Below are 56488 nucleotides of genomic sequence, written 5' to 3' on the forward strand. Positions count from 1 at the left end.
GCTCGTCCTCGGAGACCTACGGCAAGGTCCGCGAGAAGGGCGCGCTGGCCGGGGTCCCGATCTCGGGCATCCTGGGCGACCAGCAGGCGGCGACCTTCGGACAGGCCTGCCTCTCGCCGGGTGAAGCGAAGAACACCTACGGCACCGGCAACTTCATGCTGCTCAACACCGGCACCGAGAAGGTCATGTCGGACAACGGGCTGCTCACCACGGTCTGCTACAAGATCGGCTCGAACGACACGGTGTACGCGCTCGAAGGTTCGATCGCGGTCACCGGTTCGCTCGTGCAGTGGCTGCGGGACAACCTCGGCCTGATCGGCTCCGCGGCCGAGGTCGAGCAGCACGCTCGCACCGTCGAGGACAACGGTGGCGCGTACTTCGTGCCGGCCTTCTCGGGTCTCTTCGCGCCGTACTGGCGTTCCGACGCCCGCGGCGCGATCGTCGGCCTCACCCGGTTCGTCAACAAGGGGCACATCTCGCGGGCGGTGCTGGAGGCGACGGCCTTCCAGTCGCGCGAGGTGATCGACGCGATGAACGCCGACTCCGGTGTCCCGCTGAAGTCGCTGAAGGTCGACGGCGGCATGGTCGTCAACGAGCTGCTCATGCAGTTCCAGGCCGACATCCTCGGCGTGCCCGTGATCCGCCCGGTGGTCAACGAGACCACCGCGCTGGGCGCGGCCTACGCGGCCGGTCTCGCGGTGGGCTTCTGGAAGAGCGAGGACGACATCCGCAACAACTGGGCGCAGGACAAGCAGTGGGACCCGTCGATGGACGAGGCCCGCCGCGAGTCCGAGTACCGCAACTGGAAGAAGGCCGTCACGAAGACCTTCGACTGGGTCGAGGGCGAAGACTGACCCTCGCCCGCTGAGCACGCGGTCCGTGAAGGCCTCCTTCCCTACCTTGAGATTAGGGAAGGCGGCCTTCACAGACTTACGCATCTAGAGGACTAAATGCGCCGTGGTGGCTAGCCGAAAGCGCCGCCTCCGGTCTGCGGAGCGCCCTTCGGCGTCACCTTCACCTGCGGCGTCTTGCCCGGTGACGGCGTCCCGCACGGTTTCGTCAACGCCGCCGGAACGACGTCGCCCGCGCTCGACGACGGCGCACCGCTGCCGGGCGGTTTGCTCTGGGAAGAAGGCGGCTTGCTGCTCGACGACGGCGGTTCGCTGCTCGACGGCGGTTTACTCGAGGACGGCGGCGTACTCGAAGGCGGGGTCGTCGGCGGCAGGCAGGCGATCTCGAACTCGACGGTCGCCGTCCCGCTCGCGGCAGGCAGGTTCGGCCCGCCGTCGCAGTGGAAGCTCGCCTTGTACTTCCCGATCTTCCCCGCGGCCTTCCCGTGCCCGAGGTACGGCGCCTGGTTTCCCGACCCCGGCCTGCCTTCGAGCGTGACCGGACCGGTCAGGCCCGCCGACGTCACCGCGGTGCGCGTGCCGTAGCAACTGGCGGTGAATTCCAGTGCCTGCCCGGGAGCGACCTTCGCCGGGCTGACCCACAGTTTCGGCGGCGGCGCGGTGGCCGACGCTTGCGGGGCGAGGAACACTCCCGCCGTCATCGCGAGCAGCCCCGCGCCCGCGACGATTCCTTTCATTCCCATGATCTTTCTCCCTCAGTGCGAGCCCTCGCATCAGGAACACACCCGGGAAAGGGAATCGGTTGCCTTCGGAAGCGAAAAGCTCATGAGTGGTAATGCCGGTTCTAACCGGCATTACCACTCACGAGAAAGCGCCCCCACCTGTCTGCGGCGCACCTACCGGAATCTTCGAAACCTGCCGCCCCGAACCCGGCTTGATCGCGGCTCCCGGCGGCGCGGGTTTACTCGGCGACGCCGTCGGTTTCGGCGGTTTGACCGACGAGGTCGGCACCGCCGTCACTTCGATGTTGATCGTCACCGCCTTCGTCTTGCAGACCGCCGTGACCGCGTAGAAGCCAGGGCGCGCCTTGTCGTTGACGTGCGCGACGGCGCCTTGGATCACCGGATTCTCCGAGGTGACCTCGAACTTCCCGACGCTGTCCAGCACCATCGACTTCACCTCGCCGAGTTCGGCGACCGCGCAGCCGACGGAGACCAGGACGTCCTCGCCCGCCTTCGACTTCGCCGGCGAAACCGCGATGAACGGGTACGGCACCGGCGGCGGGGTGGCCGACGTGGTCGGCGAGGTCGAGACGTCCTGCGCGTACGCGACCGCTGGGACGGCCAGCACCACACCGCACGCCATCACCAAGGCGGACCGGTATTTGATCATGGATCTCACCTCGCGATCAGCCGAGCGAAAACGATGATGTTGTCGAGATAGTTGTGCGACGCCTTGTCGAAGACCCCGCCGCAGGTGATGAGCCGCAGCTCCGGCGCGGTGGTGTCGCCGTAGACGGCGTCGGTCGGGAACTTGTCCTTCGCCACGCGCTCGACCTTCGTGACCGCGAACTCGGCCGTCGTGCCGTCCTTGCGGGCGATCGAGACCTTGTCGCCGGGCGCCAGTTCCTTCAGCCGGAAGAAGATGCCCTTCTGCTTGTTCCCGTCCACGTGCCCGAGGATCACCGAAGGCCCGACCTCCCCCGGGGTCGGCCCGTTCTCGTACCAGCCCGCCTGCATCGGCTGGGTCACCGGCGGCACCTCGACGGTGTTGTCCGCGTTGAGCCCGAGCGGGACCAGGCTGGACTTCGCCTCGATCTTCGGCACGTCGATCGAGAGCGGATCGGCCTTCGGCATCCCCTCGACGGCCGCCCCGCCGTCCGCGGGCGCGCTCGGCTCACCCGGCTCGGCAGACGGCGTCTCCGCCTGACTCGCGGCCGCCGGCGGCGCCGCCTGGCCGGTCTCCCCCGGACCGGACAGGACGAACCCCAGTGTCGCCAGTACGGCCAGCAGGACGACCGCGAGCGCCAGCAGCGCCTGCCGCCCTCGCCACCATGTCGACTTCATGTTCACCCCTGTAGTGAAACGGCGTGATGGCGACCGAGCCGGTCCCGGCCCCCAGACCGGAACCGGCTCGTCGTTCACCCCCACGCCTGCCTGACGCCACGCACGCCCCGACGGTTGCCCGCTCAGGTCACGAAATGATCGCGATCCCTACGCCCGCACCGTACGACGACGGTACGCCGCGAAGCCGACACCGCCCGCGACCAGCGCGAGACCGCCCCCGACGGCGGCGAGGACGCCGGCGTGGTCGGCGGGCCCCTCGGTGCCGCCGGTCTGCGGGGCGCCGGAGGGCACCTTGGCGACCTGGTTCTTCTTGCCGAGCACCTCGAAGGTGACCGTCGACTTCTGCCCCCAGCAGGTCAGCGTCACCGGGTACTTGCCCGGCTTGATGTCCTTGACCGTCGCGGACCATTTCGCGGAGTCGATGGAGTTCGCGGAGTTGACGGTGAGGGCCGCCGAAGTGACCTTCGGGCCGAACTCGTTGTTCCGGGTGGCGCACTGGAAGTCCAGCTTCACCTTGTCCCCCGGCTTGCCCTTGGCGGGCGAGAGGGTCAGGCCCTTGAGGATCCCGACCGGCGACGCGTGCGGGCCGGGGCCGTCAGGGTCCTCGGACGGGGACGCCGACGGCGAGGGGGACGGAGAAGGCGAAGCCGAGGAAGAAGAAGGCGAAGGAACAGTCGTCGGAGAAGTCGCGAAAGCGACGCCCGGCGCGAGAAGAAGGAATCCGGCGACGGTACCGGCGGTGAGCATGACAGTGCGCTTCATGGAATTACCCCTGATGAATTGACCGTGGATGGGAATCGGACAAGAAGAATCCCCGCGCCCCTGTTCCCCCAGTGGCGGTTCTCTGTCTTTCCGACATACTCATGACGCCTCGACCGGGGGCCGGGTTGCCCGGTTTCATCACGAAAAGATCGCGAAATCCAGAGGCGAGAGGAATGACGCGAAAGCCACTTTCAGGACGCACTGGGTCGGGGTGGTCGTGAGTGGCGATTCGTGTTCTAACCCGAATCGCCACTCACGACCACCCCGACGAAAAACCGCCCCCGGACCGAGTCCGAGGGCGGCTGAAAGAAAGGGTGTAACTCAGGAAGCCATACTGCCGTCACCCGCGTGCGCGGAACCGGACGGCACCGCGCTCACCTGCCGGGCGGGCACGGAAAACGTCGCCGTATAAGACTTTCCGTTGCAGTTGACGGTCAGCGGGTAGTTCCCCGGCGCCGTGTCCTTCTTGAGCTCGACCTCGGCGCTGACGTTCGCCGGGACACCGATGAGCGGACCGTAGTCGTACTTCCCGATGCTCAGCACCGGCGAAGAGAACGTCGTCGACGTCGGCGCCTTCAGGCCTTGGCCGCCGGGGCACTGCGCTAGCGCCACGTTCGCGTCGCCGTGCACGTACTTGTTGACGAGACCGAGTTCGTAGGCCGTGTCGTCGTTGAGCTGCACCGTGACACCGCCGGGATCGGGCTGGGGCGCGGATTGCTGAGCGAGACCGGTCGCCGGACCCGCCAGCAACGCCGCACCGATCGCCACCACTCCGACGGCACCCCTGCGAACCCTGCGAACCACGAAAAACCCCTAGCTGTCACCGAAACACCGACACGCGCTAGACGCGGGCACCCCCGCGAGGGTTGCTTCCCCGGCGGGATCAGTCCAAGTCGTCGTGGCGCATCAGCTGACGGCCCGCCTCGGTGATCGATCCCGACAGCGACGGGTACACCGAAAATGTCAGTGCCAGGTGTTCCACTGTGAGCTGGTTCTGGACGGCGAGCGCGATCGGAAGGATGAGTTCGCTCGCCGTCGGCGCCACGACCACACCGCCGACGACCACGCCGGTGGCGGGGCGGCAGAACAGTTTCACGAAACCGCGTCGCAGACCTTCCATCTTCGCGCGGGCGTTCGTCGCGAGCGGGAGCATGATGGTGCGGGCGGGCACCTCACCCGAGTCGATCGCCTGCTGGCTGATGCCGACGGTCGCGATCTCGGGGTGGGTGAACACGTTGGCGGCGACGGTCTTGAGCTTGATCGGCGCGACACCCTCGCCGAGCGCGTGCCACATCGCGATGCGGCCCTGCATGCTGGCCACGGAGGCGAGCATGAGCACCCCGGTGCAGTCGCCGGCGGCGTAGATGCCGGGCGCGCTCGTGCGGGAAACGCGGTCGACGCCGATGAAGCCGCCGGGGCCGGGCTCGATGCCGACCTTCTCCAGGCCGATGTCGGTGGTGTTGGGCACCGAGCCGACGGTCATCAGCGCGTGGCTGGCTTCGATCACGCGGCCGTCGGCGAGGTGGATCTCGACGCCCTTTTCGGTGCGCACGACCTTGTCGGCGCGCGCCTGCTTGGCGACCGTGGTGCCGCGCTGCGAGAAGACCTCTTCGAGCACCGCGGCGGCGTCGGCGTCCTCGTGCGGGAGCACGCGGTCGCGGCTGGAGACGACGGTGACCTTGACGCCCATCTCGGTGTAGGCCGAGGCGAATTCGGCGCCGGTGACACCCGAACCGATGACGGCCAGGTGCTCGGGCAGCTCGCGCAGGTCGTAGAGCTGACGCCAGTCGAGGATGCGCTCGCCGTCCGGCACCGCGCCGGGCAGCACGCGCGGGGTGGCGCCGGTGGAGATGAGGACGACGTCGGCGTCGAGCACCTCGGTCGAGCCGTCGTGCAGGGTGACGGCGACCTTGTGCGTGGCGAGGCCGGCTTCTTCGTCGTCGAACCGGGCCTGGCCGATGACGACGCGGACACCCTCGCGCTGGACACGCGCGCGGATGTCGGCGGACTGGGCGAGCGCGAGGCCCTTCACCCGGCCGTGGACGGTCGGCAGGTCGACACTGGTGTCGGCCATGTCGGTGTTGATGCCGAGTTCGCGCAGATCGTGCATGTTCGCGAGCGCGCCGGAGGAGGCGATGAACGTCTTCGACGGGACACAGTCGTAGAGCACGCACGCGCCACCGAGACCGTCGCGTTCGACGATGGTGACGTCGGCTCCGTGCTGAGCCGCGACCAGTGCCGCTTCGTAACCGGCGGGGCCTCCGCCCATGATCACGATCTTGGTCACTGGTCTCCTCCTCGCAGCGGTGTCTGTGACTGCGTTTACCGTACGCGGGCGACCGCTGGGCGGATTGAGTGGCCGGACACGGCATGTGCGTCCAGCCGGGTGACCGGCGGGTCGCTACGCTGTCACCGTGCCGTTGTATGCCGCGTATGGATCCAATATGGAGCCCGCCCAGATGCTGGAGCGCGCTCCTCACTCCCCCATGGCCGGCACCGGCTGGCTGGAGGGCTGGAGGCTGACCTTCGGCGGCGAAGACCTCGGCTGGGAAGGCGCGCTGGCGACCATCGTCGAAGACCCGGGCTCCCGGGTCTTCGTCGTGCTGTACGACGTCACCTCCCTGGACGAACCCAACCTCGACCGCTGGGAAGGCGGCGAGATGGGCATCCACTCCAAGATCCGGCTCCGCGTGCAGACGATGGACGGCTCCGTCCTGGCATGGCTGTACGTCCTGGACGCCTATGAGGGCGGTCTCCCGTCGGCGCGCTATCTCGGCGTCCTGGCCGACGCGGCCGAGGCGGCCGGGGCGCCCTCGGACTACGTCGACGCGCTCCGCACCCGTCCCTGCCAGGGCATCTCCGGCTGATCACGCGAGTCCCGCCTCCAATCACGCGGGTCCCGGCTCTGATCACGCTAGTCGCGCCCTCAGTCACGCGAGTCGCGCCGTGCGGCGCTCGAACGCTCCGCGCAACTCCGCCAGCAACCTTCGCGGATCCCGCAGATCGGCCGCCGTCGCGCGGATCGTGATCCACCCACGCGCCGCCATTCGGGCATCTCGCTCCGCGTCGTAGTCCTGCCTGTCCTCATGAGCGGCGTAGCCGTCGTACTCCAGGGCGATGCGCAGCTCGGGCCACGCGAGGTCGAGTACGTACAGCTTCCGCCCGTCGACGGCGTGGATCTCGTACTGGGCGACCGGTATCGGCAGTCCGGCCTCCACGACGATCAAGCGAAGGATGCTCTCCGACGGCGAATCGGCCTCGCCCGTGGCGAGCGCGAGCAGCATCTGCGCCCTGTGGATACCTCGCCGGTCGCGACGGTCGATGATGCGATCCCGGACGTTGGTGTGCAGGATTCCCCGGTGGTCCGGCGCGAGGTTGTGCAGCGCCTCGTCGAGCGCGGCGAACGCTGTTCGCTTGTCACCGTCGCAGAGGTGATCGGCCAGCGCGCGATCCAACGAGAACACCGGAAGTTCGTCCAGTTCGAGGACATCGGACGGGTGAAATTCCGCCCTGTGCACCACGAGCCCCGACCTCGATTCGACCCGTCTCGAGTAGGGGACGGTCAGGTGGACCGTCGTACCGTCCGCAGCCGAAATCCCATGTAGGGCAAGAGAAGTGACGCCGGAAAGCACAGCGGGCTGTCCGACCGCGAGCAGTGCCGCCCGTGCCAGTGTCGGCAACTTGAGCAGATCTGCCGCGTGGACGACCACACCTCGCCAAGGCTGTGCCAGCACGCCACGCGCCAGCCCTTCGACGACGGCTCGCCGCCCCAAGATCTTGTCCGCCTCGCTACGCAAGACGGCCCCATGACGTACTCCCCAGTTGATCACACCTTCGAGGATCGAAGACCGGATCAGTCTTGAGAAGAGCCAGTTTTCCGAGTTGTGGATAACTTGTTCAGGCTGTGGATAACTCTGTGCACGGATGTTCGGGCCCGATAGGGCGAACATCCGTGCACAGAGACGGGACTGGCGTGATTGAAGCCGGAACTCGCGTGATTGGGCGGGGGTCAGGCCAGGGTGGCCAAAGCGGTGTGGACCAGGGTGCGGACCCCGCACAGGAGCGATCGCTCGTCGAGGGTGAAGGTCGGGCGGTGGATGTCGGCCATCGGGCCTTCACCGGGCCACACGCCGAGACGCGCGAAGGCGCCCTGGACGTGCTCCAGGTACCACCCGAAGTCCTCGCCGCCGGACGACTGCTCGGTCCCGGCCACGGCGTCCTCCCCCAGCGCGGCTTCGACACCGGCGCGCATCAACGCGTGCGACTCCGGGTCGGAGACGACCGGCGGCACGCCGCGGCGGTAGTCGAGGGAGAACCCGACGCCGGTCGGCGCGAGCAGCGACTCCACCGAAGACGCGACGAGCGGCTCCAGCATCGTCCAGACCTCGTGGTCCGCGGTCCGGAGCGTGCCGCGCAGCACGCCGTCCTGCGGGACGGCGTTCGCGGCCTGCCCGGCGTGCACCGCGCCCCAGACCAGCACGGTCCCGGACCGCGGGTCGACGCGCCGCGAAAGGACCGCGGGCAGCGACGTGATCACCGTGCCGAGCGCGTGCACCAGGTCCGCGGTCAGATGCGGCCGCGAGGTGTGCCCGCCCGGCGAGGTGAGCCGCAGCTCGATGAGGTCGGCGGCCGAGGTCAGCGCGCCTTCCCGCAGGCCGACCTTGCCGACCTCGAGCCGCGGGTCACAGTGCAGCCCGTAGATCCGCTCGACGCCCTCCATCGCGCCGGCGGCGATCATGTCCAGCGCGCCGCCGGGCATGACCTCCTCGGCGGGCTGGAAGATCAGCCGCACCCGCCCCGGCAGCTCCGGCGCGCCTGCCAGTGCCCGGGCCGCGCCGAGCAGGATCGCGGTGTGCGCGTCGTGCCCGCACATATGCGCGGCGCCGTCGGTCTGGGAGGCGTACGGGAGCCCGGTGGCCTCGGTCAGCGGCAAGGCGTCCATGTCGGCGCGGAGCGCGACACAGCGGTCACCGCTGCCGATGTCGCAGACCACGCCGGTGCCCGTGGGGAGCACCCATGGCTTGAGGCCGACCGAGCGGAGCAGGGACATGACCATTTCGGTCGTGGCGAACTCGTGGCGGGAGAGCTCCGGGTGCGCGTGGATGTGCCGACGCCACGCGAGGACGTCGGTGGCGTTCGCCCGGAGCCAGTCGTCGAGCCAGAAAGGGCCGCGCCCGGCGCCCAGATCATGCACAGGTGCCATGCTGACGCCGGCTTCGGAGATCAGCGCGGTGGGCGCCTCTTTAGGGGCAACGACGCGACCCTCGGGGTCGCCTGGAATGTCCGGACGTGAATCGAGCACCGTCACGCCGCACCTCCTCCCGCAACACAGTCACCTTCGTCTACCACCGTACGAGTGGTCGCTGAAGGCACGCTGGGTGCCATTCGATCTGTGATACGCATTTGCGATAGATCGTGCACCATGCAGATGACAAGCCGCTCGTCGAGTGATCGAGCCGGAGATGGCCGGTAGTGGATCTGCGATGAACGGCTGCGAGGAGTTCGGCCCGGGCTAAGCGGAGAGTCCTTCTACTTACGGGTAGCGGTTCAGGACTTCTTCTTCTTGGAGCGGGAGCGACGGCCGAGGATCACCAGACCCAGCAGGACGGCCGCGGCGATGCCCGCGATGACCTTGTTCTTGGTCTCCTGGCTGTTGGCCTTGTCGGTCTCGGCGGGGTCGAGCACCGGTCCCGGAGGCGCCTGTTCGAGCACCTCGTGCACCGCCGCTGCCTGCGCGATCGCCGGCGCGGGCGCCTGGATCTCAACGGCCTGCGCGGCAGGCGCGCAGACGATCAGCCCGGCGGCGACCAGTCCGGCCAGCTGCCCGAGACGAGACCTGGTAGGCATGACTCCCTTTCGTCGACAGAGTGCGTCTTCGATTCTGCACTTTGCCGCGTTCCCGCGTCAGCCGCCACGCGGAGGACCGGAGAACGCCTCCAGAATCCGTTGCGCGGCGAGCGTCGGGGTCAGTTCACCGTCCCGGACCGCCCGTTCGACGTCCGGAACGACCGCTCGCACGTCCGGATGCGCCGCGAGGCGGCCGAGCAGCTGTTCGCGGACCATCGACCAGGTCCACTCGACCTGCTGGCGCCGCCGCCGTCCGTCGAGTTCGCCGGACGCGGTCAAGACATCGCGATGGCGGCCGATTTCGGCCCACACCTCGTCGAGCCCGACGTCGGTGAGCGCGCTGCAGGTCAGCACCGGCGGGGTCCACTCGGCGTCGCGCCCGTAGATCATCCGCAGGGCGCCCGACAGCTCGCGGGCCGCGCGCTTCGCGTCGCGTTCGTGGTCGCCGTCGGCCTTGTTGACCGCGATGACGTCGGCGAGTTCGAGGACGCCCTTCTTGATGCCCTGCAGCTGGTCGCCGGTGCGGGCCAGGGTCAGGAACAGGAAGCAGTCGACCATGTTCGCCACGGTCACCTCGGACTGCCCGACCCCGACGGTCTCGACCAGCACGATGTCGTACCCGGCCGCTTCCATCAGCACGATCGTTTCGCGGGTCGCCCGCGCGACGCCGCCGAGCGTGCCCGAAGTCGGCGAAGGGCGGATGAACGCCTTCGGGTCCACCGCGAGCCGCGCCATCCGGGTCTTGTCACCCAGGATCGAGCCGCCGGTCCGCGTCGACGACGGGTCGACGGCCAGCACGGCGACCTTGTGCCCGGCTTCGGTCAGATCCGTGCCGAGCTGGTCGATGAAGGTCGATTTGCCGACACCGGGGACGCCGGTGATGCCGACCCGCCGCGCGCCGCCCGCGTGCGGGAGCAGTTCGACCAGCAGCTCCTGCGCCTGCGCCCGGTGGTCTTCGCGGTTGGACTCGACGAGCGTGATCGCCCGGGACAGCAGGCCGCGGTCCCCGGCGAGGACGCCCTTGGCCAGCGCCCCGACGTCGATCTTGCGCGGCAAGGTCAGGACTCCTGGGCGGTCAGCTGCCCGATCAGATCGATCGCCGCGTCGGCGATGACCGTGCCCGGCCCGAAGATCGCCGCCGCGCCCGCCGCGCGCAGTTCCTCGTAGTCCTGCGGCGGGATGACGCCGCCGACCACGACGATGATGTCCTCGCGGCCCTGGTCGGCGAGCTCGGCGCGCAGCGCGGGGACCAGCGAGAGGTGCCCGGCCGCCAGCGACGAAACGCCGATGACGTGCACGTCCGCCTCGATCGCCTGCCGCGCGACCTCGCCGGGGGTGGAGAACAGCGGGCCGACGTCGACGTCGAACCCGATGTCGGCGAAGCCGGTCGCGATCACCTTCTGGCCGCGGTCGTGGCCGTCCTGGCCCATCTTCGCGACCAGGATCCGGGGACGGCGGCCTTCCTCCTCGGCGAACTTCTCGACCAGCTCGCGCGCCTGTTCGACGTTCTCGGCCTTGCCGACCTCCTCGCGGTACACACCGGAGATCGTACGAATCTGACCGGAGTGGCGCCCCCAGATCTTCTCCAGCGAGTCGGAGATCTCGCCGACCGTGGCCTTCGCCCTCGCCGCGTCGATGGCGAGCGCGAGCAGGTTGCCGTCGGCCTGGGCGCCCGCCGTGAGCCGCCGCAGCGCGTCTTGCGTCGCGTCCTCGTCGCGCTCCTCGCGCAGCCGCCGCAGCTTCTCCAGCTGCTGCGCGCGCACGCCCGCGTTGTCGACCTTGAGCACGTCGATCTGCTCGTCGTCGGTCACCTGGTACTTGTTGACGCCGATCACGGGCTGGCGGCCGGAGTCGATGCGCGCCTGGGTCCGCGCGGCGGCCTCTTCGATGCGCAGCTTCGGGATGCCGGCGTCGATCGCCTTCGCCATGCCGCCCGCCTGCTCGACCTCGCTGATGTGGCCCCACGCCTTGCGCGCGAGGTCGTAGGTCAGCTTCTCGACGAACGCGCTGCCGCCCCACGGGTCGATGACGCGTGTGGTGCCGGATTCCTGCTGCAGCAGCAGCTGCGTGTTCCGCGCGATGCGGGCGGAGAAGTCCGTCGGCAGCGCGAGCGCCTCGTCGAGGGCGTTGGTGTGCAGCGACTGCGTGTGGCCCTGGGTCGCGGCCATCGCCTCGACGCAGGTGCGGACGACGTTGTTGTAGACGTCCTGCGCGGTCAGCGACCAGCCCGAGGTCTGCGAGTGCGTCCGCAGCGACAGGGACTTCGACGACTTGGGCTCGAAACCCTTCACGAGCTTCGCCCAGAGGAGCCGCGCCGCGCGGAGCTTCGCGACCTCCATGAAGAAGTTCATCCCGATCGCCCAGAAGAAGGACAGGCGCGGCGCGAACTTGTCGACGTCCAGCCCGGCCTCGACCCCGGCGCGGATGTACTCGACCCCGTCCGCGAGCGTGTACGCCAGCTCCAGATCGGCGGTCGCCCCGGCTTCCTGCATGTGGTAGCCGGAAATGGAGATCGAGTTGTACTTCGGCATGTTCCGCGAGGTGAACGAGAAGATGTCCGAGATGATCCGCATCGACGGCTGCGGCGGGTAGATGTAGGTGTTGCGGACCATGAACTCCTTGAGGATGTCGTTCTGGATGGTCCCGGCCAGTTTGTCCGGCGAGACACCCTGTTCCTCGGCCGCGACGACGTACAGCGCGAGCACCGGCAGGACGGCGCCGTTCATGGTCATCGAAACGCTCATCTTGTCGAGCGGGATGCCGTCGAAGAGCTGGCGCATGTCGTAGATCGAGTCGATCGCGACGCCCGCCATGCCGACGTCACCGGCGACGCGCGGGTGGTCGGAGTCGTAGCCGCGGTGGGTCGCGAGGTCGAAGGCGACCGAGAGGCCCTTCTGCCCGGCGGCGAGGTTGCGGCGGTAGAAGGCGTTCGATTCCTCGGCGGTGGAGAACCCCGCGTACTGGCGGATGGTCCACGGCTGGTTGACGTACATCGTCGGGTACGGGCCGCGCAGATAGGGCGCGACGCCGGGATAGGTCCCGAGGAAGTCCACTCCGGACAGATCGTCGGCGGTGTAGACCGGCTTGACACCGATGCCTTCCGGCGTCTCCCACGCGAGCGCGTCGGGGCCCTTGCCGGTGGCGGCGTGCAGTGCTTCGGTCCACTGAGGACGGTCGGCCGGCTCGGGGCTGCCGAGGTCGACACCGGCGAAGTTCGGGATGGTCATCACTGCACTCCGAGCTCGTTCAACGTGCCGGTCAGGACATCGAGGGCGTCGCAGCCCGTGAAGAGGTAGCCCGTGACGTCCGGGTGATCACCGGGTTTCCCGGCGAGAAGCACCGACGTGGCACCCGCTTCCTTCAACGCCTTCGCGACACTGTCGGCTTCCTCCGCGTAGGAGGTGTTGCTTCCGCAGAGGCAGGCGATCGTCGTCCCGCTCGCGCGGAATTCCGCGACGACGTCTTCGGGGGCGCCGGGGTTCACGGCCTCGATACCGCCCGCCTGGAACAGGTTCGCCGCGAAACTCGCCCGCCCGGTGTGCGCCGCGACAGGGCCGAGCGTGGCGAGGAAGACGCGGGGACGGCTGGGATGCGCGTCCGCCCGGTCCCGCAGGGCCTCGAACGCTCCCGCGTACCGGTAGCGCGGCAGTCCGCCGCCCGGCAGGTCTTCGACGGCGTCGCGGACGACCGCTTTTTCGGTCAGGTTGGGGAATTCGCTGACGCCGGTGATCGGATCGCGGCGCGTCCCGATCCGCTTCGACCGCTTTTCCCAGGTTTCGGCCAGCCGTCCGGCGAGCGCGCCGGAGGCCAGTTCGGCCTCGATCCCGCCCGCCGCCTCGATCGCGGTGAACTCGCGCCAGGCGGCCTGGGCCAGGTCCTCGGTGAGGTTTTCGACGTACCAGGAGCCGCCCGCCGGATCGATGACCCCGGCCAGTTTGGACTCCTCCAGCAGGACGGCGTGCGTGTTGCGCGCGATCCGCGCGGAGAACGCGTCCGGCTGGCCGATCGCGGCGTCGAACGGGAGGACGGTGATCGCGTCCGCGCCGCCGACCCCGGCACCGAAACAGGCGAGCGTGGTCCGCAGCATGTTCACCCAGGGGTCGCGCTGGGTCAGCATCGCTGGCGAGGTGACCGCGTGCTGCCGCATCCCCGCGCCCTTGCCGCCCGAAACCTCGGTGACGCGGGCCCACAGGCGCCGCGCGGCGCGGAACTTGGCGATCGTGAGGAACTGGTCGGCCGTGGCGGCGAGCCGGAACTCGAGCTGCGCGGCCGCGGTGTCGACGTCCAGCCCCGTTTCCGTGAGCGCGCGCAGGTAAGCGACGCCCGCCGCGATGGTCGCGCCGAGCTCTTGGGCGTCCGAACCGCCCGCCTCGTGGAACGGCAGGCCGTCGGCGACGATCGTCCGCACCTTCGGGTGACTCTTCGCGACCCGCGCCGCCAGCTGGGCGGCGGGCGCGAGCGGATGCGCCGTGCCGGTGCGCGCGGTCAGCCCGATCGGGTCTGCGCCGAGAGTCGCGGTGACCGCGCTCGCCGGGATCTCACGTTCGGTGAAGAGGGTGAACAGCTCGTTCGCGGCGGCCTCGTACTCCTCACCCGCGTCGAGGGTGACGGGCGCCAGGTCGACGTACACCTCGTTCAGCGCGTCGCCCAGCTCGGCGACCGGGACCCCGGTCGTGCCGGCGCGCAGCCAGATCGAGCTGACGCCGCCTTCGAGGTCGGCGAGGATCGCGGTGTTGGTGGCCTTGGCGTCGCGGCGCGCGTACCGGGCGCGGATGTCCCAGCCCGTCGTCACCGCCCCCTCGGGCCGGGCGCTCCTCACGAACGGCGGAAGACCGGGGAAACCCGTCCCTTCGACCGTGTCTTCGGCGGTGTAGAGCGGCTGGATCTCCAGGCCGTCATACGTCCGCGTGACCAGCCTGCTTTCGGGCAGGCCGTCGAAGTCCTCGCCGATCGTGCCGCTCTTGCGCAGCACTCCGGCGACGAGCTCCCGCCACTGCTCACGACTCACTTCGGGGAACTCAGCCGCGAGCATCAGCTCGTCCGGCTCGTCCGGCGCAGCGGGTCCATCGGGCGTCGGCACTGACTCCGTTCCGGCCACTTCGGTCATAGCTGACGATGCTAACGGCCCTTAACAACCCCTACCTGTGACGCTAGTCGCGCCAGGGAGACCCCGATTCACTCCGCCAGGGCACGGCGCATAGGGCCGCCACGGGGGCATACGACACAATTGGGCCGTGCCGTCCGACACCACCGAGTCCCCCGAGAGCCCCGGCGAAGAGAAGCGTGTCGTCGCCGGGCGATATCGGTTGCGCTCGGTGATCGGCTCGGGATCGATGGGCACGGTCTGGTCGGCCTACGACGAGTTCCTGCACCGGCCGGTCGCGGTCAAGGAGGTCCGCCTCCCGCCCGGCGTCCCGACCTCACAGGCCGACGAACTGCGCGAACGGACCCTGCGCGAAGCGCGCGCGATCGCCGTTCTGAGTCACCCGAACGTGATCATCCTGCACGACGTCGCGCGCGAGAACGACGAGCCCTTCGTCGTCATGGAGCTGCTGCCGTCGCGCAGCCTCGCGCACATCCTGCGCGACCACGGGCCGCTGACGGTCGAGCAGGCGGCCGCGGTCGGCATCGCGGTGGCGTCCGCGCTCGAAGCCGCGCACGCCGCCGGGATCACCCACCGTGACGTCAAACCGGGGAACGTCCTGGTCGCCGGGGACGGCCGGATCAAGCTCACCGACTTCGGCATCGCGCGCAACGTCTCCGAAGCCACCATGACCCGCACCGGGATGATGCTGGGCTCCCCCGCCTACATCGCGCCCGAGGTCGCCTCGGGCGGCGCGGTCGTCCCGGCCGCCGACCTGTGGGGGCTCGGCGCGACACTGTTCGCCGCCATCGAGGGCTCGCCGCCCTACGACGCCGACGGCGACCCGCTCGAAACGGTCGGCAAGGTCGTCAACGGGAAGGTGCCGAAGCCCGGCCCCGGTCCGCTGGCCGACGTCATCGGCGCGCTCATGAAGAAGGAGCCGTCCAAGCGGATCGCCCTGCGCGAGGTGCGGCGCCGGCTGTATCCGTTGCAGGCCAAGACTCTGATCGACCTCTTCCCCGCCGAGCTGTTCCACACGCCCGACGGCAAGAAGACCACCGCGCACCTGGACGCGACCGACACCCAGGTGATCAAGCCGGTCGCCCCGGAGAAGCCGGGCGAGGGCACGAGTTCCGAACTCGCCGCCGATCCCGGCCCGCTGCCGTTCCTGAACCAGTCCGCCGCGGCACCCACGCCGCCGGCCGAACTCCCGCCGATGCCGACCGTCGTCCCGCTGCCGCCCCGGCATCCGGGCCGGTCGGCGGTGGCCACCGTGCTGCTGGCGATCGCGTCGGTGATCGTCTTCCTGCTGGCGGCGGGCGGCGGGTTCGTGCTGGCCAGGACGGTCGGCGGGCAGGATCTGCGACCACCGGAAGAACTGCGGCAGGGCGACACGATCGTCACGCAGCCGCCGCCGAAACTGATCACGCAGCAGGGTGACGCCAGCACGGTGAACGGCATCAAGGGTGGCCGGTTCACCATCGGCGTCCCGGAGGGCTGGCAGAAGTTCGTCGCGCCGCACATCACCAGGGGTGTGCCGAGCACCGTGGTCCAGTACGTCTCGCCCGACGGCCGTCAGGTCATCCGGATCGAGCGGCTGAGCGGTTTCCTCGCCGAGAGCCCGCCGCCCGCCTACTTCAGCTGGCTGAAGACGCAGCATCCGGACATCGACCCGATCGGCGAGGCGTCCACCGTGCCCGGGCGGGGTGACAACAGCCTGCGCTACACCTACCGGACCATCGAGCGCGCCACCGCGACCAGGGAGACCACGAACGACACCGCGCGGCGCACGACGTTCATGGACCTGTTCAGCGGGGGCTCGGATCTGTGGATCTTCTCGGTGACCTCGCCGATCGAGCAGGAGACTTCGGCGAAGACCGCGGTCTTCGAGCCCGTCGCACTGTCACTGATCGTCGACGGCTAGCCGCGGGAGGCTGGCCGCCGAGCGAGCGCAGGTCGGGTGGGTCGTGAGTGGCGATTCGGATCAGAGCGTCTTAGGCACCTATCTGGATTCTGGCCGCGGGTCCGGTCCGTGAAGGCCTCCTTGCCTACCCTGAAGGTAGCGAAGGGGGCCTTCACTACCTTCGCGATCGCCACGTTCGTCCCAGGCGCACCAGCAGCCACAGCGACCGCGCGTGAAGGCCCCTTCCCTCGGCTCAGTCGAGGGAAGGGGGCCTTCACGCGCTTAGGTAGGTGCGTGGCGGTGGAGCCTCGGTCCAGGTGGTCGTGAGTGGTAAATGTCGTTAGAACGACCCAAAACACTCACGACTCACCGCACCACGAAAGGCCCCTTCAGCCCTCCTCGACGGCCAGCCGCGCGAAGTGCGCCTTCGAGGCACGCTGCTGCGCCAGCCTGCGCAATACCGAGAGCAGCCTGTCCCCGAGAACGGTCTCGACGACGGCGATCTCGATGATCCGCTCCAGCGACTCGACCCCGGCGATGCCTTCGAGGTCCAGGTCGGCGGTCCGGTCGGCGATCTCGGCGTAGGCGTCGAGTTTGTCGAGGTACCAGCCGTGCCCGACGTCCCGGATCGTGCAGAGGACGCCGACCAGGGCCTGGATGATCGGGTCGTCGTCGTCCTTGCAGGGCCAGTCGCGGCGGTCGGCCAGCTCCTTGACCGTGGCGAGCGCCCATTCCCGGCTCTCGTCGTCGACGGCCTGGCGGGAACTCGTGATCCCCTCCTGAGCGATGCCGAGGATGCGGTGCGGACTGGCCTCCCCGGCGTCGACCGCGGTGAGCACCTCACCGACTGTGGCGAGCGAGAGGCCGCCGACGTCCATCAGCGCTCTGATCAGCTTGATCCGCTGGACGTGCCCGTCACCGTATTTCGCCTGGTTGGGACTGGTCCGCTCCCCGGCAGGGAGCAGCCCTTCCCGCAGGTAGTACTTGATCGTGGCGACCGGGACCCCGGCTTTCTCGCTCAGCTCCGCCATCCGCACGCGTGGTAACTCCGATCTCGGGGACGGTTCCAGGGTCATCCCTGAAGACTTCTCAGGATGGATAGCTTAGCTTCCCATAACGGAGAGCTTGACTATCCATTCTGGGAGGGACCCGTGACCATCTTGACCGATCTCCGTGAGAGAACCCGCACCTGGCACCGTGGTTCGTATCGCTGCGGGCAGGCCTTCGCCGTGATCACCGTGCTGTGCGTTTTCGCCATGCTGATCGACCAGCGGACGCTGGAAGGCGCGCCGATCTGGGCGAAACCGTTCAAATTCGCCGTCTCCGGCTCGCTGTACTTCTTCGCCTGGAGCTGGCTCGTCACCCTGCTGCCGAAGTTCCGGCGGACGGCGGGCGTGCTGGCGAACGCGCTCGTCGTGATCTTCTCGGCCGAGTACGTGCTGATGGTGTTCCAGGCCGCCCGCGTCCGCGCGAGCCACTTCAACTACGCGACCCCGCTGGACAACGCGATCTTCCAGACCATGGGCGGGATGGTCGCCACGCTGTGGCTGGTCAACCTCGTCCTGACGATCGCCGTGATGTTCACCCGGCTCCCCGACCGCGCGACGGCGTGGGCGGCCCGGATCGGCGCCGTCCTCGGCGCGATCGGGATCTCGCTGGCGACGCTGATGACCGGCCCCACCCCGGAACAGCAGGCCATGCTCGACGCGACCGGCCAGTCCGCGATGATCGGCGCGCACACCGTCGGCCTCCCCGACGGCGGCCCCGGCCTGCCGATCCTCGGCTGGAGCACGGTCGGCGGCGACCTGCGGATCCCGCATTTCCTCGGCCTGCACGGACTTCAGGCACTGCCGCTGCTCGCGCTCGCCCTCGGCGTCCTGGCCGCGCGCTACCCGCGGCTGCGCGACGACGTCGTCCGGCTCCGGCTGGTGGTGATAGCCGGCGTCGGGTACGCGGGCCTTCTCGCGCTGCTCACCTGGCAGGCTCTGCGCGGCCAGTCGATCGTCGCCCCCGACGGCCAGACCCTGACCGCCTTCGCCCTCCTTGTCGCCGGCGTCGCGGTTAGCGGGCTGATCGCGATCGGGCGGCCGTCGAAGGACCGAGAGCTGGAGGCTTCCCTTCGATGAGCGTCGACACCCTGTTCACCTGGACCTTCCCGCTGGCGGCGCCGTTCTGGCTGCTGATGATCTTCCTGCCGGGCTGGTCGTGGACCCGCCGGATCATGTCCTCGCCGTGGGTGCCGCTCCTGCCGCTGATCCCGTACTTCGTGCTCGCCATCGCGCACCTCGGCGAGCTCTGGACGGCGGTCAGCAGGCCGGACCTCGGTGTGCTCAGCGCGTTCACCGGCACGCCGTACGGGGCGGCCACGATCTGGGCGCATCTGATCGCCTTCGACCTGTTCATCGCGCGCTGGATGTACCTCGAATCCCGCGAGCACCGGATCCATCCGCTGGTGACGGGCCCGATCCTGGCGCTCACGATCTTCCTGTCCCCGTTCGGGCTGGTGGTGTTCCTGCTCGTGCGAACCGTCCGGATACGCTCGTCGCATGAGTGAGAACGAGGTCGCGGCGGCCGCCGCCATCGCCGAACGCACCGGCGTCGAGAAGCACGACATCGCCGTCGTGCTCGGTTCGGGCTGGCGCCCGGCGGCGGACGTCATCGGGGAGCCCGAGGCGGAGATCCCGCTGGGCGAACTGCCCGGATTCGTCGCGCCGGGCGCGGTCGGGCACGGCGGAACCGCCCGTTCGGTCCACGTCGGCGAGAAGCGCGCGCTGATCATGCTGGGCCGCACGCATTTCTACGAGGGCAAGGGCATCGACCCGGTCGTGCACAACGTGCGCACGGCCGCGGCGGCGGGCGCCAAGACGGTGCTGCTGACCAACGCGGCCGGTGGCCTGCGCGAGGGCTTCCGCGTCGGGCAGCCGGTGCTGATCTCCGACCACCTGAACCTGACCGCGCGCTCGCCGATCGTCGGCGCGAACTTCGTCGACCTGACGGATCTCTACTCGAAGCGGCTGCGCGACATCGCGCGCGAAATCGACCCTTCGCTGGAAGAAGGCGTCTACGCGGGACTCACCGGGCCGCATTTCGAGACCCCGGCGGAGATCCACATGCTGCGGACGCTCGGCGCCGACCTCGTCGGCATGTCGACGGTGCTGGAGGCCATCGCCGCCCGCGCCGCCGGGGTCGAGGTGTTCGGGCTCTCGCTGGTGACCAACCTGGCGGCCGGGATGACCGGGGAACCGCTGAACCACGAAGAGGTCCTCGAAGCGGGCCGCCAGTCGGCGACGCGGATGGGGACCCTGCTGAAGGAACTCGTCACCCGCGCCTGAGAAGTGTCATGAAAGGGCCTTTCAGGACGAAAAACGTCTTGAAAGGCCCTTTCATGACATCCGGGGAGACTCAGCCCGCGAATTCGGGAAGCCGCTGAGCGACCTCCGCCGGCGACGGCATCGCGGCGACCTCGTCGGCGAGTTTCCGTGCCGCACCGAGGACGGCGTCGTCGGCGAGCAGCCCGCGCGCCCGCTCGTGAATGGCGTCCTCGGTGGCCCCCTCACCGATCAGCTGCGCGCCCACCCCGGCCGCGGCGACGGCCTCGGCGTTCGTGAACTGATCCGCCCCCTGCGGAAGCACCAGCTGCGGCAGCCCGGCACCGAAAGCGCCCAGCGTCGTCCCGCTGCCACCGTGGTGGACCACGAGGTCGACGTGCGGCAGGAGTTCGGACTGCGGCACCCACGCCTCGACACGGACATTGCCGGGGACGTCGCCCAGCTGCGCCGGATCCACCGTGGGGCCCGCCGCGACGATGACGTCCGCGTCGATGCGCGCCAAACCGCCGATGGCCCGCTTGAGCACGTCTTCGTCACCGAACGCGGTGCCGAGGGTGAGGTAGATCAGCGGACGGCTCTTGTCCCGTCCCACCACGCCCGCCGGGAGATCCCCGGGCTCGGCCCAGCCGACGGGCCGCAGCGGGATCCGGTTCGCCCCCGCCAGGAAATCCGGTGCCTGCACCGATTCCGGGCAGATGTCGACGACAGGGTCACCGAAGGAGAACAGGTCCGCGCCCTCGAAACCGACCTCCGCGGCGAATTCCGCGAGACGGCCGTTGATGACGTCGATGACCTCACCCGGCGAGAACCGGCCGAAACCGTGCCCGATCGCGGGGATGCCGGCGAGCCGGGCGGCGATGGCGCCACCGGCGTTGCCGCTTTCGTACACGACGAGATCCGGCCGGTGCCGCTCGAACAACGGCGTGAGATCGGCGAGAAACCGGCGTGGCAGCACATTTCCGAACACTTGCCCGATAATGGGATAAAACGCCTCGGGCGGGCCGTTCGAGGCCCGGGGCGGGTCCGTGTCGGGCCCGAAGAACGAGGCGAACGCCGCCTGCATTCCGAATCCGGCGCTTTCCGTGGCCAAACCGGCCTTTTCGACGACCGGCCGCATCTCGTCACCGGTGGCGAACAGGACGTCGTGCCCGGCGTCGCGAGCGGCGACGGCGAGCGGTAGTAGGGGATAGAGATGACCATGACTCACCAGAGAAGTGAAGATCAATCGCACCCTCTCCAACGTACCCGTAGGCTGACTCGGTGACGACTTCCTTGACCCCGGAACTCCGGGATCGGGCGTTCCGCTGGATCGCCGACGACCCGGACGACGATTCCCGCGTCGAGCTGCAGAACATCCTCGCCCGCGCGATGGGCGGCGAAGCCGGTGCCGCCGCCGAACTCGCGGACCGGATGGCGGGCCCGCTCGAATTCGGCACCGCCGGGCTGCGCGGCCCGGTGCGCGCGGGCCCCAACGGGATGAACGTCGCGGTCGTGACCCGCACGACGGCCGGAGTCGCGGAGTGGCTGGCCGCACAAGGACATCCGGGCGGCGTCGTGGTGGTCGGCCGTGACGCGCGGCACGGTTCGGAAGCCTTCGCCAAGGCCGCCGCCGAGGTACTGACGGCCGCCGGGTTCGCGGTCAAGGTCCTGCCGGGACCGCTGCCCACCCCGGTGCTCGCGTTCGCGGTGCTGGAGCTCGGCGCCGTCGCGGGCATCCAGATCACCGCGTCGCACAATCCCCCGGCGGACAACGGGTACAAGCTCTACGACGCGACGGGCGGCCAGATCGTCCCGCCGTCGGACGGCCGGATCGAGCGGGCCATCGAGGCCGCTCCCCCGGCGATCAGCGTGCCGCGCGCGCCGGGCGCCGAAGTCCTGGGCGACGAACTCCGGGACGCGTACCTCGCGAAGGTCGCGCTGCTGCCGCGCGGCCCGGAACGCGGGGTCAAGGTCGCCGCGACGGCGCTGCACGGCGTCGGCGCCGAAACCCTGCGCGCCGCGTTCGAGCGCGCCGGGTTCACCGAACTGAGCCTGGTCGCCGAGCAGTCCACGCCGGATCCCGACTTCCCGACGGTCGCCTTCCCGAATCCGGAGGAACCGGGCGCGACGGACCTTTTGCTGGCGCTGGCGTCCGAAGTGCACGCCGATCTGGCGATCGCGCTCGACCCCGACGCCGACCGGTGCGCGCTGGGCGTCCGCGAACGGGACGGTTCGTGGCGGATGCTGCGGGGCGACGAAACCGGGGTCCTGCTCGGCTGGCATGTTCTGTCCACTGTGGACAGAGGTGACAATGCCGATCCGCTGGTGGCCACCACGATCGTGTCGTCGTCGATGCTCGGCGAGGTCGCGAAGGAGTTCGGCGCGCGCTACGCGGAGACGCTGACCGGGTTCAAGTGGCTGGTCCGAGCGGGTGAAGGACTCGTCTTCGCCTACGAAGAGGCGCTCGGCCTCTGCGTGAACCCCGGTTTCGTGCGTGACAAGGACGGCATCTCCGCCGCCGTGCTCGCCGCGGGACTGGCCGCTTCCCTGCGCGCGGCGGGCCGCGGCCCGCTGGACGTTCTCGACGAGCTGGCCGCGAAGCACGGCGTGCACGTGACGGATCAGGTCTCGCTGCGGGTCACCGATCTGTCGGTGCGGGAGAAGCTGATGGCCGGCCTGCGAGCCGCGCCCCCGGAGTCGCTGGGCGGCACCGACGTCACCATGGAGGACCTGCTGCCCGACGCCGACGTCCTCCGCCTGACCGGCGAAGGGCTGCGCGTCGTCATCAGGCCGTCCGGGACCGAGCCGAAACTGAAGGCGTACCTGCAGGTGAAGGAGCCGGTTTCCGGCGACCTCGCCGAGGCGCGCGCCGCCGCGGACGCCCGGCTGGCCGCGCTGCGGGCCGACATCGAGTCCCGTCTGGCCTGACGATGCCCAGGCTGCTGATCGTCCACCACACGCCGTCGCCCTCGACGCAGGCGATGTTCGAAGCCGTGCTCTCCGGCGCGAATCATCCGGACATCGAGGGCGTCGACGTCGTGCGCCGCGCGGCCTTGGGCGCGACAGTGCCCGACGTCCTCGACGCGGACGGCTATCTGCTCGGCACACCGGCGAATCTCGGCTACATGTCCGGCGCGCTGAAGCATTTCTTCGACACCGTCTACTACCCGTGTCTCGATTCCACGCGGGGCCGTCCGTTCGGGTTCTTCGTGCACGGCAACAACGACACCGCGGGCACCGTGCGCGGAATAGAGAGCATCACCACCGGCCTCGGCTGGGAACGCGCGGCTTCTCCGGTGCTCGTCACCGGAGAACCGGGCAAAGCGGATTTGGAAGCCTGTTTCGAACTGGGCGGCACCCTGGCCGCCACCCTCATGCCCTGACCCTTCACGCATTTCGTCCTCTGGATGCGGTAGTTGGCAACACGAACGACCGCATTCAGAGGACGAAACGCGGGGAGAAAGTAAAGGGGCCTGTCACCGGAAGCCCTGGGGGTCGACCTCCGGCAACAGGCCTAGGTCAAGGGTTCGCCGTGATGGCGATCAACCTTGACTGACCAAGCGTACTACATCCGGCACGATCTTGTGCACCCACCGGGAAAAACGCCTCTCACTCCGTTGTCCGTACACCCCCAGGGCACGGATTCCGGAGCGAGAGGCCGGAACACGGTACGAAACCGCTTGACAACTGTAAACCACTGCATACATGTGCTGTCAACAGCTGCGGACAGGCTGAATCGCGTTACACTCCGACTACGGAACGGGGCTGTGACGGATGGGGGGATGATGTCGCCGGACCAGACCTTCGCTCAGAAACTGAGCGCTCTGATCGACTCGGCGCGCGCGGACGAAGGCGCGCCGCACAGCTATCGCGAGCTGTCCGCGGCGATCGATCGCGCCGGCGGGCCCGCGATGTCGCCCGCGTACCTCCAGCAACTCGCCACCGGCAAACGGATCAACCCGAAGATCCATTACGTCGAAGCGCTGGCGAGATTGTTCGGCGTCCCGATCACCTACTTCTTCGAAGAGCAGGAAGCACAACCCGCAGGGGAGGCGAAGCTCATGGCCATGCGCGCGCAGGAGCTCTCCCCGCAAGGCCGTCGCCAGGTCATGGACCTGCTCGAACTCGTCGAACGGTACGAACGGGCCGAGCGCGACCAACCGGGCGAGAGCCGATGAAGGAACGGGAGCTCCGCAAACGCTGCCGCAAGATGCTGAACAAGCTCGACATCGAACCTCCGCTCGACGTCGGCGTGCTCTGCGAGCGGCTCGGTGAGCAGCGCGGCAGGCCGATCCGGCTGATGCCGTATCCGCTGGAGGTCCCGGGCCCGTTCGGCTGCTGGATCGCCACCGGGACGGCGGACTACATCTTCTTCCAGCAGGAGACCACGAAGTCCCATCAGGATCACATCATCCTGCACGAACTCGGGCACATGCTCGCCGATCACCATCCCGGCGGCGACGCCGAACCCGCCGATTTCCTGCGCGGTCCCGCCCCCGGTCTCGACGGCGACGCCGTCCATCGCGCGTTACGCCGCACCTCCTACGATGAGGCGCACGAATGGGAAGCCGAGACCGTGGCGACCATCATCCTCGAATGGGCGTCGGTCTTGAACTACACGATTCCCCGTCGCGCCGACGACGATGACGTCCGCCGCGTCCAAGGCGCGCTGGGCGACCATCAAGGGTGGCTGTGAACTCACTGTTCTCCCCTCTCAACGTCGTGGCGATGGTGCTGTTCGCGACCGCGCTCGCCTGGCGGATCTACCAGACGTACCGGGCGCCCCGGGTCCTGCCGAACTGGGCGATCACCATCACGATCGTCTGTGTCGCCGGTTCCTTCCTCGCCCAGCAGAAGCTCATCTCCGGCTGGCTCGACGGCCTGACCGGCAAAGGCACCGGGCGGCTGGTCAACAACGTCCTGCTCGCCATCGGGGTCTGCGCGCTGCTGATCGTCTTCCTCGGCTCCGCGCTGGGCCCGCGCCGGCCAGGACGGGTCCTGTTCGAACTGCTCCCGCTGTCCGGCGCGATCGCGCTGATGCTGGTCGCCATGGCCGTCACCCCGCCGGAGGCACGCGGGCTCGCGCTGAGCCCGAAACTCGTGCACGAGCCCGGCGTGGCGCTGTTCTACCTGGGCGCCGGGCTGTACCTGATCTACGGCCTGTCCGCCTGCGCCTGGTGGATCCTCCGGTACATCCGCACCGCGGACCGCCATCTGCGGATCGGGCTGAAACTCAGCGCCGCCGGGCTGATCAGCCTTTCGGCAGGCAGCGTCTTCCGCGCGCTCTACATCGTGATCGCCTGGGCGTTCGGGCCGTCCATCCCGCTCCTGCTCGGCGTCGCCGTCCCGTTGGTGCTCCTCGGGATCGTGCTCTTCCTCGCCGGCATCACCTATCCCGGTGCCCGCGCGCGGTTCGCCGCGCTGCGCCGCCGTCGACAGCACCGGCTGCACCACGAACGGCTCACGCCGCTGTGGACCGCGCTGGCCGGGATCTACCCGAACATCGTGCTGCGGACGACGCCGCAGGGGCCGTGGGAACGGTGGCGCCCGCGCACGGTCCACCGCCGGTACTACCGCCGCGTGATCGAGATCCGGGACGGGCTCGTGCAGTTGAGCCCTTATCTGGAAACCGATCTCACCGCACTCGCCGCCGACGATCCGCGCGCGGCGGCGGAGGCGCTGAAGGCCGCGATCGCCCGGCAGGCCGCGGGTGAGGAGACCGACGGACGGGCGAAACTCGTGCTCCCGGGCGGCGCCTCGGACATCGAATCCGACGTACGGCCGCTGCTCGCGCTCTCGGCCGCGGTATCCCGGAACGGAGCATGACCTTGCAGCTTCTCCTGACGGCGGACCGGATCCTGCCGCGGCCGGGCACGCCCGTCCAGGACGGCGCCGTGCTCGTCGAGGGTGACCGGATCCTCGCGGCGGGCTCTCGCGCCGAGGTCGTCGCGCAAGCGTCGCCGGACGCCGAAAGACTCGACTTCCCCGGTTCGACGCTGCTGCCCGGTCTGTTCAACGCCCACGTGCACCTGGCTTTCGACGCCACCCGCGAGATGCTGCCGAACTTCCTGGCGAGCGAGGACGACGCGCTCCGCGCGGGCGCCAAAGACCGGTTGGGACAGCTGCTGCGCAGCGGCGTCACGACCGTGCGGGACCTCGGCGATCGCGGCGCCCTAGGCGCGCGCGTCCGGGCCGAGCTCGAAGCCGAAGGCACCGCCGCCCCGCGTCTGCTGACCGCGGGGGCACCCTTGACCGTCCTCAATGGACACTGTCATTTCTTCGGCGGCGTGGTCGGTGACGACGACTCCGTGCGGGCGATGATCGACGCCAACGCGGCCGCCGGTGCCGACGTGATCAAGGTGATGGCCAGCGGCGGCCAGATCACCGAGGGCGGCGCCGACATGTGGGAGTCCCAGTTCGACGTCCGCGCCCTGCGCCTGATCGTCGGCCACGCGGCGGCCCGCGGACTTCCGGTCGCGGCGCACGCGCACGGTTCCGACGCGATCGAGGCGTCCGTCGAGGCGGGCGTCCGCACGATCGAGCACTGCACCTGGATGACCGGGCCGCAGCGACAGGACCGGCGCGAAGGCGTCGCCAAACGGATGGCGGCCGAAGGCATCGCGGCGTGTTCGACGAGCAGCCGCAACTGGCGGATGCTCGCCGAGCGCATGGGCGAGGAACTCGCGAAGACCGTCTACGGCAGGTTGTCCTGGCTGGAGGAGCTGGGCGTCCCGCTCCTGGCGGGGACCGACGCCGGACTGCCCGGTTCGGTCTTCGACGATCCCGTCGGCGCTCTCGAACTCTACGAATGGCTCGGTTTCGGCAGGCGGCGGATCCTCGAGATCGCGACCGAGGACAGCGCCGCCGGACTCGGCCTCGGCGACGTCACCGGCCGGCTCGCGCCCGGCCTGAGCGCCGACGTCCTCGTGGTCGACGGCGACCCGCTCGCCGATCTTTCCGCACTCCGGAACGTCCGCCTGGTCCTCGCGCGCGGCTCCCGGGCCTGACTCCCGAAAGTGGGACGCCAAGTTTGGTGACACCGTTTTAAAACAGTGTTATCTTTGTCTTCGCTCCCCACCGCGCTTGCCTCGAAGGGAAAGACCATGGAAGGCCCGATCAGGCTGTTCACCGTCATCGCACTCGTTTCGCTGCCGACCGTGATGTACGGCGGCTACGCGCTGATGGGTGTCCTGCGCGACAGGAAACTGACCGAACACCAGCGCGGGATGTTCCGCGCCGGTCACGCCCACGCCGGCGTCCTGCTCGTCCTGGCGCTGGTCGCGCTCCAGATCCTCGGGCAGACCGGGCTCCCGGACACCGCGTTGTGGATCGTCTGCTTCCTGCTGCTGTTCGGCGTGCTCGCCCAGTCCGGCGGGTTCTTCCTGCACCTGGCGCCCGGCAAGGGCAAGCTCGGCGGCCGCGTCACCAGCGCCGGGGCCGTCCTGCTCGGGGCGGCGATCCTGACCACCGCGTACGGCGTGGCCTTCCCCTGACAAAAGCCCTGGCGACCGCTCGTTAAGCTTGCTGACGTGCCTGAATACCTGCCGACAGCCCCCGCCAAGGGGACCCGCGACTTCCTGCCCGCCGAGATGTCCGTCCGGACGCAGGTGTTCGGCCATCTCTACGACGTGCTCGAACTGCGGGGTTTCCTCCGCTACGACGGGCCGATCCTCGAACCCGCCGAGATCTACGAGCGGAAGTCCGGGCAGGAGATCGCGGACCAGCAGCTGTACACGCTGACCACCAAGGGCGGCGAGCGGCTGGCGCTGCGCCCGGAGATGACCCCGTCGGTCGCCAGGATGATCGCGGGCAACGCCAAATCGCTGCAGTTCCCGGTGCGCTGGTACAGCCACCCGAACTGCCACCGCTACGAGCGGCCGCAGCGTGGGCGGGTCCGCGAGCACTGGCAGATCAACGCGGACATCTTCGGTTCGGACAGCGCGAACTGCGAGATCGAGATCTTCGAGCTCATCCACGACATGATGGGCGCGCTCGGGGCGACCCCGGACATGTTCCAGGTGCGGGCCAACGACCGGAACCTGCTCTCCTCGGCGCTCACCGACATCGTCGGCGTCACCGCGGAGCAGCTGCCGCAGGTGTTCACCCTGGTGGACCGCTGGGAGAAGTCGGACCGCGCGAAGCTGAGCGACACCGCGACCGAGATCGGCCTGACCGAGAAGCAGTTCGAGAAGCTGGCCGAGATCCTGTCGTCCGGCACCGCGCTGCTCGACGAGCTGCCCGAGCAGGTCAAGGAGAACTCGAACCTGGTGAAGGTGCTGAACAGCGGCGCCGCGGACCTGATCAAGTTCGATCCGATGATCGTGCGCGGTCTCGCGTACTACACGTCGACCGTGTTCGAGGTCTTCGACACCTCCCCGGAGAACCGCCGTGCCCTCTTCGGCGGCGGCCGGTACAGCGACCTGGCGTCGTTGTTCACGTCGCAGCAGATCCCCGGGATCGGCTTCGGCATGGGCGACGTCACGCTGATCGACTTCCTCGACACCCACGACCTGACGCCGAAGCCGCGCAGCGAGGCCGACGTCGTGGTGATCCCGGTGGTCGAGGAGCTCACCGACGCCGCGCGCGAGGTCGCGGGACGGCTCCGCAAGGCCGGTCTGCGCACGTCCACGCCCGTCGAGCTCCGCAAGCTGGGCAAGGAACTCACCCGGGCCGACAAGGCCGGGGCGCGGGCCGTGGTGATCGTCGGCCAGGAGGACTGGGACGCCGGGAACGTGACGGTCCGCGGTCTCGCGAGCCGCGAGCAGCAGACCGTCGCCGTCGACGGTGTCGTCACGGCGGTCAATTCTCTTATGTGACAACGAAAGAAGCCGGCGCCCTCGACCGGGGTGCCGGCTTCTTTCGTGTTCAGCGCGACAGCGTCTTCAGGCCCGCTTCGGGGTACCGCTCCCCCGCGACCGCGTCGGCCGGGACCGCCGCCTCGATCGCGGCGACGTCCTCGGCGGTCAGCTTCAGGCCGACGGCCGCGACGTTCTCTTCGAGGTACTTGCGCCGCTTCGTGCCCGGGATCGGCACGACGTCCTCGCCCTGAGCCTGCACCCACGCCAGCGCCAGCTGTCCCGCGGTGACGCCCTTCTGCTCGGCCAGCGCACGCAGCGCCTCGACGATCGCCAGGTTCCGCTCCAGGTTGCCGTCGGCGAACCGCGGCTGGAGCGTCTGCCGGAAGTCACCGGCCTCGAAGTCCTCTTTGGACTTGAAGCGGCCGGTGAGGAAACCGCGGCCCAGCGGGGAATACGGCACCAGCCCGATACCGAGCTCACGGCAGACCGGGACGACCTCGTCCTCGATGTCGCGCGACCACAGCGACCATTCGGTCTGCACCGCCGTCACCGGATGCACGGCGTGCGCCCGCCGGATCGTCTCCAGACCCGCCTCGGACAACCCGATGTGCCGGATCTTGCCCTGTTCGACCAGCGAGGCGAGCGCGCCCGCGGTCTCCTCGATCGGCACGTCCGGGTCGACGCGGTGCTGGTAGTAGAGGTCGATGTGGTCGACGTTCAGCCGACGCAGCGACGCCTCGACCTGTTGCCGCACATAGAATTCGTCGCCCCGGATGCCGCGCTTCGTGGGTTCGGCCTCGTCGCGCACGATGCCGAACTTGGTCGCCAGCACGACCTTGTCCCGCTTGCCGGACAGGGCGCGGCCGACCAGTTCCTCGTTGCGGCCGAAGCCGTACATGTCGGCGGTGTCGATCAGGGTGACCCCCAGGTCGATCGCGCGGTGGATCGTCGCGATCGATTCGGTGTCGTCACCCTGGCCGTAGAAACTCGCTCATGCCCATGCAGCCGAGCCCCTGCGCGCCGACTTCCAGCGAGCCGAGCCTGCGGGTGGGCAGGGTGGAACCCGTCATGATTTCTCCAGTGCTTCTTCGGGATTTACTTGCCGGCGGCGCGGGCGAGCCGCTCCGGGTACCGTTCACCGGCGATCGCCTCGACGGGCGCGGCCTTCTCGATGGCCTCGATGTCCACTTCGGACAGTTCCAGCTCCGCGGCGGCGGCGTTCTCTTCGAGGTACTTGCGCCGCTTGGTGCCCGGGATCGGCACGACGTCGTCGCCCTGAGCCTGGACCCACGCCAGCGCCAGCTGTCCGGCGGTGACGCCCTTCTGTTCGGCCAGCGCGCGCAAGGCCTCGACGATCGCCATGTTGCGCTCGAAGTTGCCCTCGGCGAACCGGGGCAGCCCGCGGCGCATGTCGTCCTCCGGCAGGTCCTTCACCGACGTCACGCTGCCGGTGAGGAAACCGCGGCCGAGCGGCGAAAACGGCACGACGCCGATCCCCAGCTCGCGGGTGGTCGACCGGATTTCGCCTTCGATGCCGCGCGTCCACAGCGACCATTCGCTCTGCAGCGCGGTCACCGGGTGGACGGCGTGCGCGCGGCGGATCGTCTCGGCGCTGGCCTCGGAGATCCCGGCGAACCGGATCTTGCCCTCCTGGACCAGCTCCGCGAGCGCGCCCCAGGTCTCCTCGATCGGCGTGTTCGGGTCGACGCGGTGCTGGTAGTAGAGGTCGATGTGGTCGACGTTCAACCGGCGAAGGGACTCTTCGCAGCTCTGCTTGACGTACGCCGCGTCGCCGCGAGCGGACATCCCGCCGTCCTTGTCCCACACGATGCCGAACTTGGTCGCCAGCACGACCTGGTCCCGCTTGCCCTCGATCGCCCGGCCGACCAGCTCCTCGTTCGCGCCGGCGCCGTAGACGTTCGCGGTGTCGAGCAGGGTCACGCCCAGTTCGAGGGCGCGGTGGACGGTGGCGATCGACTCCGCGTCGTCGTTGCGGACGCCGTAGGCCTGGCTCATCCCCATGCAGCCGAGCCCCTGCGCCCCGACTTCCAGACCGCCGAGCCTCCTGGTGCTGATCACGCTGAAATTCCCTCCACGGTGGCGCCGATGCCGAGCACACTGCGCTCCACCTGGTCGTAGTGGTCGATCTTGTAGTCGAGGATGTCGAGGCAGGCCTGCAGCTCGGCGATCCGTTCGGCGACCGAGGTGCGCTGGTCGACGAGGATCGCCTTGCGCCGCCCCGCGCTCGCCGACCCGTGGTGGCGCAGGGAGGCGTACTCCCGCATGCGCTTGATGGGCATGCCGGTCAGGCGCAGCTTGGTCAGGAACCCCAGCCACCCGAGGTCCTCATCGGTGTAGGCGCGGCGCCCCGCGGCGTCCCGCGCCGGGGGCTCGACGAGTTTGATGCGCTCGTAGTACCGGAGAGTGTCGATGGACAGTCCGCTACGTCGCGCGGCTTCCGCTATCGAGTAGCTCATGTGAACGACACTACGACCTGGAGTGCGCTCCAGGTCAACTCCGAATCCGAGCGATTGATAACAGCGTTGCGATACCCTGTGATCATGCCCCGTCCCAGGACGCACGACGAGAACCTCCGGCTGAAACTGCTGGACCGCGCCGGTGAGCTCATCTCGGCCGATGGCCCGAAGGCCCTCAGCCTCCGCAAACTGGCCGCCGACGTCGGCACGTCCACCACCGCGGTCTATTCACTCTTCGGCGGGAAAACGGATCTGGTCGGTGCCCTCTTCGCCGAGGGGTTCCGCCGCTTCGGCCTGCGGATGTCCGGCGTCTCCCTGACCGGCGACCCGGTCGAGGACCTCGTGCGGCTCGGCGTCGCCTACCGCGAAAGCGCGCTGGCCGACCCGCACCTCTACGCGATCATGTTCACGAAATCGGTGCCGGGTTTCGAACCGGCCGAGGAGACGTCCGACCAGGCTCGCGCCACGATGGCGCCGCTGGAGGGGACGATCCGCCAGGCCGTCGCCGACGGCGTCTTCCTCGACGTGCCGCCCGAGGTCGTCACGGTCGCCTGCTGGGGCTTCGTGCACGGGCTCGTGTCGCTGGAGCTGAACGGGAACCTGCCGGAGGAGTTCACCGTGAGCGCGGCCTACGAAACCGCGCTGCGGGCGAACGCCTCCGGCTGGCTGCGCCGCTGACGCTTCGCCCCGCCGGTTCGCCCACCGCTTCGCGTTTAGCCCGCTAAACGCGATCAGTCGCGCGCCGCTCGCCCCCTACCGCTGAAGTTCCGTGAAGGACTCCTTGAGGGACTCTGGGTCCCTCAAGGAGTCCTTCACGGACATCGCGACCACCCTCGGGCCCCTGCGCGGGCACCTTGCGTTTAGCGGGCTAAACGCGATCTGCAGGCCAGGGACCCCCGACGCGCGTGAAGGCCCCCTTCCCTCGGCTGAGCCGAGGGAAGGGGGCCTTCACGCGCTTCCGCACCACCGGATCGCGATTAGGGGGCTAAACGCGATCCGGCGGTCGGCGCGGTCAGTAGAGCGGCAGGGTGCCCTGGTGCAGCAGGTTTCCCGCCGCGTCCAGGACGGTGATCCCCACCCGTGCGTTCTCGATGTCCTGACTGACGCCGTCCGGAATCCAAGCCCCGAAGGTCCCAGCACCGACCGTCGCGTCGATCGTCTTGCCGGTCCCGAAGTCGAGCTTCACGGCGGCCGCGGCTTCGGGCACGACCCCCAGGTAGGCGTTCCGCGGCTTGACGGCGGCCCCGTTCCGATCCACATTGCCGACCGTTTCGGTCCGTAACGCGCGAATCGACGACGGATCCGGCCGCTGAGGGAAGGCCCGGTAGAACGCGGTCTTCCCGTCCCGGTATCCGACTCCGCCCTGGCACACGATGACCTCGTCGCCGAGGCGGGCGACGACCACCGCGACGTCGTCGCCTTCGAGCAGCGCGCCGGCCCGGTAGGCGTCCACGTCGGGCACCGCTTCGAACGCCCTCTCCGTGCAGACCTTGAAGAACTCACCCGCCGGTGATTCCCGCTCCGGCGTCACCGGCCGGTCGATCGCCGACGCGGCAGGCAGCGACGCCGGCGGCAACAGGTACGGCGCCTGGTAGTGGAGAGTGCGGGACTGTCCACCGGGAGTGGGCCCGACCGAGTAGGCGGTCCTCGTCGGCTTCATCGACCCCAGGTACACGAACAGGTTCCCCCGCCGGAAGATCGGCAGGTCCCTGAAGGGCGAGGCGGAGTCGTTCTGCCCGGTGATCTCCACTTTCGGCCAGCTGGGGTCGGCGATGCCGGCGACGGTCCCGCCGTCGGTCATCAGCAGGGCCGCGGTCTTCCCGCCGTCGGTGTAGATCGGATGGTCGTCCGGATCGGAGACGGTCGCGGTCGTCCGCGTGGTCTCGCAGAAGAAGGGTTTGCCGCCGGCCGTCATCGCGACGACGGTGACCGCGGGCGAAAGGACGGTGAAGAGCGGTACCCATCCGTCCCGTGCCGGGAAGCTCGCGGCCTTGCCCTGGGCCTGGATCGCGGCCCAGCACCGGTCCATGGCCGGGATCGCCTTCGGCCAGTCGAGGGAGAAGTCAGGGTCGGCGACGACGGGCCCCGGCCCGTCCGGCTCCCGGATGATCAAGGTCGCCACCAGGGCGCCCGCGAGGACCAGGACGACGGCGGCCGCCGCGGCGCCGATCGGCCATCGCCGCCGCACGGGTTTTCCCATCCCCTCCCGCAGGGACATCCGCAGGTTGTCCAGCACTTCCGGGGGAAGTTCGCGCCTGCCGGGCAGGCCGAGGTCGTCGGTCATTTCTCCTCCAGGGCGACCCGCAGCTGCGCGCGGGCCCGAGAGATGTGGGCGCGAACGGTCACCTCGGCGACGCCGAGCAGTTCGGCGGCGTCGGAAAGGGAGAGATCCCCGAGAAGGCAGAGTTCGACGGCTTGGCGTTGCGACTTCGGCAGCTTCGCGACCAGCGCGAGCACTCGCCGGAGGCGCTCTTCGCCGTCGAGCTGGTCGACGACGGTGTCGGCATGGTCGGACACCGACCGCGGCTCCGGCAGCCGCCGGACGAGCCGGAGCCGTCTCCCGGAGCTGCGGTGCTCACTGCGCGCGAGGTTTCCCGCCACGGTGTACAGCCAGGGCAGCGCGCTGTCGCGGATGAGCGTGATGTCCGCCCGGCGCCGCCAGGCGGTGAGGAAGGTCGTCGACGTCAGGTCTTCGGCCGAGGCCCACGACCCCGTCAGCCGATACGCGTGGTTCCACACGGACTGGGCGTGGCGTTCGAAGAGCTCGGTGAACGCTCCGTGATCACCGCCCGCGGCCGCGTGCCAAAGCTCCGTGTCGTTCCTGTCGGGAGGAGGTCCGCACGAGTCCACCGGCACCCCCGCCGTTCCGGTCACTGTTCTGGTCACACCTGTCAGTGACCGGCACCCGGCGAGATGTTGCGAACGGCACCGGATCGCGGTTAGCCCGCTGAACGCGATCCGGTGCCCAGCGCGGTTAGCGGGCTAAACGCGATCCGGCAGGTCAGACGGCGCCGTACTGCCGGTCCCCCGCGTCGCCGAGGCCCGGCACGATGAACCCGGAGTCGTTCAGCCGCTCGTCGATGCTCGCGGTCACCACGCGCAGCGGCAGCCCGGTCTTCTCCAGATGCGCGATGCCCTCGGGGGCCGCCAGCGCGCAGATCGCGGTGACGTCGGTGGCGCCCCGGTCGGTCAGCAACCGGATCGTGTACTCCATCGACCCACCGGTCGCCAGCATCGGGTCGAGCACCAGCACCGGCCGGTCGGCGAGCGATTCGGGCAGCGATTCGAGGTACGGCGTCGGCTTCAGCGTCTCTTCGTCGCGGGCGAGGCCGACAAAGCCCATCTGGGCGTCCGGGATCAGCTTGTGCGCCTGGTCCGCCATGCCCAGCCCGGCCCGCAGCACCGGCACGAGCAGCGGCGGGCTCGCCAGCGCGTAGCCGTCGGTGCGCGCCACGGGCGTGTGGATCCGCTCGATCCGCACGGGCATGTCGCGCGTGGCTTCGTAAACCAGCATGACGGTCAGTTCGTGCAGCGCCGCGCGAAACGCCGCGCTGTCGGTGCGCGCGTCGCGCATGGTGGAGAGCCTGGCCTTGGCCAGCGGGTGATCAACGACGTGCACATCCATGCCGGTCAATTTATCTCCTCAGGGCTGCCGCGCGAACCAGCCGACCCAGCGGCGCTGCCACGGCGTCTCCACCGAACGCTTGTCGTGGTTCGCCCGCGCCCAGGCCACGGCCTCCTCGGCGGTCAGCCCGCCGAGCGTGGCCAGACAGGACAGCACGGTGCCGGTCCGGCCGACCCCGCCGTAGCAGGCGACCTCGACGCCTTCCCCGGCCGCGGCCCGCTCGTGCAGGTCGACGATCCGCCGTCGCGCGTCCGCCCAGTCGGTCGGCAGCAGGAAGTCGGGCCAGCGGATCCACGCCCGCTCCCAGTCCATTTTGTGATCGTGCTTCCGGTGCAGCTTCGCGCCACCGAGATACAGCCCGAAATCCGGCGAAGGTCCTTCCGGCCACGGGCGACCCAGGCCCCGTCCGCGCACCTTCACCCCGTCCGGCAGCTCCACGGCGCCGGGTAGTGAGTTCCCCATCATGGGAGAATGTCACGCCTCCGCCGGAAGGTGGACGCCCAGGCCCCCGACCGGCGCTAGGCTCCCGCACGTGAGCGAAGAGCCAGCCCTGCCGGGACCCGAACAGATGCGCATCTCCGACGCCGACCGTGAGCAGGTCGCGCAGGTGCTGCACGCGGCCATGTCCGAAGGGCGCATCACCATCAACGAGCTGGAAGAACGGCTCACCATCGTCTACGCGGCCAAGACCGTCGGGGACCTGAAACCGGTCACCGCGGACCTGCCGCAGCACTCACGGTCGGCGATCGAGCCCGCGACGTCGCGCGCGCTCGGCCTGCCCGACGACCGCATCGGCGGCCACCCGGGGTCCGGCGCCTCGATCGCCGTCATGTCCGGCGCGTCACGCAAGGGCAGCTGGGTGGTCCCGCCGCAGCACAACAGTTTCGCGTTCTGGGGTGGCGCCGAACTCGACCTGCGGCACGCGCGGTTCGCCGAGAAGCACTCGACGATCACCGCGGTCGCGATCATGGGCGGGATCGACATCATCGTGCCCGACGACATCAACGTGGACGTCACCGGAATCGGCTTCATGGGGGCCTTCGAACTGGAGGACCGCGCCGGGACGCCCGCCGCGCCGCCGACCGCGCCGACGGTGAAGATCACCGGCCTCGCGTTCTGGGGCGGCGTCGTCGTCAAGCGGAAACCGCGTAAGAAGGAAGTACCTGAAATCGAAATCTGAGCCGAACCTGGGGGATTCGTCTGATGCGCCGAAGTTTCGTCGCCATCGCTTGTGCCGCACTGCTTTCCGTCACCGCCTTCCCGGCGGCGGCCGCCGGGAAGACCGATCCGCGCCAGACCGCGATGGACGCGGCGGTCGCCGCGGGCATCCCGGGCATGGTCTCCGTCGCCGACGATTTCCGCGGCGCCAGTGGCGTCGCGAAGATCGACAGGCCGGGTAAGCCCGACGCGTCGGGCCGCTGGCGGATCGCCAGCGTTTCCAAGGTGTTCGTCGCGACGCTCGTCCTCCAGCTCGTCGCCGAAAAGCGCGTCGGGCTGGACGAACCCGTGCAGCGCTCCCTGCCGGGCCTGCTGCCGTATCCGGAGCCGATCACCGTCCGCCAGCTGCTGCAGCACACCAGCGGCCTCCCGCGCGACCTGGCTCCCGAAGACACGTGGGCGTCCTGGCCGGAGGTCGACACCGAGCGCTTCGAGCATTTCGACAGCGACGACCAGATCCGCTTGAGCGTGACGAAGCAGCCACTGCAGTTCAAGCCGGGGACGGGCTGGGCGTACTCCAACACCGGCTACAACGTCCTCGGCCTGCTGGTCGAGAAGATCACCCGGAAGCCGCTGGAACGCGCGCTGGCCGAGCGCATCACCGGCCCGCTGCACCTGCGTGACACCTCGCTGCCGCGTGACTTCCCGTTCCTGATCGGCGCGGCCGCCCGCGGCTACGAGCAGCTGTACGACGCGCCGCGCGGCCTCACCGACGTCACCACCTACAACTACTCGCGCTACTTCGGCGCGGGCGGCATGGTCTCCTCGGGCAAGGACCTCAACCGCTTCTTCGAGGCCCTGTTCGGCGGCCGCCTGCTGTCCGCGGACCTGCTGAAGCAGATGAAGACGACCGTCCCGGCCGGTGGCGCCCTCGAATACGGCCTCGGCCTGATGAAGCTGAACCTCAAGACCGCGGGCGCCTGCGCGGAGGACATCACCATCTGGGGGCACGGCGGCGATCTGCCGGGCTTCAACACCCTCAGCTTCCACGACGAGTCCGGCAAGAACATCTCCACACTGGCCACGGTGGACCTCACCGCGTCACCGGACGCCTCGCTCAAGCGGCAGCTGCCGATGATCAGCGAGTTCTGCTCGCCGGTGATCCCGACCAGGGCGGCCGCCCAGGCCCCGGTGCCCAGCTTGTAGGCCGCTTACACTCACCCGTATGACAGCTACGACCAGCTCGCCGGCGGCGACGGCAACCCCGTCGCCGCTGGCGGACGCGACTCGCGACGAGGCGAGCCTGCGCCGGTTCCTGCACGGGCTGCCTGGTGTCGACCAGGTCGGCGTCGAGCAGCGGGCCGCGGGACTCGGCACGCGCAGTATCAAGAAGGCCGCCAAGCTCTGGGCGATCGACACCGCCATTTCGATGGTCGACCTGACGACCCTCGAAGGCGCCGACACCCAGGGCAAGGTCCGCGCGCTCGCGGCGAAGGCCAAGCGGCCGGACCCGGAACGCCCGGACACCCCGCAGGTCGCGGCCGTCTGCGTGTACCCGGACATGGTCGAGACGGCTGTCGAGGCGCTTCGCGGCACCGGCATCCACGTCGCGAGTGTCGCCACCGGCTTCCCCGCCGGGCGCACGAGCCGCGAGATCAAGCTGGCCGACACCAAGATCGCCGTCGACGCCGGGGCCGCCGAGATCGACATGGTGATCGACCGCGGCGCCTTCCTGGAAGGCCGCTACCTGGAGGTCTTCGAGGAGATCCAGGCGATCAAGGCCGCCTGTGGCAGCGCTCACCTCAAGGTCATCCTCGAAACCGGTGAGCTGGCCACCTACGACAACGTCCGCCGCGCGTCCTGGCTCGCGCTGCTGGCCGGCGGCGACTTCATCAAGACCTCCACCGGCAAGGTGTCGCCCGCCGCGACGCTGCCGGTCACCCACGTGATGTTGCAGGCCGTCCGCGACTGGTTCGTCCAGACCGGTGAACTGCGCGGCGTCAAACCGGCCGGTGGCATCCGGACGACCAAGGACGCGATCAAGTACCTGGTCGCGGTGCACGAGGTCGCCGGCGAGCAGTGGCTGAACCCGGATCTGTTCCGGTTCGGGGCGTCCAGCCTGCTCAACGACCTCCTGCTGCAGCGCCGCACCCAGGCCGACGGCCACTACAGCGGTCCCGACTACGTGACGGTGGACTGATCCATGGGCATCTTCGAGTACGCGCCCGCGCCCGAATCGCGCGACCTCGCGAATCTCAAATCGCAGTACCGGCCGTTCGTCAACGGCCAGTTCGTCGACGGCTCGGGTGAGCCGCTCAAGACGATCAACCCGGCCACCGAAGAGGTGCTCGCCGAGGTCGGCACCGCGTCGGTGTCCGATGTGGACATCGCGGTCAAGGCCGCCCGCAAGGCGTACAACAATGTCTGGTCCAAGATGCCGGGCTCGGAACGGGCCAAGTACCTGTTCCGCATCGCGCGCCTGATCCAGGAGCGCTCGCGGGAGCTGGCCGTCCTGGAAAGCCTCGACAACGGCAAGCCGATCAAGGAATCGCGTGATTCCGACGTGCCGACGGCCGCCGCGCATTTCTTCTACCACGCGGGGTGGGCCGACAAGCTCGACTACGCGGGCTACGGACCGAACCCGAAGCCGCTCGGCGTCGCGGGCCAGGTCATCCCGTGGAACTTCCCGCTGCTGATGCTGGCGTGGAAGATCGCGCCCGCGCTGGCCACCGGCAACACAGTGGTGCTCAAGCCGGCGGAGACCACGCCGCTGACCGCGCTGGTGTTCGCGGAGATCTGCCAGCAGGCGGAACTCCCGCCCGGCGTGGTCAACATCCTGCCCGGCGCCGGGGACATCGGCGCCGCGCTGGTCGGCCACGGCGACGTGAACAAGGTCGCCTTCACCGGATCGACCGAGGTCGGCAAGGCCATCCAGCGTCAGATCGCGGGCACCGCGAAGAAGCTGACGCTGGAGCTGGGCGGCAAGGCCGCGAACGTCGTCTTCGATGACGCGCCGCTCGACCAGGCCGTCGAGGGGATCGTCAACGGGATCTTCTTCAACCAGGGCCACGTCTGCTGCGCGGGTTCTCGCCTGCTGGTGCAGGAATCCGTCGCCGAAGAGGTCCTCGAAAAGCTGCGCTACCGCGTCTCGACGCTGCGGCTGGGCGACCCGCTGGACAAGAACACCGACATCGGCGCGATCAACTCGGCCGAACAGCTCGCGAAGATCAAGGGACTGGTGGAGTCCGGCGACGCCGAGGGCGCGGAGCGCTGGACCAGCCCGTGCCCGGTGCCGGAACGCGGTTTCTTCTTCGCCCCCACGGTGTTCTCGGACGTCCAGCAGTCGATGCGCATCGCCCGCGAGGAGATCTTCGGGCCGGTGCTCTCGGTGCTGACCTTCCGCACGCCGGACGAAGCCGTCACCAAGGCGAACAACACGCCGTACGGGCTCTCCGCCGGTATCTGGACCGAGAAGGGCTCGCGCATCCTGTGGATGGCGAACCAGCTCCGCGCCGGTGTCGTCTGGGCCAACACGTTCAACCGCTTCGATCCCGCCGCGCCGTTCGGCGGCTACCAGGAGTCGGGTTTCGGCCGCGAAGGCGGACGCACCGGACTGGAGGCCTACCTCGATGTCTGACCGTATTTCGGTAGCCAAGACCTACAAGCTCTACATCGGCGGCAAGTTCCCGCGCTCGGAGTCGGGCCGCGTGTACCCGGTCTCCGACAGCAAGGGCAAGTTCCTGGCGAACGCCTCGCATGCCTCCCGCAAGGACGTCCGTGACGCGGTTTCCGCCGCCCGCAAGGCTTTCGGCGGCTGGTCGGCGGCGACGGCGTACAACCGCGGCCAGGTGCTGTACCGGGTGGCGGAGATGCTGGAAGGCCGTCGCGAGCAGTTCGTCGCGGAGGTTTCCGCGTCCGAAGGCGTCGCGGCGAAGAAAGCACAGTCCCTTGTGGACGCTTCGATCGACCGCTGGGTCTGGTACGCGGGCTGGACGGACAAGATCGCGACCGTGCTCGGCGCGGCCAACCCCGTCGCGGGTCCGTACTTCTCCTTCACCGTGCCCGAGCCGACCGGTGTCGTCGGCGTGCTGGCACCGCAGCAGTCGTCGCTGCTGGGCCTGGTGAGCGTGCTGGCCCCGGTGCTGGCGACGGGCTCGACCGCGGTGGTCGTCTCCAGCGCGGACCGGCCGCTGCCCGCGATCACGCTTTCGGAGGTCCTGGCGACGTCCGACCTGCCCGGCGGGGTCGCGAACATCCTGACCGGACGCGCGTCGGAGCTCGGCTCGTGGCTCGCGTCGCACGGCGACGTCAACGCCCTCGACCCGACCGGTGCGGAGCCTTCCGCGCGGGCGGACCTGGCGCGCGACGCCGCCGGCACCGTGAAGCGTGTCCTGACCGTCCCGGACGCCGAGCCGGACTGGACCGCCGACGCGGACATCTCGCGGCTGCGGCGGTACCTGGAAGCGAAGACCGTCTGGCACCCGCTGGGCGTCTGACCCCTCCCCTTCGCGTTTAGTCCTCTGAATGCGGACCCGTCCGTCCGGATCGCGTTTAGCCTGCTGAACGCGATCCGGTACGGGCCGCATTTCGTCCTCTGAATGCGTAGCGCGTCACGGGTCGAGGTCGGCCCCGGTCAGCGCCCGGCCCGGCAGCGGCTCGTTCGCCCCGGCCCGCAGGCCGTCGATCATGATGCCGATGCACCGCCGGATCGCCATCCGCGCGACCTCTTCGTTCTTGCCCGGCATCTGCCGCAGCAGCGTCGCGAACAGCATCGCGACGTCCCCGGTGGCGACGTCCTCGCGGAGCTTGCCCTCCGCCTGCGCGCCCTGGACGAAGCCGCTCAGCACCACCAGCAGCTCGTCACGCAGGGCCTTGATCCCCGGATCGCTCTTGAGGATCGCCAGCGCGCGTGGCGACACCATCGCGAGCTGGATGCTCAGCTGCAGTTCCATCGACTGGTGCAGCAGCCGGATCAGGGCGTCCCAGTCCGAGGACTCCTCGTCCCTCGCGGCCTTCGCGTCCCTGAGGACCCTGTCGAAGTTGTCGACGGCTACCGCCCGGATCAGCGCGTCGCGGTCCGGGAACCGCCGGTAGAGGGTGCCGACGCCGACGCCCGCCGAGCGCGCGATCTCCTCCATCGGGACCTCGGCGCCCTGGGCGGCGAAGATCAGTCTCGCGGCGGCCAGGATCTGATCCCGGTTCCGGCGCGCGTCGGCACGCAAGCGGGTCTCGGGGTCGGCTGTCATGGTCCTCGCCTCTCGAAGGTCCTTCAGGGCCGTGATTCTCGCACGTAAGGGCCTGCCCTTCACGCTTCCCGGGAAACCACCCCTTCGCGAGTGGACGACCCGCCTCCGCTTGAGTACCTTGGATGTCATAAGCGGAATGAAACCATCCGCATATGTTTTGGGGCCTCCTGTCCGATATCGCCCGAACCCACCCGACATCTGGGGAAGGACAAACCCGATGACTGACGTCGAGGAAACCACCGCGAACTTGCCGCTGATGCGCAAGTGCCCGTTTTCCCCGCCACCGGAATACGACACGCTTCGCACGGAAAGTCCGATTTCCCGGGTCGGTCTGCCTTCCGGGCAAACCGCTTGGGCGCTCACCCGGCTCGAAGACATCCGCGAAATGCTGAGCAGCCCGCATTTCAGCTCCGACCGGCAGAATCCGGATTTCCCGCTGATGATCAAGCGGCAGATCCGGCGCGAGGACAAGCCGTTCCGCGCGTCGCTGATCTCGATGGACCCGCCGGAGCACAGCCAGGCCCGGCGTGACGTCGTCGGGGAATTCACGGTCAAGCGCATGAAAGCGCTCCAGCCGCGAATCCAGCAGATCGTCGACGAACACATCGACGCCCTGCTCGCGGGCCCCCAACCCGCCGATCTCGTCCAGGCGCTTTCCCTGCCGGTTCCGTCCCTGGTGATCTGCGAACTGCTCGGTGTCCCCTATTCGGACCACGAGTTCTTCCAGGGCTGCAGTTCCAAGATGCTCAACCGGGAGGTCTCGGCCGAAGACCGGCAAGTGGCGTTCGAAGCGCTCGAGAGCTATCTCGACGAACTCGTCACCAAGAAAGAAGCGAACGCCACCGAAGAAGACCTCCTCGGCCGCCAGATCCTCAAACAGCGGGAAGCGGGGGAAGCCGACCACGACGAACTCGTCGGCCTGGCGTTCTTGCTGCTCATCGCCGGTCACGAGACCACGGCGAACATGATTTCGCTCGGCACCGTGACCTTGCTGGAGAATCCCGATCAGCTGGAGAAGATCAAGGCGGATCCGGGCAAGACCCTCGCCGCGATCGAAGAACTCCTGCGGGTCTTCACCATCGCCGAGACCGCGACGTCACGCCTCGCGACGGCGGACGTCGAGATCGGCGGCACGCTCATCCGCGCGGGTGAAGGCGTCATCGGGCTGAGCAACGCGGGCAACCACGACCCGGACGGCTTTGAGAACCCCGACGACTTCGACATCGAACGCGGCGCGCGGCACCACGTCGCGTTCGGGTTCGGGGTGCACCAGTGCCTCGGCCAGAACCTGGCGCGGATGGAACTCCAGATCGTGTTCGATACGTTGTTCCGTCGTATGCCGGGGATCAAGGTCGCCGTTCCGGTCGACGAGCTGCCGTTCAAGCACGACTCGACGATCTACGGCCTCCACGCCCTCCCGGTCACCTGGTAGGAGGAGCCATGAAGATCATCGCGGACACCGGGAAATGCGTGGGCGCGGGCCAGTGCGTGCTCACCGATCCCGATCTGTTCGACCAGAGCGAGGACGACGGAACGGTCCTCGTGCTGAACGCCGAGCCCGAGGGGGAAGAGGCAGAGGAGAACGCGCGCACCGCCGTGCACATCTGCCCTGGTCAGGCGTTGTCGCTCGCGTAGTCGCACCTCACCGAGGTACATGAAGGCCCCCTTCCTTGCGCCTGGCGCAAGGAAGGGGGCCTTCATGTACCTCTTACTTGACAGCGCCCATCGAAAGGCCGCGGACCAGGTGGTTCTGCGCGATCCAGCCGACGATCATCACCGGCAGGGACGCCAGCAGCGCGGCGGCGGACAGCTGCGCCCAGTACAGGCCCTCACTGGTGATGAACCCGACCAGGAACACCGGCACCGTCCCGGCCCGCGCGGCGGTGAGGTTGACCGAGTAGAAGAACTCGGTCCACGAGAAGATCACGCAGATCAGCGCGGTCGCGGCCACCCCGGGCGCGACGACCGGCATGATGATCTTCCGCAGCAGCACCGGCAGGGTCGCGCCGTCGATCCGGCCCGCCTCGATCATCTCGTGCGGCACTTCCAGGAAGAACGACCGCATCATCCAGATGGCCAGCGGCAGGTTCATCGACGTGTACAGGATGATCAGCGCCCACACGTTGTCCAGCAGCTGGGTGTTCTGCGAGATCACGTACAGCGGGATGATCGCGGCCACGATCGGCAGCATCTTCGTCGACAGGAAGAACCCGAGCGCGTTGCTCGTCCCCTTCACCGGCGCCAGCGACAGCGCGTACGCCGCCGGGATTCCCAGCAGCAGCACGAAGATCGTCGAAACCACGGTGACGAACGCCGAGTTCGACAGGTACGGCAGGAAACCGCGTTCGAGCACGCCCGCGAACTGGTCGAGCGTCGGGGTGAAGACCAGTCGCGGCGGATCGGTGTAGGCGTCGGCCTCCTGCTTGAAGGCCGTGAGGATCATCCACAGCAGCGGGAACACGAACAGGATCGCGATCACCCAGGTCGCGACCGTCAGCGCGCCCGGGCCGAAGCGGCTTTTCATTTCGCGCCTCCCTGGACCGAGAACGTGCGGAACATCAGGCGCAGCGCGAAGGTCGCCACGATCATCGTCAGGATCACGACGATCACGCCCATCGCGGACGACTGCCCGACGTCGAAACCTTGGAACGCCCGCTGGTAGATGTAGAACGGCAGGTTCGTGCTGGCCGTACCCGGGCCACCCTGCGTCATCAGGAAGATCGCGTCGAAGCTGTTCACGATGTAGATCGCGCCCAGCAGCGTCGCCAGCTGCAGGAACCGGCTCAGATGCGGCAGCGTGATCGCGGTGAACGTCCGCCAGCGGCCGGCGCCGTCGACCGAAGCGGCCTCCAGCACGTCCTTCGGCTGGCTCTGCAGCCCGGCCAGGATCAGCAGCATCATGAACGGCGTCCACTGCCAGACGACCTGGGCCATCACGGCGGCCAGCGGGAACTCCGAAAGCCAGTCGACGTCGGTGCCGAACACGAAGTGCAGCAACCCGTAGGTCGGATCGAACATCGTCGTCTTCCACAGCAGCGCGCCCGCCGCAGGCAGGATCAGGAACGGCGTGATCAGCAGGGTCCGGACCACGCCGCGGCCGAGGAACTTGCGGTCCAGCAGGATCGCCAGCCCCAGGCCGAGCAGCAGCGAGAAGAACACGCAGACGACCGTGAGGACGACGGTGTTCAGCAGCGCCCCGAGGAACGTCGAATCGGCGAAGACGTCGATGTAGTTCTGCAGACCGACGAAATGCCGCGAGCCCGGCCGCACCAGGTTCCACGACTGGAACGAGTAGAACACCGTCAGCACGAACGGAAGCTGCGTCACGGCGACGACGAACAGCAAGGCGGGCAACAGGGGTAGCCGTCGTTTGAACGGCGTGTCGGTGCCGCGCTTCGGAGCCGCCGTCTTCGCGTGGGCGGGCTCGGTGCGGGCGGGAGCGGAGAGCGTGGCCATCACTGCACCTCCTGATACGACTTGCCGACGGTCTGCGCGTACTCCTGGGACTGCTTCAAGGCTTCGTCCACGGTGATCTGGCCCGCGATCGCCGCCGAGAGCTGCTGGCTCACCCGGGTGCCGAGATCCTGGAACTCGGGGATGCCGACGAACTGGATCCCGGGGTAGGGCACCGGATTCGCCATCGCCTTGCGCTGGTCGGCGTCCGCGATCCCGTCCAGCGTCGGCTGCGCGTAGGCCTTGGCGGCCTCGCGGTACTGAGGAATGTCGTAGGTCGACTTCCGCACGCCCGGCGGGACGCGGTTCCAGTCGCCGAACTCCTTGGCGACGCGCTGCACGTAGGCCTTGTCCGTCATCCAGGACATGAACTTGAAGGCGGCGTCCTTGTCCTTGGCGACCTTCGGGATCGCCAGCGCCCAGGTGTAGAGCCAGCCGCTCGCCTGCGTCTTCTCCACCGGTGCCGGGGCGTAACCGGACTTCCCGACGACCTTGCTGGCCGACGGGTCCTCGTTCGTGCCCGCCATGACCGTGGCGTCGTACCACATCGCGGCCTGGCCCTGGGTGTACCGCGTGCCGCATTCGGAGAAGCCCGCGCTCGACGCGCCGACCTCGCCGTGGTTCCGCACGAGGTTCACGTAGAAGTCGGCGGCCGCCTTGAATTCGGGGCTGGTCAGCTTGGCGTTCCAGTCCTTGTCGAACCATTGCGCGCCGAAGGTGTTGGCGACCGTGGTGAACGGCGCGAGACTCTCGCCCCAGCCGGGCTTGCCGCGCAGGCAGATCCCGGCGACGCCCTTCGCCTTGTCGTCGAGTTTCGCGGCGAACTCGGCGATCTGCGACCACGTCGGCTTGGCGGGCATCTTGATCCCGGCCTGGTCGAACAGATCCTTGCGGTAGGCCAGGAACGACGACTCGCCGTAGAACGGCACCGCGTAGAGCGATCCGTTGTACGACAAGGATTCCTTGATGCTCGGGATGAAGTCGCCCGCGTCGTAGGAGGGATTCGCCGCGATATGCGGTTCGAGGTTTTCGAGCCAGCCGTTCGCGGCCCACTGCGGCGCTTCGTAGTTGCTGATCATGACGACGTCGAACTCGCCGCCCTCGGTGGCCGTCGACGCGGTGATCTTCGCGCGGGCCTGGTTTTCCGGCAGGGAGACGAACTTGAGGGTGACGCCGGGGTTCGCCTTCTCGAACTCGCCGGAAAGCTCGATGGCGTCCTTCATCTGCGGGTTCGCGACGATCCCGACGACGAGCGTCCGGTCTCCGGTCCCGAGCGCGCCCGCACCGGCGCATCCGGTGAGGCTCAGCAGGAGAACCGCGAACAGGGTGGCTGCTTTACGCACTTTCGCCTCCCGGTATTACCTGCACCTTCAAGCCGGCGCCGCTGCGCATGAGGTCGAGGGCTTCGGGGTACCGCTCCAGCGGCAGCGTGTCGGTGAGCAGCGCGCCCGTGTCGACGGCGCCACTGGCGACCAGGTCGAGCGCGGCACCGAAGCTGTTCATGACGGCCATCGAGCCGACGACGGTGATCTCGTCGTTGTAGATCCGGAACGGCGAAAGCGCGACGCGCGCTTCTTCCGGCGCGACCCCGAAGACCAGCAAGCGGCCGCCGCGCTGAAGCGAGTCGAAGGCGGCTTCGATGGCGGGCGCGGCACCGGTGCAGTCCGCGGCGGCTTCGAACTTCTCGTCGTCCAGATCCTTCACGTCACCCGCGACCGCGACCGCGCCGAGGTCCATCGCCCGGCCGAGCCGGGCGGTGTTGCGGTCGACCACCGTGACCTGCGCGCCCGCGCGCTGCAGCAGCTGCTGCATGATCAGGCCCATCGTGCCCGCGCCGACGACGAGGAACCGCTCCCCCGCCTCGACCCCGATCCGGCGCACGCCGTGGACCGCGCAGGAGACCGGTTCGACGAGGGCGCCCTGTTCCCAGGTCATCGTGTCCGGCATGCGGTAGCAGTTCGCGGAGGGAACGGCGACGTACTCGGCGAAAGCGCCGTTCACGGTGTCCCCGGTCGCGTTCCAGTTCTCGCAGAGGTTCCCGCGGCCGGACCGGCAAGGCTTGCAGTAGCCGCAGAACAGCGACGGGTCGACGGCCACCCGGTCGCCGACCTTCCAGCCGCCCGGCACGTCGGCGCCGAGTTCGACGATCTCGCCGGCGAATTCGTGGCCGGGGACGATCGGGTAGGGCGTCGGCGGGAAGTGCCCGTCGGCGATGTGGAGGTCGGTCCCGCAGATCCCGCAGGCACCCACCTTGACGACGACCTGGCGATCCCCCGGTTTGGGATCGGGTACCTCGCCGACCCTGATCTCCCCGGGCTTGTCCACGATCGCGGCACGCATGCCAGCTCCTCTTCTCTCCGCTCAAATGAGCGGGATGGGCCTATGCTTCGGACTGCACGTGTCAGGCATGGTGAACTTTTCCCAAGTGTTACGTCAACCTTTCGGGTTGATTTCGCGCTATAGTGCTCAGATGAGCGGGAAGAAGCAGGGTCCCGGCCTGGTGGAGTCGCTGCGCCTGGCCGCGGTGGCCCGGCGGTTCTACGAACAGGGCGCCTCGAAACTGGAAATCGCCGACGAGTTCGGGATCAGCCGGTTCAAGGTCGCCAGAATGCTGGACACGGCCAGGGAAACCGGCATCGTCACGGTCGAGTTCCGGCTGCCGGCGCCGGTCGATCTCGTACTGTCGGAGGAGATCCGCTCCGCGTATCGGCTCGACCGCGTTCTCGTGCTCGAACGAGCACCGGAACCGGAATCCCGCGAAGTGGCGCGGCGGAAAATCGGCTCTCTCGCCGCCCGTCTTCTGACCGAAATCGTCACTCAGGGCGACGTGATCGGCTTGTCCTGGGCACGTTCCGTGAACGCGATGACCGAGGCGATCGAGTCGCTGCCGAAATGCCCGGTCGTGCAACTGTGCGGGGTGCAGGCGGGCATGGACATGCGGGACCGGTCGGTGGAGACGGTCAGCCGGGTCGCGTCGGTGTCCGGCGGCGAGGCGTACCCGATCTTCGGGCCGCTCGTCCTCCCCGACCGCCGCACCACCGAGACGCTGCGCAGGCAGCCCGGGATCGCGGAGACCTTCGGGCAGTTCAAGAACCTGACCAAGGCCGTCGTCAGCATCGGCGCGTGGAAACCCGAGGAGTCGACGGTCTACGACGCGCTCGACGAGACGGAGCGGAGCGCGATCGCGAAACGCGGTGCCAAAGCGGAGGTTTCCGCGCGCCTGTTCGACGCCGACGGGACGCCGATGTCCACCGGGCTGGCCCACCACGTGCTGGCCATAAGCGCCGAAGAACTGCTGGCGGTCCCCGAGGTGATCGCGCTGGGCTACACGGAACCGAAGGCCGAGGCGATCGACGCCGTCCTGCGCTCCGGCATGGTCTCGACCCTGATCACCGACGCCGCCGCGGCCGTCCCGCTGCTCAAGCTGGCCGAGGCCCGCCCGCTCCCCTAGCCGCGTGTCGTCCCTCCAATCACGCGAGTTCGCCGTCTGATCACGCGAGATCGGCCTCCAATCACGCGAGTTCGCCGTCTGATCACGCGAGATCGGCCTCCAATCACGCGAGTTCGCGCAACTGGGTCGCCCTGTCCTGAGCCGCCATCACGTCGTCGCCGTGGCGGTGAGCCCATTCCCCGAAGGCCTCGATCGGCCCGAGAAGGCTGGCCCCGAGGTCCGTCAGCGAGTACTCGACCTTCGCCGTCCGACCGCAGTCACGCCGGTGGACCAGGCCGTTGAACTCCAGCCGCCGGACCGTTTCCGTGAGCACCTTCGTGCTGATCCCGCCCAGCCGTCGCCGCAGCTCCGCGGGTCGCGACGGCCCCTCGCGCAGCGCCCACAGCACGACCGGGTTCCACGTGTTCGCCATCAGGTCGAAGGCCAGCCGGGCCCGGCAGTCGGCGAGGAAGACGTCGTTCATGGGACCTCCGGTAACCACTTGGTACCCGCGCCGCTTTCTACGGTCGTGTCGTAACTCGATCATAGGGAGCGAACACATGCGGATCGGCATTTTCGGCGCGGGCGGGATGGCGGAGGCGCTCGGCGGCCAGTGGTCCGGGCACGAGGTGATGGTCGCCGCGCGCGACCGGGCCAAGGCGGAAAAGATCTCCGCTCGAACCGGGACCTGGGAAGAGGTCTCTCGCGCGAGCGAGGTGATCCTCCTGGCTCTCCCCGCGCCGTCGGTGACGGAAGTCCTTGCCGCGGCGGGGAAATCCCTCGCGGGGAAGGTCCTGATCGACTGCACCAACGCGGTCGGGCCCGGCGCCGTGCTCACGATCCCCGACCAGGCGGAGCGGATCGCGGCCGCCGCGCCGGACGCCCAGGTGGTCAAGGCGTTCAACCTGTGTCACGTGGACGTGTGGCGGATGACTCCCCCGGTGTTCGGCGGCCGTCCGCTCGCGGTGCCCCTTTGTGGTGCACCGGAAGCCGTCGAGGTGGTGAGCTCTTTGGTGCGCGACATCGGTTGCACGCCGCTGAACGCCGGCGGGCTCGACCGGGCGCGGCTCCTGGAGGCGACCATGGCGTTCACGGTCGGGCTGTGGTTCGGCGGACACGACGCCCAGGCCTGCTTCCCGCCCCTTCCGGTCTGATCTCAAGGTCGTCGCCGCGGGCCGAAGGGAACTTTCCCCGCATCTCACGCGGCGAAGGACGCTTTCCCCACGTCGCATGCGGGGAAAGCGTCCTTCAGCCCCTGCCTCAGAGCTGGTCCACCGCGGTGATCCGGATGACCGCCGACCCCGCCTCGTCCGAGGCCGCCAGATCGACCTCCGCGCTGATGCCCCAGTCGTGATCGCCCGCCGGATCGTCGAAGATCTGCCGCACCCGCCAGAGCTCCGTCTCCTTCTCGATGATCAGCAGCTTGGGCCCGCGCGCGTCCGGTCCGATGCCGAGCGTTTCATGCTCGTCGAAATAGTCCTCGATGGCGTCTTCCCACGCGTCCGCGTCCCAGCCCGAAGCGGCGTCCAGCTCGCCGAGCGTCCCGTAGGAGCGCCGGGCGGCGAGTTCGACCCGGCGGAACAGCTCGTTCCGCACGAGCACCCGGAAAGCCCGCTCGTTCCGCGTGACCGCGGGCGGCTCGGACGGCGGCCTGGTCGAAACCGGGCCCTCTTCTTCGGGGTGCCGCAAGGCTTCCCACTCGTCGAGGAGACTGGAGTCGACCTGGCGCACCAGTTCGCCCAGCCATTCGATGAGGTCCTGCAGCCCTTCGTCCTTGGCCTCGTCGGGCACCGTGTGCCGGAGCGAGTCGTAGGTGTCGGTGAGGTACCGCAGCACCAGCCCTTCCGAACGGGCGAGCTGGTAGAAACCGATGTATTCCACGAAGTTCATCGCGCGCTCGTACATGTCGCGCACGACCGACTTCGGCTTGAGCTCGTAGTCCTCGACCCACGGATGCCCTTGCCGGTAGCGGGAATACGCCGCCTCCAGCAGTTCTTCCAGCGGCTTCGGATACGTGACGTTTTCGAGCAGTTCCATCCGCTCGTCGTATTCGATGCCCTCGGCCTTCATCGCCTGGACGGCCTCACCGCGCGCCTTGAACTGCTGCTGCGAGAGCACCGGCCTCGGATTGTCCACAGTGGATTCCATAATGGACACGACATCGAGCGGATACGACGGCGATTCGACGTCGAGGAGGTCGATCACGGCCAGCGCGAACGGCGAGAGCGGCTGGTTCAGCGCGAAATCGAACTGCAGGTCCACGGTGAGCCGGACGATCCGGCCCTGCTCGTCGGGTTCGTCGAGCCGCTCCACGATCCCGGCCGCGAGCAGCGCGCGGTAGATCGCGATCGCGCGCAGGATCAGCTTCCGCTGAGCGGGACGGTCGGAATGGTTGTCCTCCAGCAGATGCCGCATCGATTCGAACGCGTTGCCGGGCCGGGAGACGACGTTCAGCAGCATCGAGTGGCTGACGTGGAAGCTCGACGTGAGCGGTTCCGGCTCGGCCGCGATCAGCCGGTCGAAGGTGCTCTCCGTCCAGTTGACGAACCCCTCGGGCGCCTTCTTGCGGACGATCTTCTTTTTCTTCTTGGGATCGTCGCCCGCCTTCTCCAGCGCCTTGGCGTTTTCGACGACGTGGTCCGGGGCCTGCACGACGACGTAGCCGTCGGTGTCGTAGCCCGCCCGGCCCGCGCGCCCGGCGATCTGGTGGAACTCACGCGCCTTGAGATGCCGTTGCCGCACCCCGTCGTACTTCGTCAGCGCGGAGAAGACCACTGTGCGGATAGGTACGTTGATGCCGACGCCGAGCGTGTCGGTCCCGCAGATCACCTTCAGCAGCCCGGCTTGCGCGAGCTGCTCGACCAGGCGCCGGTACTTCGGCAGCATCCCGGCGTGGTGCACGCCGATGCCGTGCCGGACCAGCCGGGACAACGTCTTCCCGAACCCGGCCGAGAACCGGAAGTCGCCGAGCATCTCGGCGATGGCCTCCTTCTCCGCCTTCGAGGTGACGTTGATGCTCATCAGCGTCTGCGCGCGCTCGATCGCGGCCGCCTGCGAGAAGTGCACGACGTAGACCGGCGACTGACCGCCGTTGAGCAGCTCGGACATCGTTTCGTGCAACGGTGTCAGCGCGTAGCGGAAGGTGAGCGGCACCGGCCGCTCCGCCGAGGTGACCACCGCGGTCGGGCGGCCCGTGCGCCGGGTGAGATCTTTTTCGAAGAACGAGACGTCGCCCAGCGTCGCCGACATCAGCACGAACTGCGCCTTCGGCAGCTCCAGCAGCGGCACCTGCCAGGCCCAGCCGCGATCCGGTTCCGAGTAGAAGTGGAACTCGTCCGCGATGACCTGGCCGACCGGCGCGTCGGCACCGAACCGCAACGCCATGTTCGCCAGGATTTCCGCCGTGCAGCAGATGATCGGCGCATCGGCGTTCACGGCCGAGTCCCCGGTCATCATGCCGACGTTCTCCGCGCCGAAGATCTCGATCAGCTGGAAGAACTTCTCCGAGACCAGCGCCTTGATCGGCGCCGTGTAGAAGCTGCGCCTGCCGTGCGCAAGCGCGGTGAAGTGGGCCCCGACGGCGACCAGGCTCTTACCGGAGCCCGTCGGCGTCGAAAGGATCAGGTTCGCCCCGGAGACCACCTCGATGATGGCCTCCTCCTGCGCGGGGTACAGCTCCAGCCCGCGCTCGGCTGTCCAGGTCGAGAAGGCTTCGAACAGCGAGTCGGGGTCGGGAGCCGCAGGCAGGAGGTCTGTAAGTGTCATCAGAAGGCCTATCGTGCCATCCGTTGGTCGCTTCTTGCCCAGGGGTGATCGCGCCCATCGGCGGAAACCCGTAGGCTTCGCGGTACCGCGCACTCATCGGGCAAGCATCGCCCGGCCGCGCGCACACAGGCGGTAATCCGAGAGGGCTAAGGAATGGCACAGGACATCATCCCGATCGAACTCGGCCTGCCACAGGGTGACGTCGTCACTCTCTGGGCGCCGCGCTGGCGGGAGGACGGCGAGGAGTGGGAAGCCTTCCTCGGCGACGAGGAAGACCTGTACGCCTTCCCGGACGCCGCGCACCTCGCCGCTTTCGTGCGGACCTCCGAGCAGCACGACCTGCTCGACCACCCCGCGTGGGAGGTCGTGCCGGCGCTGAACGTGCCCGAGCTGATCCCGGACGACGACCACACCTACGACCTGGTGGGCGTCCCCGAGCTGGTCGCCGAGAAGCCGGATCAGTGGACGCTGGGCGAGCTGGCCGAGATCATCGGCATCGTGCGTTCGCTCGCGGACGTGTGCGAGCTCGAAGAGGTCCACGAGGTCCTCGACGCGCACGAGAGCTTCTCGCTGCTGGACCAGGGCACGCTGCCCTTCTCCGGCCGTGACGGCGAGCGTCTCTGGGCGGACCTGTCGCAGGCGGTCTCCGAGAAGTGGGACACCGTGCTCGACGCGATCGACGGCCTGGTGACCGTTCCCGACGTCGACGAGAAGGTGCTGGAGCAGACGGCGGAGGAGCTCGCGACCTTCCTCGCGGAGTCCGCCGAAGCCGAAGCCGCGGCCGCCGAGAACGAGGACCTCGAAGACGTCGACGCGGACGACGAGGACGAAGACGACGAGCCGGTCGGTTTCTGGGGCGAGGTCGGCATCGACCCGATCAAGATCATCACCTCCGGCGCCGAGTACTACACGCTGCGCTGCTACCTCGACGACAAGCCGATCTTCCTCGGCAGCGAAGGCGAGATCGACGTCTTCACCTCCGAGAAGGCCCTCATCCGCGCGATCGCGGACGGCAAGGAGCTGGCGGGCAACGACCTCGCCCAAGTGTCCACTTGGGACGAGGTGACCACGAAGGCCACCGCGGGCGAGCTCGAGATCGACGTCGACACCGAGAACACCTACGTGTTGAACGGGATCGCCGACGACATCGCCGAAGGTCCGGAGTCGATCGACCCGACCCAGCTGGAGCTGGCCGTCGAGCTGATCACCGACGCCGCCGAGTGGGCCGACGACGACAGCGTCGAAACCGCGCTGGCCGCCAACGAAAGCCTCGGCTGGCTGGTGTCGTTCGTGCTGCGGCCGGACCCCACGCGCCTGGAGCCGAGCGCCCCGTTCGACGCGGAGCAGTCCGAGTGGCGCAAGCTCGTCGAGACCTTCGAGAACAGGTTGACCGTCGTCTGATCCACCCGTGAAAGAGCCCCTCAGGTTCGTCCTGAGGGGCTCTTTTCGTCTTTGACGGGCACCAGGGCCACGGCCAGCGCCGGGAAGACAGCGGCCACGCAGAAGGCCAGGGCGTAGCGCGAATCGCCGATGACCAGGCCCAGCATCGGCGGGGTCAGCGCGGCGGCGATGTTCTGGCCGGTGTTCTGCGTGCCCATCGCCCGCCCCGCCCAGGCGAGCCCGGCCATCTCGGCCGACGCGGTGAAGCCGAGTCCGTTGTCGGACACGGTGATCACCGCGGCCAGCACGAGCGCGAGCAGCACCAGCCACGGCCAGGTCGCGTCCCCGACGGCGACGAGAAGCATGACGGCGGCGCTCGCGACCGCCAATTGCCGCATCGGCCGCAGCCGGCTGCCGACGCGGTCGGACCAGCGGCCCGAAACGAGCCTGCCCAGCGCGCCGAGGATCTGGACGGCGCCGACGAACCAGCCAGCCGACGCGGCCGTCCAGTGGTGCGCGGTCACGAGGTACACGGGTGTGAACGCGGAGACGGCGAACTGCGGGACGACGAGCAGCGCGCTCGCGCCGTGGACCCGCCACAGCGCCGGCCGCCGGTACGGCGACGGCGGCTTCTCCCCCGTCGTCCCGGATTCCGGACGCGGCGGGTCGATCAGGAGCCAGGCCACCAGGAGCGCGACGACGACCGCGATCAGCGCGGGCAGCATGAGCGAGACCTGGAAGCCCCAGCGGTCCGCGAGCGGCGGGAGACCGAAGGCGGCGACGCCCACGCCGAGCGGCTGGGCCATCTGGCGGATGCCCATCGCGAAGCCGCGTTCGGCCGGGCCGAACCAGCCGAGGACGGCCCGGCCGCTCGCGGCGTTCACTGACGCGGTGCTCGCACCGGCGAGCAGGAACACTCCAAAGAGGGTCCCGAGCGAGTGGGCGGCGACGGCGGCGTACACGAGGAGTAACCCCGAGACGCCGAGTCCGAGGGCCATTACCAAACGCTCTCCGTAACGGTCGGCGGCCGCGCCCCACAGGATCAAGGTGAACAGCAGGCCAAGACTCGGCGCCGCGACCACCGTTCCCGCTTCGGCGAGCGTGAGCCCCTCCGCCCGCTGCATGGACGGCACCAGGAACGGGATCCCGTAGAGGAACGAACAGCTCGCGGTCTGCGCGGCGAGGCCGAGCGCGAGGATGAGCCAGCGCCGTTTGCCGCCGATCCCCACGTCCACGACCTGCGCCATCTTCGCCACCGTTTCACTATTTGGGATATTACTCCTACATAGTGAACGATAGTTGCCGGTGCTAACTAACGCAAGGCCGCGTACCCGGGCTTGATGACCGTGTTGATGATGTCGAGCCGCTGATCGAAATCGAGGAACGCGGATTTCATCGCATTGATGGTGAACCACTCGAGATCGGCCAGCCCGAAGCCGAAGGCCTCGGCCAGGGCGGCGAATTCGCTGGTCATGGAGCAGCCGCTCATCAGCCGGTTGTCGGTGTTGACGGTGACCCGGAACCGCAGCCGGGTGAGCAGGCCGATGGGATGTTCGCCGATCGAGCGCGCCGCTCCCGTCTGGACATTGGACGTGGGACAGATCTCCAGCGGGATCCGCCGGTCGCGGACGTAGGCGGCCAACCGTCCCAAATGGACCGTGCCGTCACTGTCGGTCTTGATGTCGTCGACGATGCGCACGCCGTGGCCGAGCCGCTCCGCACCGCAATGCTGAATCGCCTCCCAAATCGACGCGAGCCCGAACGCTTCACCGGCATGAATGGTGAAATGCGCATTATTCGTCCGCAGAAACTCGAATGCGTCGAGATTTCTGGTAGGCGGAAATCCGTCTTCCGGTCCGGCGATGTCGAACCCGACCACGCCGGCGTCGCGGTAGCGGACGGCGAGCCCCGCGATCTCGAGCGCCCTGGCGTGCTGGCGCATCGCGCAGAGCAACGTCCCGACGCGGATCCGGCCGCCCGCGGCCGCCACTCTCCGTCCACCTTCCTCGAAACCGGCCTGAACGGCCTCGACCACCGCATCGAGTGACAGTCCGCGTTCGACGAAGAGTTCGGGCGCGTACCGCACCTCGGCGTAGACGACGCCGTCGGCCGCGAGGTCTTCGACCGCCTCTGCGGCCACTCTGACCAGCGCTTCCTCGGTCTGCATCACGCCGCAGGTATGGGCGAACGTCTCAAGGTACGAGACGAGGGAGCCGGAATCGGCGGCGTCGCGGAACCATCGGCCGAGCGCGACGGGATCGGTGACCGGAAGGGCCTGGTACCCGGTCCGCTCGGCGAGTTCGGCGACCGTGGCGGGACGCAATCCGCCGTCCAGGTGGTCATGGAGGAGAACCTTGGGAGCGCGGGCCAGTACCGCCTCCGGGACGTGGGGTCTGCTGCTTTCAGAGGACATACGTAACGGTAACCAGGCTGTCATTCCCCTACATGGTGGTAAGTCTCGAGCGCTGGTTAACCCTCGGCTTTGTCGATCACGGGCTGAATCGGCCATCAGGGTCAGAGCTCGGCATTGTCCGATACCCGGGGGCCATACGCACAGCAATTTCGCAATGGATAAGCTTCACGTCACGTCCCTCCCATTTCCCCGCCCACGAAGGACACCGCAGTGACCACTGACAACCACATTGCAGCCCCGTCCTTCGACCGGATGCGCAACATGCTGGTGCGCGCGGCCGAAGTGCGTGAGAGCGAACAGCAGCAGATCTTCGACGCGCTCGACGACATCTACGCACGTCTGGCGCCGGTCGACTCGCTCGGCGCGGTCCGCAAGCGCCTCTCGGAGATGCCCGACCGCACCGAGACCAGCGTGCTCGCCGAGCGGCTCGACGAGACCATGTCGCGGCTCGAAGCGCAGGACACCGCGATCGCCGCGCTGACCCGCGCCGTGGAGAGCATCGTCGACAAGCTGGCCAAGCCGTTCGCTCAGCTGGACGGCCGCCTCGACGGCATGGCCGCGCGCCTCGAAGGCGTCGGGGGCCGGATGGACGGGCTCGAGGACAAGCTCCAGAACATCCACCGCCGTCTCGACGAACTCGGCGCGCACCTCGACAAGCAGGACGTGAAGACCGACTCGCTGCCGCAGTCGGTGATCGGCCCGGTGCGCGAGCGCGTCGAGCAGGCCGAGTCGACCCTGCGCGACCGCGTCGACACCGTCGACCGCGAGCTGCGGACCCGCGTCGAGAACCTCGACAAGGCCACCAAGGACAGCCTCACCGCGAACACCGAAGCGCTGAAGACCGCGCTGACCGAGACCGGCGAGATGATCGACGCCTCCGAGCGCCTCGACGGCCTCGGCGACCGCCTCGAGAAGGTCACGTC

55 protein-coding genes and 1 pseudogene (2 of these 56 cut by a window edge) are annotated in these 56488 nt (G+C 68.8%); 26 read left to right on the forward strand and 30 right to left on the reverse strand.

Annotation, left to right across the window (positions count from 1 at the left end; genetic code table 11):
• Window positions 1–854, forward strand: the 3' portion of a protein-coding gene (gene glpK, locus IE302_RS26005; protein ID WP_191257098.1) for a glycerol kinase GlpK. 661 nt of this gene lie to the left of the window's left edge; only the last 854 of its 1515 coding nucleotides appear in the window; its start codon lies beyond the left edge, outside the window; its stop codon occupies window positions 852–854.
• A gap of 110 nt (window positions 855–964) precedes the next feature.
• Here the strand turns inward: glpK and IE302_RS26010 are convergent, their stop codons facing one another.
• The 6 genes from IE302_RS26010 to IE302_RS26035 form a co-directional block, all read right to left on the reverse strand.
• Window positions 965–1594 (reverse strand): hypothetical protein, encoded by a 630-nt coding sequence (locus IE302_RS26010; protein ID WP_191257099.1) that lies wholly within the window; start codon window positions 1592–1594, stop codon window positions 965–967.
• A gap of 118 nt (window positions 1595–1712) precedes the next feature.
• Window positions 1713–2243, reverse strand: a complete 531-nt coding sequence (locus IE302_RS26015) for a hypothetical protein (RefSeq protein WP_191257100.1) — start codon at window positions 2241–2243, stop codon at window positions 1713–1715.
• Window positions 2244–2248: 5 nt separating this feature from the next.
• The gene (locus IE302_RS26020; RefSeq protein ID WP_191257101.1) at window positions 2249–2917 is read right to left on the reverse strand and encodes a class F sortase; all 669 of its coding nucleotides are present in this window, start codon (window positions 2915–2917) and stop codon (window positions 2249–2251) included.
• A gap of 147 nt (window positions 2918–3064) precedes the next feature.
• Entirely contained in the window at window positions 3065–3679 is a 615-nt protein-coding gene (locus IE302_RS26025) for a hypothetical protein (RefSeq protein WP_191257102.1), read from the reverse strand.
• Window positions 3680–4000: 321 nt separating this feature from the next.
• Window positions 4001–4450, reverse strand: coding sequence for a hypothetical protein (locus tag IE302_RS26030; protein ID WP_191257103.1), 450 nt, complete (start codon window positions 4448–4450; stop codon window positions 4001–4003).
• A 112-nt stretch (window positions 4451–4562) separates the two neighbouring features.
• Window positions 4563–5966, reverse strand: coding sequence for an NAD(P)H-quinone dehydrogenase (locus IE302_RS26035; RefSeq protein ID WP_005165467.1), 1404 nt, complete (start codon window positions 5964–5966; stop codon window positions 4563–4565).
• 127 nt (window positions 5967–6093) lie between these two features.
• Between IE302_RS26035 and IE302_RS26040 the strand changes: the two genes are divergently transcribed.
• The gene (locus IE302_RS26040; RefSeq protein ID WP_191257104.1) at window positions 6094–6546 is read left to right on the forward strand and encodes a gamma-glutamylcyclotransferase family protein; all 453 of its coding nucleotides are present in this window, start codon (window positions 6094–6096) and stop codon (window positions 6544–6546) included.
• A gap of 63 nt (window positions 6547–6609) precedes the next feature.
• On the opposite strand, the gene IE302_RS26045 is transcribed toward IE302_RS26040, so the two are convergent.
• The 6 genes from IE302_RS26045 to IE302_RS26070 all read right to left on the reverse strand — a co-directional run bounded on the left by IE302_RS26045 (window position 6610) and on the right by IE302_RS26070 (window position 14633).
• A complete protein-coding gene (locus IE302_RS26045) occupies window positions 6610–7452 on the reverse strand; it encodes an endonuclease domain-containing protein (RefSeq protein ID WP_191257390.1) in 843 nt (280 codons plus the stop codon).
• Between the two features lie 236 nt (window positions 7453–7688).
• Window positions 7689–8987, reverse strand: coding sequence for an amidohydrolase (locus IE302_RS26050; protein ID WP_191257105.1), 1299 nt, complete (start codon window positions 8985–8987; stop codon window positions 7689–7691).
• Window positions 8988–9226: 239 nt separating this feature from the next.
• Window positions 9227–9526 carry a hypothetical protein gene (locus IE302_RS26055; RefSeq protein ID WP_191257106.1) on the reverse strand — a complete coding sequence of 100 codons (300 nt, stop codon included), beginning with the start codon at window positions 9524–9526 and terminating at the stop codon, window positions 9227–9229.
• Window positions 9527–9583: 57 nt separating this feature from the next.
• On the reverse strand, window positions 9584–10582 hold the full coding sequence (gene meaB, locus IE302_RS26060; RefSeq protein WP_191257107.1) for a methylmalonyl Co-A mutase-associated GTPase MeaB: 999 nt from the start codon (window positions 10580–10582) through the stop codon (window positions 9584–9586).
• Between the two features lie 2 nt (window positions 10583–10584).
• Window positions 10585–12753 (reverse strand): methylmalonyl-CoA mutase, encoded by a 2169-nt coding sequence (gene scpA / locus IE302_RS26065; protein WP_191257108.1) that lies wholly within the window; start codon window positions 12751–12753, stop codon window positions 10585–10587.
• Window positions 12753–14633, reverse strand: coding sequence for a methylmalonyl-CoA mutase family protein (locus tag IE302_RS26070; protein WP_191257109.1), 1881 nt, complete (start codon window positions 14631–14633; stop codon window positions 12753–12755). The genes scpA and IE302_RS26070 overlap by 1 nt, the downstream gene beginning before the upstream one ends.
• A 127-nt stretch (window positions 14634–14760) precedes the next feature.
• On the opposite strand from IE302_RS26070, the gene IE302_RS26075 reads away from it, so the two are divergent.
• On the forward strand, window positions 14761–16533 hold the full coding sequence (locus tag IE302_RS26075; protein ID WP_191257110.1) for a serine/threonine-protein kinase: 1773 nt from the start codon (window positions 14761–14763) through the stop codon (window positions 16531–16533).
• A gap of 368 nt (window positions 16534–16901) precedes the next feature.
• On the opposite strand, the gene IE302_RS26080 is transcribed toward IE302_RS26075, so the two are convergent.
• Window positions 16902–17543 carry a MerR family transcriptional regulator gene (locus tag IE302_RS26080; protein WP_229907940.1) on the reverse strand — a complete coding sequence of 214 codons (642 nt, stop codon included), beginning with the start codon at window positions 17541–17543 and terminating at the stop codon, window positions 16902–16904.
• 120 nt (window positions 17544–17663) lie between these two features.
• Here IE302_RS26080 and IE302_RS26085 point away from each other — a divergent pair, with 120 nt between their 5' ends.
• From IE302_RS26085 to IE302_RS26095, 3 genes are read left to right on the forward strand one after another with little or no spacing between them, the layout of a single operon-like run.
• Window positions 17664–18638, forward strand: coding sequence for a hypothetical protein (locus IE302_RS26085; RefSeq protein ID WP_191257112.1), 975 nt, complete (start codon window positions 17664–17666; stop codon window positions 18636–18638).
• A complete protein-coding gene (locus IE302_RS26090) occupies window positions 18635–19066 on the forward strand; it encodes an ABA4-like family protein (protein ID WP_191257113.1) in 432 nt (143 codons plus the stop codon). The genes IE302_RS26085 and IE302_RS26090 overlap by 4 nt, the downstream gene beginning before the upstream one ends.
• Entirely contained in the window at window positions 19059–19844 is a 786-nt protein-coding gene (locus tag IE302_RS26095) for a purine-nucleoside phosphorylase (protein WP_191257114.1), read from the forward strand. The genes IE302_RS26090 and IE302_RS26095 overlap by 8 nt, the downstream gene beginning before the upstream one ends.
• A 70-nt stretch (window positions 19845–19914) precedes the next feature.
• On the opposite strand, the gene IE302_RS26100 is transcribed toward IE302_RS26095, so the two are convergent.
• The gene (locus IE302_RS26100) at window positions 19915–21072 is read right to left on the reverse strand and encodes a glycosyltransferase (RefSeq protein ID WP_191257115.1); all 1158 of its coding nucleotides are present in this window, start codon (window positions 21070–21072) and stop codon (window positions 19915–19917) included.
• 29 nt (window positions 21073–21101) lie between these two features.
• Here IE302_RS26100 and IE302_RS26105 point away from each other — a divergent pair, with 29 nt between their 5' ends.
• From IE302_RS26105 to hisS, 8 genes are all read left to right on the forward strand, one after another.
• On the forward strand, window positions 21102–22748 hold the full coding sequence (locus tag IE302_RS26105; protein WP_191257116.1) for a phospho-sugar mutase: 1647 nt from the start codon (window positions 21102–21104) through the stop codon (window positions 22746–22748).
• Window positions 22749–22750: 2 nt separating this feature from the next.
• Complete coding sequence (locus IE302_RS26110; protein WP_191257117.1) at window positions 22751–23203, forward strand: flavodoxin family protein; 453 nt, start codon at window positions 22751–22753, stop codon at window positions 23201–23203.
• A gap of 402 nt (window positions 23204–23605) precedes the next feature.
• Window positions 23606–23998: a helix-turn-helix domain-containing protein gene (locus IE302_RS26115; protein WP_191257391.1), complete on the forward strand. Its 393-nt coding sequence runs from the start codon at window positions 23606–23608 to the stop codon at window positions 23996–23998.
• Window positions 23995–24516, forward strand: a complete 522-nt coding sequence (locus IE302_RS26120) for a hypothetical protein (protein ID WP_191257118.1) — start codon at window positions 23995–23997, stop codon at window positions 24514–24516. The genes IE302_RS26115 and IE302_RS26120 overlap by 4 nt, the downstream gene beginning before the upstream one ends.
• Window positions 24513–25646: an MAB_1171c family putative transporter gene (locus IE302_RS26125; protein WP_191257119.1), complete on the forward strand. Its 1134-nt coding sequence runs from the start codon at window positions 24513–24515 to the stop codon at window positions 25644–25646. Before IE302_RS26120 ends, IE302_RS26125 begins: the two co-directional genes overlap by 4 nt.
• A complete protein-coding gene (locus tag IE302_RS26130) occupies window positions 25643–26827 on the forward strand; it encodes an amidohydrolase family protein (protein ID WP_191257120.1) in 1185 nt (394 codons plus the stop codon). Before IE302_RS26125 ends, IE302_RS26130 begins: the two co-directional genes overlap by 4 nt.
• A gap of 96 nt (window positions 26828–26923) precedes the next feature.
• Window positions 26924–27313: a hypothetical protein gene (locus IE302_RS26135; protein ID WP_191257121.1), complete on the forward strand. Its 390-nt coding sequence runs from the start codon at window positions 26924–26926 to the stop codon at window positions 27311–27313.
• Window positions 27314–27349: 36 nt separating this feature from the next.
• Window positions 27350–28636 (forward strand): histidine--tRNA ligase, encoded by a 1287-nt coding sequence (gene hisS, locus IE302_RS26140; RefSeq protein ID WP_191257122.1) that lies wholly within the window; start codon window positions 27350–27352, stop codon window positions 28634–28636.
• A 49-nt stretch (window positions 28637–28685) separates the two neighbouring features.
• Here the strand turns inward: hisS and IE302_RS26145 are convergent.
• From IE302_RS26145 to IE302_RS26155, 3 genes and pseudogenes are all read right to left on the reverse strand, one after another.
• Window positions 28686–29688 (reverse strand): annotated as a pseudogene (locus IE302_RS26145) (aldo/keto reductase).
• Between the two features lie 25 nt (window positions 29689–29713).
• Entirely contained in the window at window positions 29714–30697 is a 984-nt protein-coding gene (locus tag IE302_RS26150) for an aldo/keto reductase (RefSeq protein ID WP_191257123.1), read from the reverse strand.
• On the reverse strand, window positions 30694–31095 hold the full coding sequence (locus IE302_RS26155; RefSeq protein WP_191257124.1) for a MerR family transcriptional regulator: 402 nt from the start codon (window positions 31093–31095) through the stop codon (window positions 30694–30696). Before IE302_RS26155 ends, IE302_RS26150 begins: the two co-directional genes overlap by 4 nt.
• 84 nt (window positions 31096–31179) lie before the next feature.
• Between IE302_RS26155 and IE302_RS26160 the strand changes: the two genes are divergently transcribed.
• Window positions 31180–31773: a TetR/AcrR family transcriptional regulator gene (locus IE302_RS26160; RefSeq protein ID WP_191257125.1), complete on the forward strand. Its 594-nt coding sequence runs from the start codon at window positions 31180–31182 to the stop codon at window positions 31771–31773.
• A 334-nt stretch (window positions 31774–32107) separates the two neighbouring features.
• Here the strand turns inward: IE302_RS26160 and IE302_RS26165 are convergent, their stop codons facing one another.
• From IE302_RS26165 to IE302_RS26180, 4 genes are all read right to left on the reverse strand, one after another.
• Window positions 32108–33379, reverse strand: coding sequence for a hypothetical protein (locus IE302_RS26165; RefSeq protein ID WP_191257126.1), 1272 nt, complete (start codon window positions 33377–33379; stop codon window positions 32108–32110).
• Entirely contained in the window at window positions 33376–33969 is a 594-nt protein-coding gene (locus tag IE302_RS26170) for an RNA polymerase sigma factor (protein ID WP_191257392.1), read from the reverse strand. The genes IE302_RS26165 and IE302_RS26170 overlap by 4 nt, the downstream gene beginning before the upstream one ends.
• Before the next feature lie 127 nt (window positions 33970–34096).
• Window positions 34097–34720: a uracil phosphoribosyltransferase gene (gene upp, locus IE302_RS26175; protein WP_184899384.1), complete on the reverse strand. Its 624-nt coding sequence runs from the start codon at window positions 34718–34720 to the stop codon at window positions 34097–34099.
• 18 nt (window positions 34721–34738) lie between these two features.
• Complete coding sequence (locus IE302_RS26180) at window positions 34739–35182, reverse strand: protein-tyrosine phosphatase family protein (protein WP_191257127.1); 444 nt, start codon at window positions 35180–35182, stop codon at window positions 34739–34741.
• 106 nt (window positions 35183–35288) lie between these two features.
• On the opposite strand from IE302_RS26180, the gene IE302_RS26185 reads away from it, so the two are divergent.
• From IE302_RS26185 to IE302_RS26205, 5 genes are read left to right on the forward strand one after another with little or no spacing between them, the layout of a single operon-like run.
• On the forward strand, window positions 35289–35900 hold the full coding sequence (locus tag IE302_RS26185) for a DUF1707 SHOCT-like domain-containing protein (protein ID WP_191257393.1): 612 nt from the start codon (window positions 35289–35291) through the stop codon (window positions 35898–35900).
• Window positions 35901–35923: 23 nt separating this feature from the next.
• On the forward strand, window positions 35924–37084 hold the full coding sequence (locus IE302_RS26190; protein ID WP_191257128.1) for a serine hydrolase domain-containing protein: 1161 nt from the start codon (window positions 35924–35926) through the stop codon (window positions 37082–37084).
• Between the two features lie 19 nt (window positions 37085–37103).
• Window positions 37104–38078 (forward strand): deoxyribose-phosphate aldolase, encoded by a 975-nt coding sequence (deoC, locus tag IE302_RS26195; RefSeq protein WP_191257129.1) that lies wholly within the window; start codon window positions 37104–37106, stop codon window positions 38076–38078.
• Between the two features lie 3 nt (window positions 38079–38081).
• Window positions 38082–39515, forward strand: coding sequence for an aldehyde dehydrogenase family protein (locus IE302_RS26200; protein WP_191257130.1), 1434 nt, complete (start codon window positions 38082–38084; stop codon window positions 39513–39515).
• Entirely contained in the window at window positions 39508–40374 is an 867-nt protein-coding gene (locus IE302_RS26205) for an aldehyde dehydrogenase family protein (protein WP_191257131.1), read from the forward strand. Before IE302_RS26200 ends, IE302_RS26205 begins: the two co-directional genes overlap by 8 nt.
• Before the next feature lie 114 nt (window positions 40375–40488).
• On the opposite strand, the gene IE302_RS26210 is transcribed toward IE302_RS26205, so the two are convergent.
• Complete coding sequence (locus IE302_RS26210) at window positions 40489–41124, reverse strand: TetR/AcrR family transcriptional regulator (protein ID WP_191257132.1); 636 nt, start codon at window positions 41122–41124, stop codon at window positions 40489–40491.
• Window positions 41125–41341: 217 nt separating this feature from the next.
• Between IE302_RS26210 and IE302_RS26215 the strand changes: the two genes are divergently transcribed.
• Window positions 41342–42556: a cytochrome P450 gene (locus IE302_RS26215; protein ID WP_191257133.1), complete on the forward strand. Its 1215-nt coding sequence runs from the start codon at window positions 41342–41344 to the stop codon at window positions 42554–42556.
• A gap of 8 nt (window positions 42557–42564) precedes the next feature.
• The gene (locus IE302_RS26220; protein ID WP_034304647.1) at window positions 42565–42759 is read left to right on the forward strand and encodes a ferredoxin; all 195 of its coding nucleotides are present in this window, start codon (window positions 42565–42567) and stop codon (window positions 42757–42759) included.
• A gap of 73 nt (window positions 42760–42832) precedes the next feature.
• On the opposite strand, the gene IE302_RS26225 is transcribed toward IE302_RS26220, so the two are convergent.
• The 4 genes from IE302_RS26225 to IE302_RS26240 are packed head-to-tail and all read right to left on the reverse strand — an operon-like array spanning window position 42833 to window position 46917.
• Complete coding sequence (locus IE302_RS26225) at window positions 42833–43648, reverse strand: carbohydrate ABC transporter permease (protein WP_191257134.1); 816 nt, start codon at window positions 43646–43648, stop codon at window positions 42833–42835.
• The gene (locus tag IE302_RS26230) at window positions 43645–44580 is read right to left on the reverse strand and encodes a carbohydrate ABC transporter permease (protein WP_039919425.1); all 936 of its coding nucleotides are present in this window, start codon (window positions 44578–44580) and stop codon (window positions 43645–43647) included. The genes IE302_RS26225 and IE302_RS26230 overlap by 4 nt, the downstream gene beginning before the upstream one ends.
• Window positions 44580–45920 (reverse strand): ABC transporter substrate-binding protein, encoded by a 1341-nt coding sequence (locus tag IE302_RS26235; protein ID WP_191257135.1) that lies wholly within the window; start codon window positions 45918–45920, stop codon window positions 44580–44582. The genes IE302_RS26230 and IE302_RS26235 overlap by 1 nt, the downstream gene beginning before the upstream one ends.
• Window positions 45913–46917, reverse strand: coding sequence for a zinc-dependent alcohol dehydrogenase family protein (locus tag IE302_RS26240; RefSeq protein WP_005165525.1), 1005 nt, complete (start codon window positions 46915–46917; stop codon window positions 45913–45915). The genes IE302_RS26235 and IE302_RS26240 overlap by 8 nt, the downstream gene beginning before the upstream one ends.
• A gap of 130 nt (window positions 46918–47047) precedes the next feature.
• On the opposite strand from IE302_RS26240, the gene IE302_RS26245 reads away from it, so the two are divergent.
• Complete coding sequence (locus tag IE302_RS26245; protein WP_191257136.1) at window positions 47048–48028, forward strand: sugar-binding transcriptional regulator; 981 nt, start codon at window positions 47048–47050, stop codon at window positions 48026–48028.
• A gap of 103 nt (window positions 48029–48131) precedes the next feature.
• Here the strand turns inward: IE302_RS26245 and IE302_RS26250 are convergent, their stop codons facing one another.
• Window positions 48132–48491, reverse strand: a complete 360-nt coding sequence (locus tag IE302_RS26250; protein ID WP_191257137.1) for a winged helix-turn-helix transcriptional regulator — start codon at window positions 48489–48491, stop codon at window positions 48132–48134.
• A gap of 76 nt (window positions 48492–48567) precedes the next feature.
• On the opposite strand from IE302_RS26250, the gene IE302_RS26255 reads away from it, so the two are divergent.
• Window positions 48568–49161, forward strand: coding sequence for an NADPH-dependent F420 reductase (locus IE302_RS26255; protein WP_191257138.1), 594 nt, complete (start codon window positions 48568–48570; stop codon window positions 49159–49161).
• 106 nt (window positions 49162–49267) lie between these two features.
• Here IE302_RS26255 and IE302_RS26260 read toward each other — a convergent pair whose 3' ends face one another.
• A complete protein-coding gene (locus IE302_RS26260) occupies window positions 49268–51772 on the reverse strand; it encodes a DEAD/DEAH box helicase (protein ID WP_191257139.1) in 2505 nt (834 codons plus the stop codon).
• Window positions 51773–51925: 153 nt separating this feature from the next.
• On the opposite strand from IE302_RS26260, the gene IE302_RS26265 reads away from it, so the two are divergent.
• On the forward strand, window positions 51926–53173 hold the full coding sequence (locus IE302_RS26265) for a SatS C-terminal domain-containing protein (RefSeq protein WP_191257140.1): 1248 nt from the start codon (window positions 51926–51928) through the stop codon (window positions 53171–53173).
• A gap of 20 nt (window positions 53174–53193) precedes the next feature.
• Here IE302_RS26265 and IE302_RS26270 read toward each other — a convergent pair whose 3' ends face one another.
• Window positions 53194–54399 (reverse strand): MFS transporter, encoded by a 1206-nt coding sequence (locus IE302_RS26270; RefSeq protein WP_191257141.1) that lies wholly within the window; start codon window positions 54397–54399, stop codon window positions 53194–53196.
• A gap of 65 nt (window positions 54400–54464) precedes the next feature.
• Window positions 54465–55565, reverse strand: a complete 1101-nt coding sequence (locus IE302_RS26275) for an adenosine deaminase (protein ID WP_191257142.1) — start codon at window positions 55563–55565, stop codon at window positions 54465–54467.
• A 210-nt stretch (window positions 55566–55775) separates the two neighbouring features.
• Here IE302_RS26275 and IE302_RS26280 point away from each other — a divergent pair, with 210 nt between their 5' ends.
• Window positions 55776–56488 carry the 5' portion of a hypothetical protein gene (locus IE302_RS26280; protein WP_005165536.1) on the forward strand. It continues 376 nt past the right edge of the window, so only the first 713 of its 1089 coding nucleotides appear in the window; the start codon lies at window positions 55776–55778; its stop codon lies off the right edge, out of view.

It is taken from the genome of Amycolatopsis oliviviridis (assembly GCF_014654365.1).
Lineage (GTDB): Bacteria > Actinomycetota > Actinomycetes > Mycobacteriales > Pseudonocardiaceae > Amycolatopsis > Amycolatopsis oliviviridis.

Coding starts and splice junctions, on each gene's coding strand:
- IE302_RS26010 (WP_191257099.1), bottom strand. CDS start 1,594: ATGGGAATGAAAGGAATCGTCGCGGGCGCGGGGCTGCTCGCGATGACG.
- IE302_RS26015 (WP_191257100.1), bottom strand. CDS start 2,243: ATGATCAAATACCGGTCCGCCTTGGTGATGGCGTGCGGTGTGGTGCTG.
- IE302_RS26020 (WP_191257101.1), bottom strand. CDS start 2,917: ATGAAGTCGACATGGTGGCGAGGGCGGCAGGCGCTGCTGGCGCTCGCG.
- IE302_RS26025 (WP_191257102.1), bottom strand. CDS start 3,679: ATGAAGCGCACTGTCATGCTCACCGCCGGTACCGTCGCCGGATTCCTT.
- IE302_RS26055 (WP_191257106.1), bottom strand. CDS start 9,526: ATGCCTACCAGGTCTCGTCTCGGGCAGCTGGCCGGACTGGTCGCCGCC.
- scpA (WP_191257108.1), bottom strand. CDS start 12,753: ATGACCATCCCGAACTTCGCCGGTGTCGACCTCGGCAGCCCCGAGCCG.
- IE302_RS26070 (WP_191257109.1), bottom strand. CDS start 14,633: ATGACCGAAGTGGCCGGAACGGAGTCAGTGCCGACGCCCGATGGACCC.
- IE302_RS26080 (WP_229907940.1), bottom strand. CDS start 17,543: ATGGCGGAGCTGAGCGAGAAAGCCGGGGTCCCGGTCGCCACGATCAAG.
- IE302_RS26090 (WP_191257113.1), top strand. CDS start 18,635: ATGAGCGTCGACACCCTGTTCACCTGGACCTTCCCGCTGGCGGCGCCG.
- IE302_RS26095 (WP_191257114.1), top strand. CDS start 19,059: ATGAGTGAGAACGAGGTCGCGGCGGCCGCCGCCATCGCCGAACGCACC.
- IE302_RS26110 (WP_191257117.1), top strand. CDS start 22,751: ATGCCCAGGCTGCTGATCGTCCACCACACGCCGTCGCCCTCGACGCAG.
- IE302_RS26115 (WP_191257391.1), top strand. CDS start 23,606: ATGTCGCCGGACCAGACCTTCGCTCAGAAACTGAGCGCTCTGATCGAC.
- IE302_RS26120 (WP_191257118.1), top strand. CDS start 23,995: ATGAAGGAACGGGAGCTCCGCAAACGCTGCCGCAAGATGCTGAACAAG.
- IE302_RS26130 (WP_191257120.1), top strand. CDS start 25,643: ATGACCTTGCAGCTTCTCCTGACGGCGGACCGGATCCTGCCGCGGCCG.
- IE302_RS26135 (WP_191257121.1), top strand. CDS start 26,924: ATGGAAGGCCCGATCAGGCTGTTCACCGTCATCGCACTCGTTTCGCTG.
- IE302_RS26155 (WP_191257124.1), bottom strand. CDS start 31,095: ATGAGCTACTCGATAGCGGAAGCCGCGCGACGTAGCGGACTGTCCATC.
- IE302_RS26160 (WP_191257125.1), top strand. CDS start 31,180: ATGCCCCGTCCCAGGACGCACGACGAGAACCTCCGGCTGAAACTGCTG.
- IE302_RS26165 (WP_191257126.1), bottom strand. CDS start 33,379: ATGACCGACGACCTCGGCCTGCCCGGCAGGCGCGAACTTCCCCCGGAA.
- upp (WP_184899384.1), bottom strand. CDS start 34,720: ATGGATGTGCACGTCGTTGATCACCCGCTGGCCAAGGCCAGGCTCTCC.
- IE302_RS26180 (WP_191257127.1), bottom strand. CDS start 35,182: ATGGGGAACTCACTACCCGGCGCCGTGGAGCTGCCGGACGGGGTGAAG.
- IE302_RS26185 (WP_191257393.1), top strand. CDS start 35,289: ATGCGCATCTCCGACGCCGACCGTGAGCAGGTCGCGCAGGTGCTGCAC.
- IE302_RS26190 (WP_191257128.1), top strand. CDS start 35,924: ATGCGCCGAAGTTTCGTCGCCATCGCTTGTGCCGCACTGCTTTCCGTC.
- deoC (WP_191257129.1), top strand. CDS start 37,104: ATGACAGCTACGACCAGCTCGCCGGCGGCGACGGCAACCCCGTCGCCG.
- IE302_RS26200 (WP_191257130.1), top strand. CDS start 38,082: ATGGGCATCTTCGAGTACGCGCCCGCGCCCGAATCGCGCGACCTCGCG.
- IE302_RS26205 (WP_191257131.1), top strand. CDS start 39,508: ATGTCTGACCGTATTTCGGTAGCCAAGACCTACAAGCTCTACATCGGC.
- IE302_RS26210 (WP_191257132.1), bottom strand. CDS start 41,124: ATGACAGCCGACCCCGAGACCCGCTTGCGTGCCGACGCGCGCCGGAAC.
- IE302_RS26215 (WP_191257133.1), top strand. CDS start 41,342: ATGACTGACGTCGAGGAAACCACCGCGAACTTGCCGCTGATGCGCAAG.
- IE302_RS26220 (WP_034304647.1), top strand. CDS start 42,565: ATGAAGATCATCGCGGACACCGGGAAATGCGTGGGCGCGGGCCAGTGC.
- IE302_RS26225 (WP_191257134.1), bottom strand. CDS start 43,648: ATGAAAAGCCGCTTCGGCCCGGGCGCGCTGACGGTCGCGACCTGGGTG.
- IE302_RS26230 (WP_039919425.1), bottom strand. CDS start 44,580: ATGGCCACGCTCTCCGCTCCCGCCCGCACCGAGCCCGCCCACGCGAAG.
- IE302_RS26240 (WP_005165525.1), bottom strand. CDS start 46,917: ATGCGTGCCGCGATCGTGGACAAGCCCGGGGAGATCAGGGTCGGCGAG.
- IE302_RS26245 (WP_191257136.1), top strand. CDS start 47,048: ATGAGCGGGAAGAAGCAGGGTCCCGGCCTGGTGGAGTCGCTGCGCCTG.
- IE302_RS26250 (WP_191257137.1), bottom strand. CDS start 48,491: ATGAACGACGTCTTCCTCGCCGACTGCCGGGCCCGGCTGGCCTTCGAC.
- IE302_RS26255 (WP_191257138.1), top strand. CDS start 48,568: ATGCGGATCGGCATTTTCGGCGCGGGCGGGATGGCGGAGGCGCTCGGC.
- IE302_RS26260 (WP_191257139.1), bottom strand. CDS start 51,772: ATGACACTTACAGACCTCCTGCCTGCGGCTCCCGACCCCGACTCGCTG.
- IE302_RS26265 (WP_191257140.1), top strand. CDS start 51,926: ATGGCACAGGACATCATCCCGATCGAACTCGGCCTGCCACAGGGTGAC.
- IE302_RS26270 (WP_191257141.1), bottom strand. CDS start 54,399: ATGGCGCAGGTCGTGGACGTGGGGATCGGCGGCAAACGGCGCTGGCTC.
- IE302_RS26275 (WP_191257142.1), bottom strand. CDS start 55,565: ATGTCCTCTGAAAGCAGCAGACCCCACGTCCCGGAGGCGGTACTGGCC.